Below are 40,377 nucleotides of genomic sequence, written 5' to 3'. Positions count from 1 at the left end.
GATATTGAAAAAATAGAGCACCATAAGAAGTGATGCTGAGATTTTCCCTGAGCTTTTATATCGTTTGAGTATACTTGCCAATAATGCGCCAATTGATAAAAAAATCAACATTATTAAAAAAAATGCAAGTGACAGTAACCAAAGAAACTTAAAAAAAGCTTGATCTAAATTATAAGGCTGCATAGCTGCTATCACTGATACTGCAATGACTAGAGTTAGAACGATACAATTGATAACACCAGCTAAAAGTTTAGATGTAATAATCTTCTCTCTGGATATAGGCATGGTCATAAGATATTCAGCTGTTTTATCTCGTTCTTCTTTTGATATGATATTGCTACCAAGAAGCACAGCAAATACACCAACCATGATATAAAAATAGAGTGAAACTAAACTAAGATAACCAGTAGTTGTTGTAAGATTAGCATTGTCCATTGAAAAAGCCTTTAACATAGCCTCTGGCATCGCACTTAGAATATCTGCCATCTCTGGGTTGTTATAATATGCTGAAAATTCAGATGTCATCATGAATATAATGACGACGAAAATGGCACTCCAAATCAATAATGATTTAAGATGTGCACGTAATTCCCATTTTAGTATATGCACGATTACCTCCTATAGTGAATAGATATCTCTACGAACATAGAGTAAATATGTCGCAGTAAGTGAAGCGATGATTACAAAACTACTTAATGTTAGGAGCGCAATGTTAATGCTTCCTTTAGCCAGTATAGTTGCTGGATTAAAATGATAGAAAGGAGAAAAATAACCCAAAAGTTTACCACCAACAATAGCTCTTATGCTATTAAGAATATAAGTCCCAAAAGCAAGGGCTAGAGAAAATGATAATACACTTCGAATTTTTCTCATAAGAACAGAAACCAACATACCGATCGATAAAAAGAATAGTTGGAATATAATAATAGTTGATAATAAGAGTAAAATATTTGATAGATTATATGCCTTACCATCATTAAAAAGTTTGAGTGCAGCTAAAGTGGAAATCCATATCACACCATTACTAATACAAAGCGTAATAAACGTAGCTCCAAATTTTGCAAGTAGTATCTCAGCTCTTGAAACAGGTTTAGACATCAAATAATCAGCAGTTAATTCTCTCTCTTCTACTGATATAATAGAGAAACCATAGTTAGCTGCTTGAATCGCGATAAACAATTGCAAAAAAGCAAAGACAAACGCATAATAGCCAAGAACAGTTGCAAGTGATAGTTCGCCACCCATTCCAAAAGCTTGGAGAAGTTCTTTGGGATAATTCTCTAACAACTTATCCACCATGGCAACATCACTTCCGAAACTTGGATAAAATGCCATAAGCAAAATAGTCACTGTAATAAATGTGATGCTCCAAACCAAAATAGATTTTTGATACATTTTAAACTCATACTTAAATATATTTAACATACCATCACCTACTTGTAGTAGTGCATAAAGATTTCTTCAAGCGTAGGCTCTTCAATCAGCACATCGAGTAAATTATCATTCCCAATTTGTTTGGTAATCTGGTTGATATCACCTTTGTAGAAAAACTTGAAAGAATCTTCGCCATTAATAATATGAGTAACACCTTCTAGTTTATATTTTTCCTGATCAATCTGAAGCCCGCGAAGGGTAATTTTCTTATAATTGTCTTCACGCATAGATTTTATATCATCAACTTTAATAATCACACCATCTTTAATAATCGCAACACGGTTACACAGAGCTTGTACTTCTGACAAAATATGAGATGAAAAGAATACTGTAGCGCCTTTTTTATTTTCTTCCAAAATGATGTCGAAAAACTTTTTCTGCATTAATGGATCAAGTCCGCTTGTGGGTTCATCTAATACAATCAGCTTTGGTGAATGAAGCAAGCCTTGAACAATACCTACCTTTTTCTTATTGCCATATGAGAGGTCTTCAATTCTCTTTTTTAAGTCCAATTCCATGATCTCAGCAAGTTCATACATCCTAGCATCACAATCTTTTTGATAAAAACCCGCTGTATACTTTAAAAGATCAAGCACTTTCATCTTATCATAGTAAAAAACTTCTGAAGGAAGATAACCAACTTCTTGGCGTATTTTTGGGCCCTCTTTGGAACAATCCATATCAAAAATTTTAGCAGATCCACTAGTTGGAAATATCAGTCCCATCATCGTCCTAATGGTTGTTGATTTACCAGCACCATTTGGTCCTATAAAACCAAAGATTTCACCCTCGTTAACTTCTAGAGTTACATTTTCTATACCTTTTGCTTTACCATAGAATTTTGATAGTTGATTAAGCTCAATAATACCCATTTACTGCCTCCTTTTGTATCGAGAATCAAATTTATATTTTTAAATCAATAGGATTCATGAATTTATTATATTTATTTAGTACTATGTCTATTTGTTCAAGTTGCGATTCAAACGAGCCACTTAAATAGATGTAAGGCATATTTCGAAATTTCAACTCGCCAATAATCTGTCTGTCCTTCACTTCATCTTCTTGTGCGATTACAAAGATTATATCCGGTTGTGGCATGTGTTCAGCTGCGATTTTATAGAGTTTTGGATGATCACGATGATGGATAAGTTTTGACTTGAAATTGATTTCAAGCAGTCCAGATTGTATAAATAAAAATTTGTTGGCATCTTGTGTTGCAGCTTCAATTTTCTTAACAAAATTAAGCATCTGTGATTCAAATTGAGCTTCAGTTGTTTTTTCAGTGATTTGATCGACATGCCCATACTGTAAACCATGCTTTACGCAAGATGTTTCATATACTGAACTTAAGGTATGAACTAGTTTTTCAGTGATGGCCTCGTTGCCACCATAAAACAAGACTTTTGTGATGAAATCACTATATACAACTGGATGGAGATATTTTCTATATTCATAAGGATCTCTTCTAATATCTGTACCGGTGATCGCAATTGTATTTCGATCTAAATCAACAATTTCATTTTCACAACCAAGGGCAAGACTCATGCGAAATCCATATGCTTCGCTTGAATAAAAAGCGTCTATTTTTTGTCCGTCTAATAAATTTATGATGAAATTTTCATGTTTTTGTTGGATTTCATCAGTCCACCCTTCATCAGTAGGCACATTCCATCCCTCAATCACTGTTAATTGAGGATATAATGAACGTAACCATTGCGCTCTAACCACTAGTGGAAGATCGGTATGAAGTGGTGAGTCATAAATGATCACAAAAAGATGTTCAGTTTCTTGGAGCGCTTTGTCGATTAACATCATATGTCCATGATGTAATGGTGCAAATTTACCTACAGTTAATGCAGTTTTATATTTTTTATTTTGATTTTTCATATGTTCACTTCCTTTTATAAGTTAATTGTACAAGCCCAGATGAAAATGATTCAGACTTAAGTAGCTCAAGTTGCTGTTCAGGTATACCAGTATTAAATAACTTTTTGCCTTCACCCAAAAAAGTTGGAATAATTGAGATTACAAACTCATCGATAAGGTTTAGACTAATGAGTGAATGCGCTAAGTTAGCCCCACCGTCAACAAATATACTTTTATTGGTGTTGCTATTTTGCTTAATAGTGTGGATCAAGTCTGCGAGATCACCGCCATAAAACTCAACATCTTCGTTATTTTCATACTTACTATTTGAGATGATATAGCATTTTCGATTTTTGTGAGGAAACTCGATTCCAAAAGTTAATACTTTTTCATAGGTTTTTCGTCCCATGAGAACTGTATCAACAGAATCTACAAACGCCTGATAGCCATAATCTTCATTGGGTTCCTCTACCATTGATAGCCAGCTTATATCGTCATCAGATTTTGCAATATAGCCATCTAAACTCATTGCAATATACAAAACAACTTTTTTGTCAAACATGATTACCTCCATTAATTAAGTAATTCATTTTCTTATGATATTATTAGGTATTCGACATGCTTAATCAGAACTCCTTTATAATCTCTTTAAAACTACTGACATCAAAAATAATCTACTTGAAAATATATACCCAAATTATCAAGGGTCATTAAACTTTCTAGCTGTATATAAATAATATTTAAAAAACAACAAAATTGTCACCTAAAAATAAACGTAAAACCGTATAATATTACATAAAGGAAGAAGGTGTTCATATGTTACTCAAGGGAATCATATTTAGTATAGAAGAAAACTATTTGATCGTAATGTCTGATGATGGCAATTTTAATAGAATACAAAAAAAAGTCGATGCTCAGATAGGACAAAAGATTTTTTACACTAATGAAGACTTTATAGTTACACCTTATAAAAATAATCTATTCACTTTGAAATTGCGCAAGGTAGCAATTGTTGCTGCTATGTTTGTTTTTGCAGTTATATTGGCCGGTGTGTTTAATTTGAAAACTGAGGTTGATTTACCTAATGAAATTTCAATAGCGACTATAATGACAATTGATATCAACCCAAGTGTAAAGCTTTCGTTAGATGATAATGGTCGTGTGCTTGAAGTTAAAGCGATCAATCAAGATGCTGAAACATTAGATTTTTCTGGAATAGTTGGACTCTCTGCTGAAAATGCAGTTGAAAAAATTGTTTCACTTGCCTTAGACGCAGGCTTTATTAATTCTGATGATTTAGTTGAGGACTACGTTTTGATCACAACAATCTCACTTATGGATGAAAATGATTCAAATTTACAAGTTGACACAGAGTCTAATCCTCAGTTAGATGCATTAAAAGTGAAAATCGAAGAGAAAGTTCATGAGTCAAAAGTATTGCAAGATGTAAATGTGGCTATTATAAAAGCCACTAAAGTTGATCTGAGAGTTGCCGAAGATATGAAAGTACCGGTTGGACTTTATGTTTTGCAAGGCAATCACGTTGATCAAGAGCTTCATCTATCTGTAAAAGAATACTTTTCACATCCCGACCAAGTGGATGCCTTTAAAAACAAAGGTGAAATTATCTCACCTAATAAAGAAGCAAAATTAAAACTCATCAATAAATTTATTGAAAAGTTAAAATTTCAGTCTTATGATGTCTCTTCATTAGAAAGTGAGTTAAATAAAGCGGATGTTGATGTTGATAGCTTATTAGAACAGATAAGAACCATTTGGGGACAATTTGATAATAATATCAATGGTGGCAAACCAGGCGATACATCTAATGAATCAAATAATGATGAAAAAAATAATGGTTCAAGTAATTCTGGCAATGGTTCTAGTGGTCGTGGCAATAACAGCACTACTCCACAGAAAAATGATAAGAACTTAAACGATAATAAGACTAATGAAATAGAAACTACTGAAGCTGATACAGCAGAAGTAGATACAACGCAAAAAGATAATTCTAGTGGAAGTAACAATTATAATGATAAAGACAAAGGCAATAACAAAGACAAAGACAAAGATAAAGAAAATGATGACCGCAATCCAAATTCTGAAAACACAGGAGGCAATGGAAATGGTCATGGTCAGTAAAATAAAATTATAACTTAAAATGCCCAGCTTTTCTTTATGAAAAGCCGGGCATTTTTTTGTGTCCAATAATTATTTTTCTTTTTTTCTTTTAGAGCGTTTTCTTGATAAGGATAACCCACCAAAACCACCACCGATAATAGCGATATAAAATCCAAAGTCATACCACCAACCAGAATTTAGAGTTTCATATATTCTGATATTGTGTTTGAAAATGCCTAGTATTAATGAAAAAGGTGCAATCCACCCATGCCAAATACCTGATAAGAAATTTGCTGGATCATCACTAGAATAAGAACCATCTCCTGGTACACACCCACTTAATAAGATCGTCATTAAAAGGACTAGTAGTAAAAATAGTAATGATTTTTTTTTCATATTAACTCCCCTTTCTTTATAAAGATTCTATAATTTCATCTGGAACTTGTCCACATAGTATAGGTGAATATGGCATGCACTTATGAATATTTGAAGTTTTATGAGTTGCGTAGCAGTATACACAATCATGCTTACAAGTACTATATGCACCAATATCTATACTTTTGTTGCATCCGCAGTTTTCACGTTGGTTTTTGTCTTTAACCGGAGATATTTCAATATCAAAGACACTAGAAATGTATTTTGCATCTATACACTTTCCGTGACATATTCCATAAGTTTCTAAAGCATAACCTTCTGAACAAGTTTCAATAATTAGATTATTATCATATGCAATTTTTGTGAATTTTTGAGAAAGTTTCACAATATCTTGGTCTGATAGAACAAAAATATTATGCATTTCTAATCTTTTCTGATTACTTGGATATGCATCTAAGAAACTTATGATACACTTCGAGACATAAGGCTGAATTTCTTTTGCCATTTTTTCAAAATGCGCTACATGAAAATCAACATCAATTTGATCTGTCAATATAATTGGATCATATCGCCATATTATTTTATCAGCACCAATCTTAGCTGAAAGCTCTTTTAGAGTTTTTAAGCGTTCAGATAGCGCAGGTAAGTTTCGTTCTATCTCTGAAGAATAACCAGTCAAAGTATAATGAAAGTAATAGTTATATCCCAAAAGTGCCTCTAACCCACTGAGCATTGGCTGAGGGTTTTTAGTCCAAAAAACAATACAATCTACATCTTCTTTATGTAATGAAACTTTCTTCATCTGTTTGGCGTTCATAGGATTTTTTGTGATCACATACCCTTCTATGATACGATTAAAAAACCATTCTGAGTGAAATGCTGGAATATCAGTTCTTCTACTAGCACTAATAATCATATACTTTTATCCCCCTATTCTTTTATTGATTATAACATAATTTATTAATTATTAAATTAGAGAGAGGTAAAAATTACATTGTAATGTTTCGATTATTTAACGTAGGGCATATTAATCCTATATCGATGGATTTACATCTAACTTACGTCGACTTTACATAGATTTAACAATGTAAAATCTAAATTATGTTAGAATAGGATAGGAATTTATAATGTATACAAAATTCTTTAAAATTTGAAATTAGGGGGCATTAATAGATGTCAGTATTAATTGGTGTTTTAGGTGGACTGGGTTTATTCTTATACGGAATGCAACTTATGGGCACGGGATTACAAAAGGCAGCTGGTAAGAAGTTAGAGAGAATTATTGAGATTTTAACAACAAATCGTTTTATGGGTGTTTTGGTTGGCGTTATCGTTACTGGAGTAATTCAAAGTTCAAGCGCCACAACCGTAATGGTAGTTGGTTTCGTTAATGCAGGAATCATGAAACTATCTCAAGCAGTTGGCGTTATACTTGGAGCTAATGTTGGTACAACTATCACAGGTCAAATTGTCTCTTTATCAATTGATGAACTTGCTCCAATCGCTGTAGGTATTGGTATGATTCTTTGGATGTTAGCCAAAAAAGATTCACAAAAGAATCTAGCAGAGATTTTAATTGGGTTAGGAATTCTCTTTATAGGTATGGAATTCTTGAAAGATTCATTAAAGCCTCTAAGAGAACTTGAAGCCTTTACAAATATTATGGCATCAATTGGTCATAATCCTGTTCTTGGTGTTTTCGTTGGATTTGGTTTAACTTTTGTTGTACAAAGTTCTAGTGCCTCTATAGGTATGTTAATCGCACTAGCTTCAACTGGTGTATTGCCATTGTCTGCTGCACTCCCTATTTTATATGGTGATAATATCGGAACTTGTACGACCGCGTTATTATCAAGTATTGGTGCAAGTAAAAATGCAAAACGTGCTGCAATTATACATTTAGCATTTAATGCGGTTGGTACACTACTGTTTATATTTGTTTTGAGTGCTCCGATTACATCAATCGTTACGAAATTAGATCCTACTGACGTTGCGAGACAAATTGCAAATGCACATACTATTTTCAACTTAGCAAATGTCGTTATTCAGTTCCCATTTGCATTTATCTTAATTAAAATTGCAATGTGGGTGATTCCTGATAAAGGTGAAGGTGCTGAACTTAAACTTACTAAGTTTATAGATGAGCGTATCCTAGAAACACCTACAATTGCTATGAAGAGTGTTATCAATGAAACGATCAATATGGGTGAAGTTGCAAAGAAAAGTTTGATATCAGCAATGGATGGTTTATTTGAGGGACAATTAGATAAAGTTAAACAGACTTTTGTATATGAGAAAGATATCAATAAACTCGAGGGATTAATTACTGAATATCTAGTAAAACTATCCAATAAAGATATCATGGATAGCGATAGAAGATACATTGACGGCTTATTTAATAGTATCAACGATATTGAACGTATTGGTGATCATGCTGATAACATCGCTGAGTTAATTGTTACAATGGATCAAGATCGTATTGTTTTGTCTGAGCTGTCAAAGCAAGCTTTACTCATAATGTACAATAAAACTAAGGCGACGTATGAAATCGCACTTGATGTTCTTGATAAACCGAGTCAAGAAAATATTGATCAAGTTATCGCACTTGAGAAAGAAATGGATCAACTTCAAAGAGAAGCTAGAAGAGACCATTTTGCAAGATTAAATTCTAATGAATGTAGTACTGAAGCTGGGGTTTATTATCTAGAGATGGTCAACAACCTTGAAAGAATCTCAGATCTATCATGTAACTTAGCGAGAATTGTAGCTGATACAGTAGCTATTGCTTAAGCTTCAATTATAAAATAAGAAAGTATCTTAGTGATTATAAAAACTAAGATACTTTTTTTATATGTGAATTTGAAATGTATCGGAGTATCGAGCCATAATAATATGATAATAATCCATAATTTTTAGCTGCGCAGATTTACATACAATTTCAAGTTGCTGCGCATTTTCAACAAAATTCTTAGTCACATCAACATGTTCGCAGTCTTTAAATATACTTAAAGTTGAAGCAATAGCATCATCTAGATTCATCCCTACACGATAAGGTCGTTCTTCAATTAAAGCAGTGAAAACATCTGAAAATGCTAAAATGGTCTCCTCTACCCCGATTTCATCGTGTTTTAAACTAAATGGATATCCAGAACCATCTTGTTTTTCGTGGTGTGCACTTGCCCATTTAGCGATATCATTTATGCCTTGAATGCTACTAAGAATGGTATAAGTATAATATGAATGTGTTTTCATCTCATTGTATTCAATCTTTGAAAGTGGTCCGCTTTTTTCTAAAATTTCAGTAGAAATTCCTAGTTTGCCAATATCATGTAGTAATCCAGCAATCCTGAGCTTAATGCATTTTTCCTCTGATAATCCACAAAACATAGCTAAGTTATAGGCTACAGCACTAACGCCTTGAGAGTGTGTAGCAGTGAATTCACTTCTAAAATCAATGATTTTTGAAAGCGTTTTTGCAAAACTCTCTAATAAATTCAAATCTAGTTCAAGTTCTAGAGCGTCACCTAATACGAGGTTTAGTAAAAGTTGCATTGACATATGTTCTATATCTAACCAAAACACATCCTTATTTGAACATTTCGAAAAAGCCCGAATACCTATAGGCGAAAAAATATGTGGTGACATTTTACTAAGCTGATCATAAATAGTATATGCTTGCTGGTTAATATTGATATCATTTTGAAGGAGAATATCAACTCTATCAGCTAGATGTAGTAGATTGCAAAGTACAGAAGTCTTAGGATCAAGCAAGTATGCATATTTCCATTTTAGATGGTGATTGCGAACTATTTCTGATATTCCTTCTAAATAAGGTAAACCTTCTAACATAACCGAGCCAAGATAAGAATGTGGAAATGGATTTTCAACGTCTAATTTAAGTAGTTCATCTCTTTCTACAATAGTTAATGCACCTACATCGTGAACTGCAGCGGACATTACAAGTAACCTCAAATCATCTATTTCCAGCCCATATTCTTTTCCAATATGGTATGCAATTACTGCGGTTCTTCTATGGTGATTTTTAAGTATAACGTTAATCAAGTCCATTGACTCAACAACAGTTGTTAATAGTTCTTTATAGGATGAATATATCAATTAAAGTTCACCTTCTTCAGCATATAGCTTAAAATTTTTAAGTATTGAATACCATCCTGCACGTTGCATATCAATGGGATTAACCTCTTCAGGATCAAAAATTTCAATGATCCTTACATTTGATTCATCAGGATCAAATAAAATGTTAACCATCCTACTATCGGCAAGAATATACTCAATTTCCTCTTGAGGTATGACTTTTAGATATTCACCTTCAAAATTGAAGCCCATACTTTTATCTTTTGCCTCCATTCTAAAATTGAATTTTCCTCCTACTCTGAGATCGTTATTTGCAAAGGGGCAGTGCCATTCATCGCTTGCAAAATACCAATTTAATATGTGTTCTTCTTCGGTAAAATAGCGCCAAATTTTGTCTATAGTACCTTTGATAGAGATTTCAAGTTTGATTTTATCTAAAGTATGCATATAAACTCCTTTCAAATAATATGATTATAAATCATATATACCATTATTGTTCTGAAAAATAACAGGAAGTATTTTACCATTTTATGTGCTATACTTTTAATGAAAGTGAGGCTGTATAATGAAAAATTTTAAGATGACCATTGCATACGATGGCAGGAAATACATGGGTTTTAGCGAAAGAAAAGGTAATCCTGATAAAGCTGTTCAAGGAAAATTAGAAATGATCTTAACAAAGATGTATAACACCTATGTAGAAGTTGTTTCAGCATGTAACACTGAAGCAGGTGTTCATGCAAAAAGACAAATTGTGAACTTTATAGCACCAGAAGATACTTACGATTGTGATGGTGTTTTTGAGTATTTTGAAAAATACCTTCCAGATGATATTATTATTTTATCCGTTGAAATTGTTGATGAGAGATTTCACAGTCGATATCTTGTAAAATCATTAAGTTTTGAATATAGAATTTGGAAACATAATGCGCCACGTCGTCCACTTTTTGAGAGACATCAAGTAAATGTGCTTAACCAAGTTCTAAATGTGAAAAAAATGAAAGAAGCAGCAATTTCATTTGTTGGTGAACATAATTTTATTGCATTTTCAACAAACACAAAAGTTAAAAATACCTTTAAAAAAATATATGAAGTTGCCATTCAAGAGTCTGAAACTGAAATCATTATCATAATAACAGCAAATGGATTTTTGTTAAATATGGAAAGACTAATCGTTGGAACGTTGATTCAAATTGGAACGGGACAACTACCTGTAAATGCAGTTGAAATGGCTTTACAAACATGTAAGACGGATTACGTTGGTCACAAAGCAATGTCTGATGCGCTTAGTTTAGTTGAAGTAAATTATTAAATATTTAAAAATCTGAGTATTGGTTGACTCAGATTTTTTATGTAATCATGATTTTAAACTATTACGCAACTTTGTGATAGCAACTTCTTTCTCTAGAGATAAGATTTTCAGATCTCTCTCAATGCGTTCTAATCTTCTAGTTAATCTTATTGATCGCTTATATATTTTATATACAAAGTATGGGATACCTAAAAAAATTCCCAGAGTGAGGGTTAAGTTGAGCAAGTTATATAACATTGGAAATGACAAAACCATGTGAACCTCCTTTAAAGATTGCCAATGCTTCTAATGTGTATCTTTACTGTAAATTTAATATGGAAATGTTTGTAGTGCAAAAATTAGTATGACAAATATAGATAGAATAAAACAAATGACATAGATAAAATTCTTAATCATGTTAACCTCAATTATTAGATTTGATATTAAAATTATAATTGAACAATTCAAAAAAATATAAAAGACTTCCTAAACGATAACTATTTTATCCTAAATGATAAAAAGTCGTTGGGAAGTCTATTAAATTTGACCTATAAAACCATCTGATCTGAAATATTTTTGAGCTTCAGAATGGTATTCCAATTTCGGACAGTAGCATTTTTATCAAGCTTAATGAGTTGCCTTGATAGTTTAGATTCTCTAATACTGCATGAAAGTAAAAGAAATATGTTATTGTTATAAATACTGAAATCCTCTACTTCGCTTTTGTACTTACTAAATTTATCGATTTCCTCTTTAGAAGGTATAAGTGATAAAAAAGCAACATAAAAACATTCATAGGATTTATCGTGACCAATTTCAGCGATTTGTTTATTTGAATAAGGTTTAGTATTAATCAAAAAATCAAATTCTTCCTTTTTTCTAGTAACAACAGGAATTTCTAGATTAAATTGCTTAAATATGAGTTTTGAAATACATTCATTAATTTTATCAATTTCAAGTTCCGACTCTAAAATAATGTTTCCCGAGTTTATATAGGTAGTTACTTGTTTGAAACCTTGGTCAATTAGTTTGGATTTTAGCTCTTTCATATTGATTCTGTTTTTAGAACCAACATTAATCCCCTTTAAGAAAGCTATATATAACATTTTCAGTACCTCTTTGTAAACTTAGTTTGAGATTAAGTCATTGTAAAAGTGAGCTTTTGTAGCATTGTAATATGGTAATAAATATAGAAAACCTAAACCAAAAGTAATAAGACTTAATAGAAACCATCCAACAAAACTAATCGCAAGGATAAAAAAATCCATTTTGTGTCCTCTCATCAACGCTTTACTCTGAGCTATAGCTTCTAGTGGTGATAATTCTGGTTGATCCTGAAGAATATAATAAGTCATAGAGTAACTAATAGAAGCGATAATTCCAGGAATTAAAAAGAGTAAAGACCATAAGACTGTAAATAAAACTATAAAAAAATTAGTCAAAAAAGCAGCTAGAAAGATTTGAAATCCTGAAAACATATCATTTATTTCTGCTGTTTCCTTGCGTGTAATATGGATAAAGAAAACAGCTAGTCCCAAGTTAATGGGGCCAGTCACTAAAAAACTTATTAAACTAAAAAGAGAACCAAAACTATTTGTACGACTCCCTATACTAAAAATACCATCGCTTTTCCAAAACACATTAAAAGTTTCTCTGCCAGCATTACCTGTAAAAGCACTAGTTATTAACCAAGCTATGATTGTCACCGCGATAGCTAGTCCCCATTTGTCTACTAGATCCTCTTTAGCAGATAATTTGTATTCATAATTTTCTTTCACAATCAGCCCTCCGAATTAAGATTAACTACAATAAGTAATCATATTTTATCATAAGACAACAAAAACAATATAAAAAAACGGGATATTCCCGTTTTTTATGAAACATTAAATTAAATTATTTCACTTTGATACATACCATTTTGATTTTCATTTGTCCACATGGATGCTTCAAAGTTTAATCTGTGTAAAATCAGTTCTATCGGATCATGGCTCACATGGCCTCTGGTTTCAACAAAAAGATCATGAGGGAGTTTAATATGTAGTCCCAATTCAATTGCACGAATCGCTCGTTCAATGCCATCCTCAATGTTGATTTTTTCGAAAGAATCTTTAATAGACTGTTTTTCTACTTCGCTTAATTTTTTTGAAAAAAGATTTTCAATGTAATCAAATATTGCTGCAAATAAATCCATCTTGTGCATATAACGTCCCCTCCATAGTACTTATATTAGTAATTGACTGCAATACCTGCCTTCTATGCTTGCAGTTCAAAGGCAGATTATCAGTAATCAGGCCCACTTAACTAATATAATACCACAAATTGTACAGAAATCAAAACAAGATTGGAAAAAATTCAGAATATTCTTTCAAAATTGCTGAATTGTGCATAAAATTATACAATAGGAGAAATTTGTATTAATTAATTTCCTATATCAGCACTTATTTTCCATGTTCCATCAGTCTGTTTGTTCCAAACAGTCATATACATACCGGATTCTTCAATAGCCGAATCATCTTTTGTATAACTACGCTTATATTTTCCATATGTCACTGCTAAAGTTGCATCGTCTGATACTTCTATATGTGTTGGTTCCCAGTTAAAAAGTAAATTTTCAATTTCGAAAAATGCTTTCATCGAATGCTCAATTTCCTTATTTCCTAATATAGGAATACCATTTTTAGTCAACATACAACCATTTGTAGAAAAATATTTACTCCAGCCAACAGCTCCCAGTTTAGCTACATCTTTACAAAAGGTTTCTTCCAATAGACGAAGTTCTTCTTTGATTATTTCCTTATTTAAGGTCACGGGTTTACTTGTAATATTATTTTTAGCGTTCTGAAATTCATAGTTACGAAGGATCATGCCTTGAGAAGGAATCATATCAAGTTTCTCGTAAAAAGGTACTAAATTAGCATCACAAAGCAAATCGATCATATAAAGGTTGTCAAGTTCTGCTTTTAATCTACGAACTAGTTCTTTTCCTATTCCTCTTCCCTGATATGACGGAATTACTTCAAGTAAAGGTATATAAGCTGATAAAATGCCATCACTAACTGAATTGATAAAGCCTACAATTTCTGGTATAGAATCATCGATGCATACGATAGCTTTATAGCTTTCTTCAAGGATTCTTCTATGGCTTTCATTACTGGGTGGGTTGGGCCAACCATCAAAAAAAAAGTCTGAAATGGGTATATTTGATAAATCTCGTGAATAAAGTACATAATTTAACATATGATTTCCCCTTTTAAAATGTCCCTATTAGTCGTGTGACTTAGTCTATATGCGAGATTCGAGATGTATCAAATCGATCGATAAATTTATTGTTGTGACCTTCACTTGGAACGCCAACTGCTAAAATACAAAATGGGACCAAGGGATCAGATAAATTTAACGTTTTACTCACATGTGTCATTCTATCTTCTAATGGTGCTACACCTATCCAAACCGCTCCTAGTTCTTGGTAGACAGCTTCTAAGAGTATGTTCTCAGTTGCTGCTGCCATATCTTGTTGCCACATATCTGGTTTCTTTAAACGATCATTATTGCAAATTAAAACGATAGCAAGTGGTGCGTTAGCTATAAGTCCGGCAAAAGGACTCACCTTAGATAATTCTTCTAGAATGAGTCCATTTCTTATCACAATAAATTCCCAGGGTTGTTGATTGCCAGCAGATGGTGCTTGCATTGCAGCCCTAAGCATAGCATCAATTTTTTCGTTGGGTATAATTGTTTCTTCATATCGTCTTACGCTTCTTCTTATATCTATTGTTTTCATTGAGCCTCCTAACATACCTTTATATAAGTATATCATGGAGAATTGTACGATTCCATAAAATAGTAAACACTTAGAAGATTAGTTCATGATTAGTCTGATTTCAGTAACAATATCTTTTGAAAAGTCTACTTCCATATATGCAGTATCAGGTTGATCTACAAGTCTAAGTGTTTGGTTATTAAATACGCCATACTCTGAAGTCAAAGTATTACTTTCAGAATTACTATTATAAACAACATTGAGACTACTTTGCTCCCAGTTTGTATTTATAGGAAATAATGTAAGCACTTTTTCTAAAGAATCTCCAATTTTTATATCGCGTGGTATATCATAATTTGTTTGACCTGTAATTTTTACCCACTTAAGTTGAGTATATTCACTAGCTGCACCATAGCCTAGAGATAAGTTGTCTTTTGAATAGATGATATAGTCTTTAGCATTGTCATATGTACTAGTAAAGTTTTTACTTTTTAGAGAATTTACGGATTCAACTTTATAAAACTCAGTTAACCATCCGAGTGAATCAATTTCAGGTGATTTGAAAATCGTACTTTCTGCAGCCAATAATTTTATTGTCGAAAATAAGATAGCGTCAGTTTTTTTGTCAAATTCACTTATAAGTTGGTCATGTAAGTAATTATTGTGAGCTTTTAAGTCTAAAATCTTAGTATTTAACGTGTCAATTTTTGCGTTCAATTTCTCAATGTCAGATTGATTGCTTTTAGTCACTATCACTAATACAAAACTTAAAACCAAAATTAAAGCTAAAATTATTGCAGTTAATGTAATGATATTTTTTTTCATATGTCCTCCAGTTATGTGTAATCTTATAGTATTATTCCCATAAATCCATCAGTATTAAGTTCATATATAGTTCCCTCTTTATCAATAAGCCTGATAATGAAACTACTACTTGATCCACCTCCATTTATAACGTCAAAATAAGCATGAATTTGGTAGTGATCCGAGTCAATTGTGATCATACGATTGGTTTTTCCAGAAATACTAAATAGTGCAGGTTCTCCTTCAGAATTTAATACAAAGATCTGAGACACCCCATCATCAAAAGGATTGACGAGTTCTATATTGAATTCCCTCGAATCTTTACTGAGATTTTCTAGATGAAACTGTGCTTCAAAGTACTTTAAGTTGTCATTCTCAGCAGAAAAACTTAATTTGCTTTTCCCCTCACTAATGACAATTGAAGACAAATCATCTGAAAAACGTTTTGATAATGTAACCCCAAAGTTTGTAACATTAACCATTAAAATGATTGCAAGAAAAAAAACAGTGATTCCTTTCCACCCTTTTACTTTTGCTTTTGGAGCGACTTTGTTTTTTAACATTACAAACAGGATTAAAACTATTGGTAAAATATAAAACAGTGTTAAATGTGTCCCTTTCGTTCCGTTACTCCATGCTTTAATGTGCATATAATTAAAAATATAATCTCCAAAAGCATGATAATATCTCGTATCACTACAGAGAAAAACTAAAAAAGCCATAAGGAAAATCATAAAGTAGTAACGAAATTTAAAGTTCTGATCTTTTGTATACAATATGTAAAACCTCCTTTCTACAATTAGTATACCATAGCTTCCAATTGATAACATTTGTATAAGATAAAGTAATTCTTAAAATAAAATTAAAAATCCCTAGTAAGAAATTCAAAATTTGAATTAACATTTAGGGATTAAGAAATTAAATAGTATAAAATTATTTTGAACATTACTCAGTTTGTTCTGTTTTGTTCATCAAAAGAGTATTTTTATCATGGTGAAGAACCAGTAGATAAATACTGTAAAATAAAGGTATAGTTGCGCCTAGTATTGGTAAGAGTGTTATTGAAATTTTTCCAATGAGAGCACCAGAAGTAATCAGAGCTACTGGTAGTATGACTTTAACAAGGCTCATAATGATACTCAGGACTCTACCAAGTAATTTTTGAGGAATTTCATTTTGTAAAATGGTCATAAGTGGTACGTCTACATAAGCAATTGCGATTCCCATTAATGTAAATATAGCAGCGTAAAATATAAAACTAAAACCATTATTTAATTTTAGGAATACTGGTAAGCCAACAAGCATCGCCAATATGGCAATCAGTCCATTCATCGAAATTAATAACTTACGAAACTCAATTTTTCGCATTATTTTTTCTACACTCAAAGTCCCTATTATTAAACCGACTGGAAACATACTATTGATGATCCCAAAACTGGATGATGGTAAATGCATGAGTTGGTTGATGATATAGGGCGCAGGTACATTAACGGAGAATCCTAGTAAAAAGTTAAGAGAAACGAATACGAAAAATAATTCTAAAATTGACCTATTTCGTGCAAAAAAGAGCCAACCTTCTTTTAAGTCAGTAGTAAAACTATTTCTTTTATAATCTGTTTCATTATTGTGTATAGGATTTAAGTGAAAATCTATAAAGCATTCAGTAATTGCAGAAAAAATAAACGAGATAGCATTAAATAGGATAAAATATTTTATGTTTATGAATGCGAAGATAATTCCCCCGATGATTGGCCCGAGAATAGATGATGTAGAATCAATTAATTTGCTAAGTGAATTGATTTTGATGAGCTTATCGCTTGTGATCAATGAAGGTTTTGCTGCTTCTATGCCAATTCCGAAAAAAGTTGTGAAGATATTGAGTAGTATTGTTGAGAGATAGATGACTGGTAACGTTAGATTTACCGTACTTGCATATGCAAATATGAGTATAAATAATACGCCGTTCGCGAGATCCATTCCAACGACAAGCCATTTTTTTGGAATTCTATCTGCAATGACACCAGCGATTGGGCTAATAATAATCATTGGGATAACACTGAGCATCAAGGTTGTGGCATAATTTAGAGCTGATCCTGTTAATTTTAGTACGTATAAACTAATTGCAAATGTGTATACTGAAGATCCGAAAATTGAAACTGCTTTTCCTGTTGTAAAAAGAAATAGGTTTTTCATAACTTTTTTATCTAATTCCATGGTAAATCCCTCCTCTATTAATTTGAGTTTACACCATCGTGTTAAGGCAACAGCAATAGTGTAATCCTATTAAAAAAAGGTGTATTTATAAAAAAACAAAAAAACCATCGGGTTAACCCAATGGTTTTTTAGCTTTTATACCGCTATAAAAATAAGTGCTAACGTGTTCTCCCTCGACAAAATAATTCTCTAAAGGTCCACCTTTTTCAACTGATTCTGTTTCAAAATCCTCAGTACAATGATAATTCAATTCTTTTAGATTAGATTGAATTGAGTGAATGTTAAAACCATCTCTAAACGTTTGAGGTACTTTTGAATGAGTAACATAATTTTTAAATAATATATAAAACGCATGAAGATGTGCCTGATCTTTAACCAGTTCATCAATTTTTTTAAGTAAAAACTCAGTGTGGTCAAATGCATAATTACTTGAGCCAGATATATCAAAGAGTACATCAATGCTTTTAGGTTTTAATGGTATTTGTAAAAAATCTGCACATATAAATAGTATAGTGCATTTTGGATGGCTTCTTTCTATAATTTTTTTGAGCCACCTCAGTTTAGTAAGATCGTGATCAATTGCAATATAAGTGAAAGTGCATGGGAAACATTCAATCATATGACGCATAAAATAACCATGTCCACTTCCGAGTTCTAATCCAATCTCATCTGTAAGGCCTTCAAAAGCTATATGCCTAGATGACCACTGAAGACCTTCATGAAGTTTTTTTAGATAATTTATATCCGTTGTATTAATATATTCGTCTATATAGGCTTCACTATAAAGATTGAGATCGGTGCCTTTATAATCAGATTCCCCTATATTTTTGGCGTTTTCTATAAATAAGATGCCATCTATGATCTGAATTTGATGATGGTGATCGCACTGTAATTTCGCATCTATCAATTGACCATTTTGGACTTTTCCATCTAAAATATTCAAAGGAAGATGACAATGAGGACAGCATAATAGCTCAAAAGCCTGTAAAGGAATGCCAAGTGTTTCTAAATCAATGTATTTATCAAATTCTATTTCGCGATTCATTTCATTTAAAGCAGATTCTAAGTTTTGACGCATTGTATCTAGTTTAATGATTTCGTTATCAATTTGTGTTTTCTTTCTTTCAAAAAAAGAAGTATATGTGATACGTCTATCATAACCGGTTAACTTTCCAATCCTTCGATATAACATCAACTGTTGAATTTCATTAAGTGAAAATCCTATTTTTTTGAGAGCGGTGATTTCTTGAAAATCTATGGTACATTTGTCATCAAAGTCAAATTGTGTGTTATGTTTTTCAGGGATAATTAACCCTAAGGATATATAATGTCTTATTGTATCAATACTTGTCTCATTTTGAATCGCAAATTGACCAATTTTCATAATTTTCTCCCAAATTAAATTTTACTCTGTTTACTCCATAAACTTTGTTACTGCATCGATAATTTGTTTCATTTGCTCTTCTTTTGAAATTAAGGCTTCATTATCGCCTTTTTGATGTCCATAGCTACCAAATTGACTGTGATTACCACCTTCAATGGTCACATACTCAGTGTTACTTGGTAAGTAAGGGACTTTATCCTCTACTTTTTCTCGTGTCACTAGGGCATCTACAGAGCCTCTGATGGACAGTGCTTTTATAGGCAAATTAGACAAATCATTACTTGCTCCAGCTGGATAAGAGGCGAAGAAAATGATACCACTAAAACTCTCTGGATGATCATAAAGGTATTTTGCTGCCATACTGCCGCCTAAAGAGTGTCCACCAATATACCAAGTGTTATCATATGGAATATCATCTTTGATTTTTTCAGCCTTTTTAATATCAAATATTGCAAAATTGATTGGCATTTTTACCACTACAAATGGAATTCCATTTTCAGCTAATGTTAATCCTAATACACTGTATGCTTCTGGCTCCACTTTTGCGCCAGGGTAAAAAATTATTCCTTTTGACGTTTCAATTTTGGGAGAAAAATAGATATAATCCTTTGTATTCATTACCTCAACACTTGAACTGCCTTTAAGGCTAAGTTCTGCCTCCGCATCTGGTCCATATGATGATAAAAACCAGAAAGTACCATACGCTAATATAACAAGTAAAATAAGTGCGATGAATAAGCCTACGCGTTTCTTTGTAATTTTCATAATAAGCCTCCTGAATATATACTAGATCAGTGATGTAGTTGTTCTACATTTTCTAGTATGGGCATTGTCCCTTTGACATATAAAAGATCCATATGATGTAATGCTCTAGTCATAGCTACATAGAGTAACTTGATTTCTAGTGGATGAAGACTATAACCTTCACTCATAGAAAGTATCAATACAGCGTCAAACTCAAGTCCTTTCGCAAAATAAGATGGCACTAAGATGATTCCAGCACTATAATGTTCTTCTTTTTCATCTAAAATTTTAACACTGTGCTTTTTTTGTTGATCAAATGCGCGTTTTAATTTTACGCATTCTGCTTTTGTTTTACAAATTAATGCGATTGACTTGTACCCTTTTCCATGAAGAAAATCCACTTTTTTGTAGAGTGATCCAACTAAATGTTCATAGTCATCGAAAGCTAAAATTTCAGGTGTTTCTCCATGTCTGATAACGGGTTTTGCATAGACGATACTTTCATCATTTAACTTGCTAAGGATTTTGTTAGCAGTATCCATGATCTCAACAGTAGTTCTATAACTCTGAACCAAAGTCATGTAACTAGGCTGATCATCTGGAAAAACTTGATCCATAACCTCTTGCCAACTTGTTGTACCTCTATAAGCGTGTATGCCTTGAGATAAGTCACCAAGCAATGTGAGGCGGACAGTTTTCAAAACATGTTTGAGAATAAAGAATTGAAACATACTAAAATCTTGGGCTTCATCTATTACTAGTGTTGTAATTTCAAGTGTGTCCTCAAAGCCATGTAAACGGTTTTTAACATATAAAAGTGCTGATAAGTCTTCAAGCTCGAATTTTCCTTTATTGATAAGTGTTTTGCTAAGTTGCACGTGATAATCTATTTGTTCTAAAGATAAATTTGAGCCAAAGTATTTTTGAAAAAGTTCTGTGTTAGTCATTAATTCTGTATAAGTACTCATATAATCTACTTTGGGAAACAGTGCCATATAATTTTTTACAGCATGCTTAAATTCATGCTTCATCTCAGCGAGCTTATGATCTCTTTCATCCATAAGTGAAATGACGCGATTACGTCTTTCATCACCAGGTTCTTTTACTCTGATTATATGATCAATTTTTAAATTGTATTTTTCTTCGGTCTTTGTTAGCTTTTCCTTATGGACTTGCTTGAGCCTAAATGTAAGTAGTTTTTTAATCTCATTTACACGTTTAATGATAGGCATATAATCGTAACTGTGTAAAAAGAGTGATCTGATTTCCACTCTACTTGCAAGCGTTTCACCTTGATACATAAAATGTACACTCGGTGTAAATTTTTTTTCAATATGTGTTAAATAAGCTTCTATACCACGCATGTAATCTAAAGAACCTTTAAAAGCTGTATTCCATATTAACAATTGATTACTGTCATGACTTTCATGTAATAATTTGATGAGTTTTTCATTTTTATCAACTAAGTGGATCTTCTTTCCAATAAGTTCATTCATAAAGTCAATATAGGTTGTCTGCTTCACTTTTTCAACGCCTAGTTCAGGTAAGACCTCAGAGATATAATTGATAAACAATCTATTGGGTGCAATGATCATAAAGGACTCAGGATTAAATGATTTCTCATAAGTATAGATAAAATATGCAATTCTGTGCAGAGCAATTGTGGTTTTTCCTGAACCTGCAGCACCTTGAACAATTAGTGGACGCCTCATGTTAGCACGAATAACTCTATTTTGCTCTGCTTGAATTGTAGATGCAATATCTTTAAGTCTTTGGTCGGCACTTGCTTCTAATGACGCTTGTAAAAAAGCATCATTAGTCGTAATATCTACATCTATAAAATCATGTAGCTTACCATCTTCGATCGCAATTTGTCTTTTTAGATAAAGTTCACCTTCATAGATATCGCCTTCTGACTCATATTGGTTTTCACCAAGTCGACCCTCATAATATAAAGTAGATATTGGTGCACGCCAGTCTACAACAAGTGGTGTAAACTCTCCATCACGTAATAATGACGTTTTTCCTATATAGAATTTCTCAATTTCATCTTTTCCGCTTTGCTTAAAATCAATTCTGGCAAAATATGGTTTCTTCCGAGCACGGAGTAAGTTGTCATAATTTTTATCTGCAATTTCAACAAATTGCGTGTTAATTAATGCATCAATATAATTTGATGAACTTTCTTGTGTATCTAGGTTACTCATCGCATCTTTAATGTTATCACTGTAAAGTTTTCTATAATTTTCAACTGATGCAATAGTATGTTCGATATGCTCCTTCGTTTCATTTAATCTATTTAATTCATGTTCATAATCTGGGTGTTTCTTTAACTTCATAAATCCCTCCACAAAAAGAACAAGGATAGTGTTCAAGAAATGAAAACTATCCATAGGCCAAAAAAACGGAACTTTACTATTATATCTAATTGTTAAGGCCTAATCAAGTGGCTTTTGAATCTGTAAAGTAATTGAAACATGTGACTAGATAATTGAAAGTGGAATTTGATATTGTTTCTCGAAGCGTTCAGAAAATCTTTTAGCTGATGCTTTTTCTAGTTCAGTGGATTCGTCACTGATTAACTTTATTAGCACGCGATCGCTTTCAATAATAATCTCTAAATCCTTAACCGCACAATTTTCTGCACGATCTAACTGTTCAGCAATATTCAGTAAAACTACGAGTTTACCTAATCTGTTTAACTCGGCTTTACTTAAAATATTTTCAAAATCAACCATACGTGATTTTATGCCTGCTTCTCGATGAGAACCTACTAAAAAAGCAACAGATATCCTTTCTGGATTGGTTAGCCCTTCTAATCTACCATTAAGAATTAAATAAAATCCGTGAACATGATGATCATAGTATTCTATATGAGTACCAATATCATGAAGTAATGCAGCAGTACTTAGAATTTTTTTATCTGTATCTTTATAATTAGTAATAGAACTTAGCGCATTGAATAATTTTAACACTATAAACTGAACATGTTTTGCATGTCTTTCATTGATTTCAAAACGATTAATCATATTTTGTTTGCTCTGTAAAAGGACATCCTCAACGATAACGGGATAACCAATGGATGGAAAATACTTCTCATAAAAATAGCCATCTCTTAATCCGTTTCCACTTATTCGAATTTCGGGAGAATCAATTCTTTCGAATATACATTTAAATGGTAATATTCCAAGTTTGATGATATCAGCTCTTTTTTTACTGATACCGCTAATCTTATCGAGCTCTTTTTCATCAGTGGAGATGATTTTTTCACAGATTGAATCAACTTCATCTTCATGCATTCTATAATTATGCATATTTTCTATAGGATAGCCATTTAGATCTCTGTCAATTTTACCTAGTGTCCTAATGACCCCTCCTAATCCAATAACGGGTTTGCCCCTTAGTTCTTTAAGCCAGGGCAACTGATCAAGGTATTTATCGATATATTTATGTGCTGCCTCTATTCTTTTTTTCTTATGTTTTATCATACTGAATCGTTCTGTTAAAGTGACCGATCCAAAGGGTAAACTAACTGCTTCTTTTAAAACTCTATTCTTCATCCATATGAGCTCAGTACTCCCACCGCCAATGTCGAGAATAAGTGCATCATCTAGTGACATTGAATTAACAACACCAAGATAATCATAGTATGCTTCTTGGTTACCACTAAGTACGATGAAATCAAAACCTGTAGCTTTCTTTACTTGCTTTAGAAAGACCTCTTGATTAACTGCCATTCTAACCGCAGCTGTTGCTAGAGCATATACCTCTTTAGTATTATTAACTTCTATAAGTTTTTTAAAGTAAAGTAGTGCATCTATGGTTCTTTTAATGGGTTTATCTTGAAGAATTAAAGAATCACCCATCCCTTCGCTTAGTCTAACCATTTCACTTGCTTGATCAAATATACTATACCCACCCCGTTCGTTGATCCCTATGATATTCATTCGAATTGAGTTTGAACCTAAGTCAATTATTGCGATTGAGCGTTTCATCGAATCACTTACTTTCTATAATAGATTTAATTTGATTAATGTACTCTTTATTACTGGTATATTCAAGTGTTTTTAGAATGTCTTGAGCTTTAATTGGATGTTTAGAATTAGTAATCTTATCATATTTTCCGTCAGATGTAAGTTGCCATGATTTTTGATTGTCAGCTAAATATAATTTAAGTGTATATAAAATTCTCTCTGCAATAGTGGCATCTTCTATTGGGAAAAGAAGTTCCACTCTTCTACTTAGATTTCGAGTCATCCAGTCAGCGCTAGAAAGATAAATTTCAGATTTTCTGTGGTTTTCAAAATAAAAAATTCGACTATGTTCAAGAAATTCTCCAACAATACTTGTAACGGTTATATTTTCACTTTGACCTTCAATACCTGGTTTTAATGTACAAATACCACGAATGAGTAAATTTATCTTAACGCCTGCTTTGGATGCTGTATAAAGCCTTTCAATTATTTCTAGATCAACAAGAGAATTCATTTTTGCAATGATAGATGCTGAATGTCCAGCCTTCGCATGTGATATTTCCCGGTCAATTAAGTCATTGAATTTTTGTCTCAAAGTAAAAGGTGCAACGCTCATGATACTAGTATTAACGGATGTAACAAATCCCGATACCATATTAAAAAACATTGACGCATCAGATCCAAAGCTTTCATTGCATGTAATTAGCCCCATATCAGTATAAACCTTTGCTGTTTGATCATTATAGTTACCTGTACTAAGATGAAGATAACGCCTAATTTTATTTTTTTCACGTCTGACAATTAGAGTGATTTTAGAGTGTGTTTTTAGACCATAGATACCGTATATTACATGAACACCTCGTTGCTCTAATTTTTTAGCCCAATTGATATTGTTTTCTTCATCAAAACGCGCACGTAATTCAACTAATACCGTAACTTGTTTTCCCTTCTCTGCAGCCTCTGCTAAGGCTTTTACAATTTGGGAATCCCCACTTACTCTATAAAGTGTCTGTTTGATTGCCAAAACATGAGGATCTTTACTCGCTTGTTTAATAAAATCAACCACAGTGTCAAAAGTTTCGTAAGGATGATGTAGAAAAATATCACCTTCGCGAATGGTTTTGAATATATTCTTTTTATCAATTATTGGGAAACGTTTAGGTTTATAAGGTGCTTTTGTAAGTTTTGATAAACTCTTAGGCGCTTTAATTTTAAAGAGAAATGTTAAATCCAGTATGCCGTCTACTTTGAAAACTTGTTTTGCTTCTACCATTAACGAATCTTGTAAAACCTTTAAAAGCCAAGGATCTTCACCTTGTCCAATTTCGAGCCTTACTGTTTCACCCCATTTTCTAAGTTTAACTGCTTCCTCAATAACCATCAGCAAATCTTCAGCTTCATCTTCAACGATATTGATATCACCATTTCTGGTTGCTCTAAATTGACAGGTTGCAAGCACTTGGTGTCCAAGGAAAAGTTTATCAATAAAGGTTTCAATAACGTCTTCTAAAAGCACATAACAAACATTTGATTTACAATCTGTTACTTTGATAAGCCGCTCTAAAACACTTGGAACCTGAACCATCGCAAGTTTTGGTTCTAAACCGATTAAAAGCTTGACGCCAATATACAAGCTCTTATTAGCAATTAAAGGAAATCTTCTGGAAAAATCTACAGCCATAGGTGTTAAAACGGGAAAAATTTCTAAGCTAAACTTTTTTTCTAACTGTGCTAATATACTTGGCGTAAACTCAGCACTTCTAATTAAACTTATACCATCTTCTCTAAGGGTTTCCAGTTGAGACATGGTCATCTTATACTGCAGGTCAACAAGTTCAGAAACAGTTTCGTTGATTAGTTCAAGTTTTTCTCTCGCTGTTAAACCAGTTGGATCTACATCTTCATAGCCAGAACTAATTTGGTTTTTAATGGCTGCTACCCTTACCATAAAAAACTCATCAAGATTTGAGGCAAATATTGCACTAAATCGTAATCTCTCTAAAATAGGAGTTGTTAAATCTTCCATCTCCATTAATACACGTCTATTAAATTCCAACCAACTTAGCTCACGGTTGAGTATCATTCATCCACATCCTTCAATTCTGGTATAATGCCAAAAGTGTTGGCAAAGTTATCAATTGTAAATTCAAAACTCCAATCTTCTAAAATGGTTTCAGAGTCTCTCTTAATTTTTATATAGAAATTATTTTCTGTAATCTCAGTATCTACAACTGTGATCCTTTGTTTCTTTCCTTTATCCAAGGCATCGGCAATTGATAATATTGATGCTAGCTTAAAGATTCTGATCTGATCTTCAGGTTGCACTCCACTGATCATGTTGTCATACATTTTATGTTCTGAACTTGATATCAGTCGACACATATGAGCGATAATCAGAGATTCATCATGTTTAATGCCAAGTATATCGAGATTGCTGATTTTTTCATAAGTCGTGATCAGATAATCACGCATCCTTGTGAATTTTCCGATTTCATGGAGAATTGCTGCAAGTCTAAGTAAGGTTTCATCTCTATCATGAAATTGAAAATTTATTCTAAGTGCCTTAAATAATATAAGTGCAGTATGTTCCATATGTTTGACATGTGATTCACTACTCTTATATCGTTTGCTAATTTCATATGCAAGAGTAAAGACATCGTTATTAAAATGCTTATACCTTGTCAAAGAAAATTCTTTTTCAACAAGTTCTGCCAGTATACCATCTCTTAGCGATATATTTGGAACCGTAATAAACTGTGCATCTACAAGTTCTGTAAATACATCGTAAAGGATGATTGTAGCTAAAAACTCATACCAATTGATTCTTTTGCTTTCTACTTTGTGGCGTAATTCGTAATCATTTGCCATTGCTTTTGCACTATAGCTTTTAAAAAGTGACATAGGAACTTCTTCAACATCGTTAAAAAGAAGCTCGTTCATCTGTTTGGCTTCGCCACCAACCGCTAAGAAATGTGTGAGTTTTTTAGCTTCGATATTTGGCCAAATATGGGATGTTCTAGTTTCGATAAGCTCTTTTAAAATATAAGGGTAATGAACAGTACGCTTCTCAAGTTCTATTAGCATATATTTTAAACTTTTAATCCCTAATTTAATCTCATCATTTTTCATGAGTTTGTTTTGTGTATAGATACTTATATCACAACTACCTGAATTGACCTCTACTAGTAAAGACCCTTTTCTAATGCTTCTATAGTCATGTATTTTATCTCGAATAGATTTATAAGTTAAAAACTTTTCTATGGTATCTTCAACTACTTCTACTTCGAGTCCAGTTCTCATACGAATGATTTCTACGATGTTCTTTGAATTCTCTGCTTCTCTAAGTGCACTTGTTGCAACCGCTTTATAATTGGTTACACCATAAGAGGCCATCGTTTGCTTGAAATAATTAAGTGTTTCTACAGCTTCTTTTACTGTCTCAAGTTGAATCGTATTGGATAGAAAAACCTCGTCTCCAAGTGGAATTTGAACAGATACATCTTCAAGGGGCTTCATGATACCGTTTTCAACTTGTACAATTTTTAATTTTATTGCATTTGATCCAAGATCAATTGCAGCAAATAAATGATCCATTTATCCCCCTTTTCAGAAAACTTTAAAAATAATAAAAAGCATAAGCGATTTGAGTCACACTTTTTATTATACATTTATAAATTTTATCTGTAATTGTATTTCATCGAACTTTACTTAGATTTTACAAAACTTTAGTCTTTTTTTGATTTCTTAGATTGTTTCACTTTAATTGCTTTTGGTTTACATAGACTATCCTCATCTTTTGCTACTCTACCACATTTTTTGCAGACAAAACGTGCTTCGTTTACGAGTTTTGTATAGCTTTTAAAATCTTTATCCAATATATCATCGCTCACTAGTTTGCATAATTTTTTTGACATATTAATCTCCTTTAAATTTAATAGATATGCTTCGACATATATATATCCAAAAATAGTTGTTTTTAACCAAATAAAAGCATGTAATTGTATCTCTGACACAATTAGCATGCTCTACCTAGCATATTTTGCTATGATGTTATATATATCTGAATATAGGTTTCTCATATTGACTGATTTTAATGTCAACATTTTGACTCTGAAGTTGATTTAATATATGAATTTTTAAAGTTTCCAGATATACAAACTCACTTTCAAAATGTCCAACATCAAATAATACCATACCACTCCCTAAAACTTTTTGAGCCTCATGGTACTTTAAATCGCCGGTAATATATACATCTGCTGAATTAGTAAGGGCATCTTCTATAAAATCTGCAGAAGCACCACTACATATGGCAACTTTTGTGATGGGCTTATCTTGATAGTTACTTATTTTTACTAAATCAATTTTAAAGATGTTTTTTGTCAATTCTATAAAAGTACTTAGCGTTGATGATGTTGTTAAACTTCCTACGATACCATATCCGTGTGCAAAATTCAGAGGTACACAATCAACCAGTTTGAATTCATTAGCTAAAAACAAATTTATCCCATGTGTTGTTGAACGGTCTAAGTTAGTATGCGCAGCAATTACAGCGATATTATTTTGAATAATTTTTTGCAGTAATTTACCTGCATAATTATGTTCCGTAATTGACATTACACCAGTAAAAATGATTGGATGATGTGAAATGATGAGTTGGCAGCTATTTTCGATAGCTTCTAAAACGACTTCTTCAGTAATATCAAGAGCTACAAGTACATTGGATACGTTGTTATCCATAGATCCAACTAACAAGCCTGAGTTATCCCAAGTATCAGCAGTTTCAAATGGCGCAATGCTATCAATAATATCATAAAAAGTTTTAACAGTAACCTTCATGATTTTCTCCTTCTCTACAATGTTTTTAGAGTTTGCTCTATGGTTAGTATTGTACTTAGTTTTGTGTTACACTTTGTTACTTTTTCATTGTAATTATTTTTAGTGACTTGATTTAAAATATACTCATATTTACTTTTTTTATTCTCTAAAAATTCTAAGTAAGCATCAACTTGGCTTTTCCTAATACGTTTACCAAATTCTAAGTCATTACATGGAATTGATATTAAATCATATTTGTATTCTACATCTGTATCAAAATTAGTACTGACAACAATCAATTCATAATGTTTTTTAGCATCGATAAAAAAATGATCCCATAAGATATTAAAACCATTATCAATTAAGAATGATCTTAATTGATCTTGTTCAGTCATAGGTTGTATAAGAAAATAAGGATAAGATTTAGATTTTTCAAGATCATTTATCAAGATATCTTGAATTAATCCACCCCCCATACCTGCAATCACCACAAGTTCAGATTCTTTAGGCTCTAGAGGCTCAAGCCCTGAACCAAGTCTAAACTCTACAGGATACTGGTCATGTCCTTCAAAAGTTTTTTTTGCATTTTCTAGAGGTCCATTGTTGATATCACATAAAATGCTTGATCCAATTGAATCATCAGAATGCATAATATATGGTAGATAGCCGTGATCAGTGCCTATATCCGCAATAGATAGAAAATATGGTTTCAAAATTTTTGCTTGTTTAGCAATTAAATGTATACGATTTGAAATTTTGTTCTTTTGCATTATACCCCTCAATTTGTACAATTAATAGTAATACTTAAAAAATAGAACTTGAGTATGAAAACATACATCAAATCCTATTTTAACATTACCTCTCATAAAATCCAACTCGAAGCAAAACTTACTCTAAATAATCCTTAAGTTTCTTACTTCTACTTGGATGTTTTAGTTTTCTTAAAGCTTTGGCTTCAATTTGACGTATACGTTCTCTCGTAACATCAAATTCTTTGCCGACTTCTTCAAGTGTTCTAGCACGTCCATCTTCAAGACCAAATCTAAGTTTCAAAACTTTTTGTTCTCTAGGTGTTAAAGTTTCGAGCACTTCCATTAGTTGTTCTTTCAACATTGAGAAGGCTGCGGCATCAGCTGGAGCAGGTGCATCATTATCAGGAATAAAGTCACCAAGATGCGAATCTTCTTCTTCACCAATAGGTGTTTCTAAAGAAACCGGTTCTTGAGCTATTTTTAAGATCTCTCTTACTTTTTCTACAGTCATATCCATCTCTTTTGCAATTTCTTCTGGCAATGGTTCTCTACCATACTCTTGTAAAAGTTGACGTTGAACTCGAATTAATTTGTTGATTGTTTCAACCATATGCACAGGGATACGTATAGTTCTAGCTTGATCGGCAATTGCACGTGTTATCGCTTGACGAATCCACCAAGTTGCATAAGTCGAAAATTTAAAACCTTTTGTCCAGTCGAATTTTTCGACAGCTTTAATAAGTCCTAAATTACCCTCTTGAATTAGGTCTAAGAAAAGCATACCACGACCCACATATTTTTTAGCGATACTTACGACAAGTCGGAGGTTGGCTTCACAGAGCTTACGTTTAGCTTCTTCATCTCCAGTAGCCATACGTTTAGCTAAATCGACCTCTTCTTCACCTGATAAAAGTGCAACCTCACCTATTTCTTTTAAGTACATACGAACTGGATCATCAATGTTGATCCCTTTAGGGACAGAGATATCGATAATTTTTTCGTTCTCTTCTTCTTCTTCTTCAGAAGGTTCTAACTCATTGATACGATCAACACCATCATCAATGTCGTCAAGATCTTCTACATCAACTTCTTCTAAATCTTCTAGGTCTTCAATATCGATGTCTTCAATCTCATCTATGTCAAGGTTATCTTCTTCGTCATCCTCACCTTCGGGAATAACAGTAATGTCCATAGCGGAAAAGGCTTCATAAACTTCTTCGATTTGATCTTTGTCAATTTCCATCGCAGATAATTTATCTTGGATTTCTTTGTACGTTAAGCTTCCGCTTTTTTTACCTTTTTTGATTAAGCTCTTTACTATTTCTTGGTGCTTGGCATTCAATTTATCACTCAATTGAATTGCCTCCTTTCAGTTTTTAAATTTATGATTCCTTATTTTCAAAGTTATTGCTTGTTTCTCAATGATTTTATTTTTAATTTGATGTTGAAGATCTGATTTAACTTCAGCACCTTTTAACAACAATTTCAGAGCCTCAATTTCCTCGTCAATATTTAATAACATTAAATTATGAATAACGTGATCTATATCGATGTCTGCAATATGATCTAAATGACCGTGAATAATTTCGACTAGTCCTGTTGAGATCGATAAATCAGCATTTTCAATAATATGTTGCATATTGAAAGTTTGATGTTGGTTATAGTAACTGATAATATAATCAATAATTTCCTGAAGTTCAGTTGTATAATTGAACTGGCTAATGAGCAATTTTTGAGTCTCATCTAAAGTGTCAAATTTATGAATATAATAGGTTACAAGTTGACGTTCCAAATAGCGCTTGCGATCGCTCGATAATTTAACGACAGTATCTTGTTGTTTAATTTTCGTATGAAAACCATATTGTGAATTTGCGTTATAATTTTCTTTAAAAACCTCTTGTGCTATTAGTTCTCTACTAACTTGGAGTTGATTAGATAAATTGTCAATAAATAGATTTTTCTCAAAAGCATTACTAAGTTCACCAATAATTAGAACCGCTTTAGATAAAAATTCTATTTTCTCCTGATCGTTGTTCAAATTATATGCTTGCATCAAATGATTGATACGATATTCTGTGGCAGTAATAGCGTTATCTATCTTTTCCCTAAACTTATCAGAACCGTATTTTTTTAGATACTCATCTGGATCTAAATTCTCTCCCAGAACAATTATTTTTACTTTATCAATAAGCCCTCTTAAAACATCTAAGCTTCTTAATGTTGCTTTCTGACCTGCAAAGTCAGAATCATAACAAATAATCACCTCATCAGCATAACGGCGCATCAAACGACCATGATCTGCAGTTAGAGCTGTGCCAAGTGTTGCAACGGCATTTGTAAAGCCATAAGTGTGAAGTGCAATAACATCCATATAGCCTTCTGCTATTATGAGTTGTTTTTTATCACTTAGCTTACTCTTTGCCAAATTAAGTCCATATAAAGTTTGACTTTTATTAAAGACTTCCGTCTCAGGTGAGTTTAGATACTTTGGAAGCGAATCATCCATGACTCGACCTCCAAAACCAATCACCTTACCTTTTGGATTGATTATTGGAAAAATAATTCGATTACGAAAACGATCATAATAACTTGTATTGTCTTTATTGGCAATTATTAAACCAACGCTTTCTAGGTCTTTTGTAGAATACTTTTGAGACATACTTTTTAATAGTTCAGCCCAAGCATCGTTTGAAAAACCTAAACCAAATTGTTTGACTACATCCATGTGTATCCCCCTTTTTTCAAGGTATAACATAGCCTCTGGATGTACTCTTAAGTTCTTATAGTAAAAAACTGCTGCATCTCTTAATATATCATAGTACTTAGCGTGCTGACTAGTGTTTTTTTGATTAGCACCTTTAGAGAATTGTGATATATCAACATGGTATTTATCTGCTAGAAATTCCACTGCATCGATACTGTCTAAATTTTCGTATTGAGTAATAAACCCAATTGCATTGCCAGCGGCACCACAGCCAAAACAGTGAAATAGTTGTTTCTCCTCGGAAATTATGAAAGATGCTGTTTTTTCATTATGAAATGGGCACAATGCTTTATAATTTTTCCCAGAACGCTCAACAGTTATATAATTTGAGATAACGTCAATGATGTTAACATTATCTAATATATAGTCGAAAATATTCCCTTCATTTCTTATGCTCATTTACTCACCTTTCTGTAAATATTAAGTGACTCTAATTATTTCGACATTAATCTTAAAAATCCTTCTTTATTAAGAAAAGTTTATAAAATTAATATAACCAAAATTTGGGTATGAAGAGTTCTTTATATACATTTACTGCAAAACGATCTGACATGCTCGCTACATAATCTTTAACAGCGTTAATACCATCACGTTTATCATAATCATCGAAACGTTCAGATGGCATTTGATCTGGATGTTCCTTGTAGTAGTTATATAGTGCTTCTACAATATATTCAGCACGTTCCTCTTCTTTTTTAGCTTCTTTATTGAAATAAACATTTTCAAACATAAAGCTGCGAAGTGCATTAAAAGCATATTCAACTGATTCACTCATGACAATTTGATCTGATTCATCACTATGTGTGATGATATCCATAATCATGGTGTTGATTCTTTGGCCATGTGTTCTACCTAAAACTTTTAAAATAGGTTCAGGCAAACTATCTTTGTTAAGTACATTAGCTCTTATTGCATCATCAATATCATGATTAAGATATGCAATTCTATCACACTTACTTACGATTTGGCCTTCAAGCGTTTTAGGCGTTCCCTTAGAACCATGGTTGACGATTCCATCTCTAACTTCATCAGTTAAGTTGAGGCCGAGCATACTATTGTTACGTCTTTCTAGGTAATCTACGACCCTTAAGCTTTGCTCGTTATGCTTAAACCCACCTGGATGTATTTGATTGAGTCTTTCTTCACCACAGTGACCAAAGGGCGTATGTCCTAAATCATGCCCCAATGAAATCGCCTCTGTTAAATCTTCGTTTAACCGTAATGCCCTAGCTATAGTTCTAGAAATTTGCGCAACTTCTAGTGTATGTGTAAGTCTGGTCCTGTAATGATCTCCTTCTGGGGAAAGAAAAACCTGAGTTTTATGTTTGAGCCTTCTAAAAGACTTTGAATGCAAAATTCTATCTCGATCTCGTTGATATTCTGTTCTAAGTGGACATAACTCTTCAGACAACCTACGCCCTTTGCTTTGTATCACTTTTTGCGCGCGACTGCTAAGGAGTTTGAGTTCTAATTGCTCTTGCGTTTCTCTATAAGTAATCATTTAGCGCACCTCTTTTCTATTTGTAAGCATTACTTCTATTTTATCAGTGATGTGTATAAAATCAATCGCTATTTTGTGAACAAATTGATTACGAGCCCATCCGATGATTTATCTCTAATCATTTTTTTAAAGTAAATAAGGGGTACATTCCTTTTATTAATTTGGAATAGTACCCCTTAAATTAATGCTATTTTATTTGATTATTTGTTTTTAATCGCCGCATGTGCTGCTGCAAGTCTAGCAATAGGCACTCTATATGGTGAACACGATACATAATTGAGCCCTGCTTTATGACAGAATTCAATAGATTTAGGTTCTCCACCATGTTCCCCACAAATACCGAGTTTTATACCTGGCTGCGATTGTTTTCCTAAATCACATGCCATTGAGATAAGCTTACCGACTCCGTTTTGATCAATTGTTTCAAATGGGTCTTTATCAAATACATTTTTCTTAAGGTATTCAGGTAAGAATTTACCAGAGTCATCTCTAGAAAAACCAAGGGTCATTTGTGTTAAGTCATTTGTTCCAAATGAGAAAAACTCAGCTTCTTTAGCAATCTCATCTGCTATAAGTGCCGCTCTAGGAACTTCAATCATGGTTCCGATTTTGTAATCCAAGCTAATATCGGTTTCGCCAATAATTTGATCCGCAACTTTCTTAACAAGTGACTTAAGCTCAGTAAACTCTTTTAAGTGACCAACCAAAGGTATCATAATCTCTGGTTTTACATCAATTCTAAGTTCCTTTTTGCAATAAATTGCAGCTTCAAATATCGCGATACATTGCATTTCATATATTTCAGGATATGTCATCGCAAGCCTACACCCTCTATGTCCGAGCATAGGGTTAGTCTCCATTAAATTATCTATTTTATATTTTACAAATTCGTAAGTTTGGTCAAGATCTTTAGCTAGTTCACGAATTTCTTCATCTTTGTGGGGAACAAATTCGTGTAAAGGTGGATCTAACAAGCGAATAGTAACAGGTCTTTCGCCTAAAGCTTTAAAGATCCCGATAAAATCTTCTTTTTGGTATGGTAATAAGAGTTTTAAAGCTTCTAAACGCTCTTGCAACGTACCGGATAGAATCATTCTCCTTACATTAAGAATTCTCTCTTCACTAAAAAACATATGCTCTGTTCTACAAAGGCCAATACCTTCTGCACCAAATTTAACAGCCACTTCCGCATCTTTTGGTGTATCTGCATTAGTTCTAATACCTAATGTTCTAATTTCATCAGCCCAAGAAAGTAAAAGTGCAAAATCACCTGTTAAAGCAACTTCAACTGTTTTGAGTTTATCTTTATAAACTGAACCAGTATTACCATCGAGAGAGATCCAATCACCTTCTTTAAAAGTTTCTTCACCAACTCTAAAATACTTTTCATCTTCATCGACGAATATTTCACTACATCCTGCAACACAGCATTTACCCATACCCCTTGCAACAACTGCTGCATGTGAGGTCATACCACCACGAGCAGTAAGGATACCATTTGCTGCTACCATCCCTTCAATATCTTCAGGAGAAGTTTCAGTTCTAACAAGTATACACTCAACATTGTTTTCCTTTTGTCTAGCTACATCTTCAGAATGGAAATAAACTCTACCTGAAGCTGCACCTGGAGATGCAGGTAAACCTTTAGCGATTGGAGTAGCATCTTTTAATGCCTCTGGACTGAACATTGGATGAAGCAGTTGATCAAGTTGAGACGGTAATACTCTTAAAAGTGCTTCTTCTTTAGAGATTACGCCATCAGCTACCATATCAACTGCAACCTTAACTGCAGCAAAAGCAGTACGTTTTCCAGTTCTGGTTTGAAGCATAAATAGTTTGCTACGTTCAACTGTAAACTCTATGTCTTGCATATCTTTATAATGTGCTTCCAACTTGTTAGCAACATCGATAAATTGCTCATAAACTTCTGGTAGAGCATCTTTGAGTTCATCAATCTTTTGAGGTGTTCTGATACCAGCGACTACATCTTCGCCTTGTGCATTAATTAGAAACTCTCCAAACAACAAATTCTCTCCTGTAGATGGATTTCTTGTAAATGCAACACCAGTTCCTGATGTATTTCCCATGTTACCAAAAACCATAGACTGAATATTAACTGCAGTTCCAAGATCGTGAGGAATATCGTTATAATTACGATATACTCTTGCGCGATCGTTGTTCCATGAACCAAATACAGCTTCAATAGCAAGCATCATTTGATCTTTCGGATCCATTGGAAAATCAAATCCTTTTTCTCTTTTTACAATTTCCTTATATTCGCTAATAATATGTGTAAAGTCTTCGACAGTTAATTGTGTATCTAATTCATAGCCTTTTTTCTCTTTTTGACCATCTAAAACTCTGTCAAACTTGTATTTAGGAATTTCAAGTACGACATCTCCGAACATTTGAATAAATCTACGGTAGCAATCATATGCAAAACGTTGATTTTCAGTGAGTTTAGCAAGCCCTTCAACAGATAAATCGTTGAGACCAAGATTAAGCACAGTATCCATCATACCAGGCATTGATATAACAGCACCTGAACGTACGGAAACAAGCAATGGATCATCATGATCACCAAGCTTCTTACCTGTCTTTTCTTCAAGTTTAATTAAGTAATCTAAAATTTGATATCTAATATCTTCGGAAATTTTCTTGCCATCAACATAATATTGATTACAAGCTTCCGTGGTGATGGTAAATCCGTCAGGTACAGGGAGGCCGATTTTTTTCATCTCAGCTAGATTTGCACCCTTACCACCTAATGATGCTTTCATTTCCTTGTTACCTTCTTCAAAGGCATAAACATACTTTTTCATCATAAAAACCTTCCCTCACAAAGAATTTTTATAAAAAACCCATAGTAAATACGAGACTTACTATGGGTCAATTACCTTAGATCATGCAAATGCAAAAGCGATTGCAATACTATGCTATTTAAGTTTGATGTTGAGTCCTGTGATTTCGAGAATGATACTTGCAGTTTCCTCGATGGCTTTATTTGCAACATTTATTACAGGACAACCTAGTTGTTTGTACACTTTTTCTGCATAGTCAAGCTCATGAAGTATTCTATCGAAATTTGCATATTCGACATCAGAAGAAAGGCCTAAAGCTCTAAGTCTTTCAATGCGTATCTCATTGAGCTTTTCAGGTGAATTTGTAAGTCCGATCAATTTATTCTTAGGAACCTGGAATATCTCCTTTGCAACCTGAATCTCAGGAACTAAAGGAACATTGGCTACTTTTACGTTTTTATGTGACAAATACATACTAAGTGGTGTTTTAGAAGTTCTTGAAATCCCAAGAAGTACAATGTCCGCGTATTTAAGACCTCTTAAATCTTTACCATCATCATATTTAACAGCAAATTCAATGGCCGCTACCCTCTCAAAATAATCATCATCAAGTTTGTACATCGTACCAGGTTTTCTAACTGGTGTATCTCCAAAGAAAGATGAAAACTGTCCTAAAACTGGTGACAGGATATCATGACAAATAACATTATGTGTCGCACACATGGTAACGATTGTATTTGTCAAATCTTCCATAACAGTGGTAAATAGAACCATGGATTTGTGCTTAGATGCTTCTATTACAATTTCCTCGACCGCATCTGCATCTCGAACGTAATTGTACTTCTTAACGACATAATCTTTATTCAAAAATTGATTCATAGCGGCTCTTGCTACATGAGATGCAGTTTCACCAAGAGAATCCGAAAGTATGAAAATATAATATCGATTATCCATCTAAACCTCCCCAAAAATACAATATCATAATTATTATATCCCAATATTTATATCTAAAACGAAAAATCATAAGAAAAGATAAAAAAAACTTATTTTTCTTAGAATTTCAGTCTTTTATTAATGTATTCCACTAATTCATCAATTTTAACTCTTTCTTGCTCCATCGTATCACGGTGCCTAATTGTAACACTTTGGTCTTCTTCAGATTCAAAGTCATATGTGATACAGAAAGGCGTACCAATCTCATCATGTCGTCTATAACGTTTTCCGATACTTCCAGAGTCGTCAAAATCAACATTAAAATGTTCTGCCAGTTCTTCAAAGACTTTTTCAGCAGAAGCGTTAAGCTTCTTTGAAAGTGGAAATATTGCTGCTTTAAAAGGAGCAAGAGCAGGATGAAACTTAAGAACTATACGTGTCGTACCATCTTCTAGAGCTTCCTCATTGTATGCGTCTACTAAAAATGCTAAAGTAACTCTGTCTGCTCCTAGAGAAGGCTCAATACAATACGGAACATATTTTTCATTTGTCACGGGGTCTTGATACGATAAATCTGTTTTCGCATGCTCCATATGAGCTTTAAGGTCAAAATCAGTTCTATCTGCTATTCCCCATAGTTCTCCCCAACCAAATGGGAACTTATATTCGATATCAGTTGTTGCATTAGAATAATGTGATAGCTCTTCTAAATCATGATCTCTAAACTTAACATTAGCAGGATTCATGCCAAGTTTGTGAAGCCATGACATGCAGAATTCTTTCCAGTATGCAAACCATTTTAGATCTTCTCCTGGTTCACAGAAGAATTCAAGTTCCATTTGTTCAAATTCACGCGTTCTAAAAGTGAAATTACCAGGTGTAATTTCGTTTCTAAAAGATTTACCAATTTGTCCAATTCCAAATGGAATTTTTTTTCTTGCAGCCCGTTGAATAGACTTAAAATTTACGAAAATTCCTTGCGCTGTTTCAGGTCTTAAAAATATCTCTGTTGACGAATCTTCTACTACACCTTGGAACGTTTTAAACATAAGGTTAAACTGGCGTATGCTTGTAAAGTTAATCGCACCACAATTACTACATTTGATGCCCTCATCTGCAATATATTTCTCCATTCTTTCATTGCCCCAAGCATCTATCGCATCGGCCATCTCACCTTTAGTATGCATATGAGCCTCAATAAGTTGATCAGCTCTATAACGTGTTTTACATGACTTACAATCCATTAGTGGATCATTAAAACCACCAACATGTCCTGATGCAACCCACACTTCAGGATTCATAAGAATTGCACTATCAATACCAACATTATATGGTGAACCTTGAACAAATTTTTTCCACCATGCTTGTTTGACGTTATTCTTTAATTCTACACCTAATGGACCATAATCCCAAGTATTTGCGAGTCCACCGTAAATATCAGAGCCAGGAAATATAAAACCTCTTGATTTTGACAGTGATACTACTTTTTCCATAGTTACCTTTTCCATAATTGCCTCCTTTACTTTATCTATAATTGCTGCTTTTTTTTATTACAGTGTCCAAGATGATGACAAAATAAACACTGAACTTTGAATACACTTTTATAACAATGAGCACAATGAGCACAATAACTTGTAACAACAAAAAAAACCTTCCATCCCATAGAAGGGACGAAAGATTATTCCGCGGTTCCACCCTAGTTGACCAAACGGTCCACTTAAGTTTGCATAGCTCAGAAGTGCCTTCTCATATATTTCCCATTAACTTCCACCAACCGTTAACTCTCTCAAGGGTACTATACGTTACTTTTCTCCGTCATTGCAGCAGTATTTTTAATGATTCTACCATAAATTTTTAACACTGTAAAGCTATAGATTACAGAAACCTATGATATGCGATTACTTAGTCTCATCGTCTTCTGAAACAAAAAAATCTTCTTCATTTTCATAAAGCTCAGTCTCTTCTACATCGGCTTCTTCTTCACTTGATTTCTTTTGCGATTTATTTTTTTCTTTGTTGATCATATTCATAAAGTCTTCAAATTTTGTTTGCGTTAAATCATTGAAGTTAATTTCGTCTCCATCTTTTTTCAAAATTTTAATTTCACAGCCAGTTGCAATTGCAGCGATGATTCCAGCAACAGTAGGAATTGTAAAAATCACAGCACTTATAGCGCCTGCAAATATTGGTAAGTCAACTACTGTTTTTCCGTTTTTTTCAATCAAAATTTGACTCACTAGACCTTCATTTACCAAGGTTTTCATACGATCAACAACATCTTGACCATTCAACTTTTTACTTGTCTTAAAGTCTGACTGTTCTTCTAGATAAACAATCGCTTTTAAAACATCGGCTTCATTCAGTTCAAGTGCTTCTTTCGCAGTTTTGTAATTGACACCAGTTCTGTTAATAACTTCATCAACCATTTCAAGTGTAATTCTCATAATTCTCTCTCCTTTTGAAATAATATTTATTCTAAAAGTGATAAATTGCTATTTGATAGTTGTATTATACCACTTAATAATTGTAAATGAACAATTTTTCAGATTTATAGTCTATTTTTAATGATATTTTAACCATCATTTGGATCAGCAACGATAAAACGTGGAGATTGAACTCATAAAAAAACAGTTTTCATTTATAATAAGGCTCTATAATAAATGAAAACTGTTTTAAACTGTTAAAATATTATTCTTTTGAAGACTAATTTTATATTGTAAATTTACTGATGTTAGTTTCAAGTGTTACA

The 40,377-nt window shown here is 32.9% G+C and carries 37 protein-coding genes and 1 other annotated feature (1 of these 38 only partly in view); of the genes, 3 read left to right on the top strand and 34 right to left on the bottom strand.

Features of this window, described 5'->3' with window-relative positions:
- From QE109_RS09850 to QE109_RS09830, 5 genes are all read right to left on the bottom strand, one after another.
- The coding region (locus QE109_RS09850; protein WP_281094293.1) for an ABC transporter permease subunit at positions 1-609 on the bottom strand (609 nt) is incomplete at its 3' end.
- 9 nt (positions 610-618) lie between these two features.
- Positions 619-1,425, bottom strand: coding sequence for an ABC transporter permease subunit (locus tag QE109_RS09845; RefSeq protein ID WP_281094292.1), 807 nt, complete (start codon positions 1,423-1,425; stop codon positions 619-621).
- Positions 1,426-1,433: 8 nt separating this feature from the next.
- A complete protein-coding gene (locus tag QE109_RS09840; protein WP_281094291.1) occupies positions 1,434-2,306 on the bottom strand; it encodes an ABC transporter ATP-binding protein in 873 nt (290 codons plus the stop codon).
- A 31-nt stretch (positions 2,307-2,337) separates the two neighbouring features.
- Positions 2,338-3,321 (bottom strand): adenylyltransferase/cytidyltransferase family protein, encoded by a 984-nt coding sequence (locus QE109_RS09835; RefSeq protein WP_281094290.1) that lies wholly within the window; start codon positions 3,319-3,321, stop codon positions 2,338-2,340.
- Between the two features lie 4 nt (positions 3,322-3,325).
- Positions 3,326-3,862 (bottom strand): dihydrofolate reductase family protein, encoded by a 537-nt coding sequence (locus QE109_RS09830; protein ID WP_281094289.1) that lies wholly within the window; start codon positions 3,860-3,862, stop codon positions 3,326-3,328.
- 254 nt (positions 3,863-4,116) lie between these two features.
- On the opposite strand from QE109_RS09830, the gene QE109_RS09825 reads away from it, so the two are divergent.
- Positions 4,117-5,442: an anti-sigma factor domain-containing protein gene (locus QE109_RS09825; RefSeq protein WP_281094288.1), complete on the top strand. Its 1,326-nt coding sequence runs from the start codon at positions 4,117-4,119 to the stop codon at positions 5,440-5,442.
- A 69-nt stretch (positions 5,443-5,511) separates the two neighbouring features.
- Here QE109_RS09825 and QE109_RS09820 read toward each other — a convergent pair whose 3' ends face one another.
- The gene (locus QE109_RS09820; RefSeq protein ID WP_281094286.1) at positions 5,512-5,817 is read right to left on the bottom strand and encodes a hypothetical protein; all 306 of its coding nucleotides are present in this window, start codon (positions 5,815-5,817) and stop codon (positions 5,512-5,514) included.
- Positions 5,818-5,833: 16 nt separating this feature from the next.
- Entirely contained in the window at positions 5,834-6,712 is an 879-nt protein-coding gene (locus QE109_RS09815) for a DUF1848 domain-containing protein (RefSeq protein WP_281094285.1), read from the bottom strand.
- A 257-nt stretch (positions 6,713-6,969) separates the two neighbouring features.
- On the opposite strand from QE109_RS09815, the gene QE109_RS09810 reads away from it, so the two are divergent.
- Positions 6,970-8,586, top strand: coding sequence for a Na/Pi cotransporter family protein (locus QE109_RS09810; protein WP_281094284.1), 1,617 nt, complete (start codon positions 6,970-6,972; stop codon positions 8,584-8,586).
- A gap of 57 nt (positions 8,587-8,643) precedes the next feature.
- Here the strand turns inward: QE109_RS09810 and QE109_RS09805 are convergent, their stop codons facing one another.
- Together QE109_RS09805 and QE109_RS09800 are read right to left on the bottom strand one after the other, a co-directional pair.
- Positions 8,644-9,912, bottom strand: coding sequence for an HD-GYP domain-containing protein (locus tag QE109_RS09805; RefSeq protein WP_281094283.1), 1,269 nt, complete (start codon positions 9,910-9,912; stop codon positions 8,644-8,646).
- A complete protein-coding gene (locus QE109_RS09800; RefSeq protein ID WP_281094282.1) occupies positions 9,913-10,338 on the bottom strand; it encodes an SRPBCC domain-containing protein in 426 nt (141 codons plus the stop codon).
- Between the two features lie 118 nt (positions 10,339-10,456).
- Here QE109_RS09800 and truA point away from each other — a divergent pair, with 118 nt between their 5' ends.
- Entirely contained in the window at positions 10,457-11,203 is a 747-nt protein-coding gene (truA, locus tag QE109_RS09795; RefSeq protein WP_281094281.1) for a tRNA pseudouridine(38-40) synthase TruA, read from the top strand.
- Positions 11,204-11,730: 527 nt separating this feature from the next.
- Here the strand turns inward: truA and QE109_RS09790 are convergent.
- The 25 genes from QE109_RS09790 to QE109_RS09670 all read right to left on the bottom strand — a co-directional run.
- Positions 11,731-12,288, bottom strand: coding sequence for a DUF1697 domain-containing protein (locus QE109_RS09790; protein WP_281094280.1), 558 nt, complete (start codon positions 12,286-12,288; stop codon positions 11,731-11,733).
- Positions 12,289-12,309: 21 nt separating this feature from the next.
- Positions 12,310-12,960 carry a DUF975 family protein gene (locus QE109_RS09785; RefSeq protein WP_281094279.1) on the bottom strand — a complete coding sequence of 217 codons (651 nt, stop codon included), beginning with the start codon at positions 12,958-12,960 and terminating at the stop codon, positions 12,310-12,312.
- A 110-nt stretch (positions 12,961-13,070) separates the two neighbouring features.
- Positions 13,071-13,382 (bottom strand): hypothetical protein, encoded by a 312-nt coding sequence (locus QE109_RS09780; protein WP_281094278.1) that lies wholly within the window; start codon positions 13,380-13,382, stop codon positions 13,071-13,073.
- Between the two features lie 218 nt (positions 13,383-13,600).
- Entirely contained in the window at positions 13,601-14,419 is an 819-nt protein-coding gene (locus QE109_RS09775; RefSeq protein ID WP_281094277.1) for a GNAT family N-acetyltransferase, read from the bottom strand.
- Between the two features lie 40 nt (positions 14,420-14,459).
- Positions 14,460-14,963: a nitroreductase family protein gene (locus tag QE109_RS09770; protein ID WP_281094276.1), complete on the bottom strand. Its 504-nt coding sequence runs from the start codon at positions 14,961-14,963 to the stop codon at positions 14,460-14,462.
- Between the two features lie 78 nt (positions 14,964-15,041).
- A complete protein-coding gene (locus tag QE109_RS09765) occupies positions 15,042-15,767 on the bottom strand; it encodes a hypothetical protein (protein ID WP_281094274.1) in 726 nt (241 codons plus the stop codon).
- 23 nt (positions 15,768-15,790) lie between these two features.
- Entirely contained in the window at positions 15,791-16,522 is a 732-nt protein-coding gene (locus tag QE109_RS09760) for a hypothetical protein (RefSeq protein ID WP_281094273.1), read from the bottom strand.
- A 169-nt stretch (positions 16,523-16,691) separates the two neighbouring features.
- Positions 16,692-17,960, bottom strand: a complete 1,269-nt coding sequence (locus tag QE109_RS09755) for an MFS transporter (protein WP_281094272.1) — start codon at positions 17,958-17,960, stop codon at positions 16,692-16,694.
- Positions 17,961-18,072: 112 nt separating this feature from the next.
- A complete protein-coding gene (locus QE109_RS09750; protein WP_281094271.1) occupies positions 18,073-19,344 on the bottom strand; it encodes a MerR family transcriptional regulator in 1,272 nt (423 codons plus the stop codon).
- A gap of 30 nt (positions 19,345-19,374) precedes the next feature.
- Entirely contained in the window at positions 19,375-20,109 is a 735-nt protein-coding gene (locus tag QE109_RS09745) for an alpha/beta family hydrolase (protein WP_281094270.1), read from the bottom strand.
- Positions 20,110-20,135: 26 nt separating this feature from the next.
- On the bottom strand, positions 20,136-22,427 hold the full coding sequence (helD, locus tag QE109_RS09740; RefSeq protein WP_281094269.1) for an RNA polymerase recycling motor HelD: 2,292 nt from the start codon (positions 22,425-22,427) through the stop codon (positions 20,136-20,138).
- A 144-nt stretch (positions 22,428-22,571) separates the two neighbouring features.
- The gene (locus tag QE109_RS09735) at positions 22,572-24,083 is read right to left on the bottom strand and encodes a Ppx/GppA phosphatase family protein (RefSeq protein WP_281094268.1); all 1,512 of its coding nucleotides are present in this window, start codon (positions 24,081-24,083) and stop codon (positions 22,572-22,574) included.
- A 4-nt stretch (positions 24,084-24,087) separates the two neighbouring features.
- The gene (ppk1, locus tag QE109_RS09730) at positions 24,088-26,145 is read right to left on the bottom strand and encodes a polyphosphate kinase 1 (protein ID WP_281094267.1); all 2,058 of its coding nucleotides are present in this window, start codon (positions 26,143-26,145) and stop codon (positions 24,088-24,090) included.
- A complete protein-coding gene (locus tag QE109_RS09725) occupies positions 26,142-27,656 on the bottom strand; it encodes a Ppx/GppA phosphatase family protein (protein ID WP_281094266.1) in 1,515 nt (504 codons plus the stop codon). The genes ppk1 and QE109_RS09725 overlap by 4 nt, the downstream gene beginning before the upstream one ends.
- A gap of 131 nt (positions 27,657-27,787) precedes the next feature.
- The gene (locus tag QE109_RS09720; RefSeq protein WP_281094265.1) at positions 27,788-27,976 is read right to left on the bottom strand and encodes a hypothetical protein; all 189 of its coding nucleotides are present in this window, start codon (positions 27,974-27,976) and stop codon (positions 27,788-27,790) included.
- 136 nt (positions 27,977-28,112) lie between these two features.
- Positions 28,113-28,898, bottom strand: a complete 786-nt coding sequence (locus tag QE109_RS09715) for a Nif3-like dinuclear metal center hexameric protein (RefSeq protein ID WP_281094264.1) — start codon at positions 28,896-28,898, stop codon at positions 28,113-28,115.
- Positions 28,899-28,912: 14 nt separating this feature from the next.
- Positions 28,913-29,647, bottom strand: coding sequence for a tRNA (adenine(22)-N(1))-methyltransferase (locus QE109_RS09710; RefSeq protein ID WP_281094263.1), 735 nt, complete (start codon positions 29,645-29,647; stop codon positions 28,913-28,915).
- Positions 29,648-29,765: 118 nt separating this feature from the next.
- On the bottom strand, positions 29,766-30,983 hold the full coding sequence (gene rpoD, locus QE109_RS09705) for an RNA polymerase sigma factor RpoD (RefSeq protein ID WP_281094262.1): 1,218 nt from the start codon (positions 30,981-30,983) through the stop codon (positions 29,766-29,768).
- Between the two features lie 15 nt (positions 30,984-30,998).
- Positions 30,999-32,792: a DNA primase gene (gene dnaG, locus QE109_RS09700; RefSeq protein ID WP_281094261.1), complete on the bottom strand. Its 1,794-nt coding sequence runs from the start codon at positions 32,790-32,792 to the stop codon at positions 30,999-31,001.
- Between the two features lie 88 nt (positions 32,793-32,880).
- Positions 32,881-33,891, bottom strand: coding sequence for a deoxyguanosinetriphosphate triphosphohydrolase (locus QE109_RS09695; protein ID WP_281094299.1), 1,011 nt, complete (start codon positions 33,889-33,891; stop codon positions 32,881-32,883).
- Positions 33,892-34,094: 203 nt separating this feature from the next.
- Positions 34,095-36,719, bottom strand: a complete 2,625-nt coding sequence (ppdK, locus tag QE109_RS09690) for a pyruvate, phosphate dikinase (RefSeq protein WP_459251424.1) — start codon at positions 36,717-36,719, stop codon at positions 34,095-34,097.
- Positions 36,720-36,830: 111 nt separating this feature from the next.
- Entirely contained in the window at positions 36,831-37,649 is an 819-nt protein-coding gene (locus QE109_RS09685) for a pyruvate, water dikinase regulatory protein (RefSeq protein WP_281094260.1), read from the bottom strand.
- 98 nt (positions 37,650-37,747) lie between these two features.
- Positions 37,748-39,139 carry a glycine--tRNA ligase gene (locus tag QE109_RS09680; RefSeq protein ID WP_281094297.1) on the bottom strand — a complete coding sequence of 464 codons (1,392 nt, stop codon included), beginning with the start codon at positions 39,137-39,139 and terminating at the stop codon, positions 37,748-37,750.
- Between the two features lie 152 nt (positions 39,140-39,291).
- Positions 39,292-39,456 (bottom strand) — a binding site (T-box leader).
- Positions 39,457-39,526: 70 nt separating this feature from the next.
- Positions 39,527-40,072 (bottom strand): DUF4342 domain-containing protein, encoded by a 546-nt coding sequence (locus QE109_RS09675; RefSeq protein ID WP_281094259.1) that lies wholly within the window; start codon positions 40,070-40,072, stop codon positions 39,527-39,529.
- Positions 40,073-40,337: 265 nt separating this feature from the next.
- Positions 40,338-40,377 carry the final stretch of a methyl-accepting chemotaxis protein gene (locus tag QE109_RS09670; RefSeq protein ID WP_281094258.1) on the bottom strand. The gene runs 1,946 nt beyond the window's last position, so the window shows 40 of its 1,986 coding nt (coding positions 1,947-1,986); the start codon falls outside the window, past its right edge; it ends in the stop codon at positions 40,338-40,340.

Origin of the sequence: Fusibacter bizertensis (genome assembly GCF_029914245.1) — a bacterium.
GTDB classification, from domain to species: domain Bacteria; phylum Bacillota; class Clostridia; order Peptostreptococcales; family Acidaminobacteraceae; genus Fusibacter_C; species Fusibacter_C bizertensis.
Note: the sequence above shows the minus strand (reverse complement) of the source record. Positions and strands in the feature narration are given on the sequence as shown.

Bases quoted from the DNA above. Each gene is read 5' to 3' on its own strand.
- QE109_RS09845 (WP_281094292.1), bottom strand. From the start codon at position 1,425: ATGTTAAATATATTTAAGTATGAGTTTAAAATGTATCAAAAATCTATT.
- QE109_RS09840 (WP_281094291.1), bottom strand. From the start codon at position 2,306: ATGGGTATTATTGAGCTTAATCAACTATCAAAATTCTATGGTAAAGCA.
- QE109_RS09835 (WP_281094290.1), bottom strand. From the start codon at position 3,321: ATGAAAAATCAAAATAAAAAATATAAAACTGCATTAACTGTAGGTAAA.
- QE109_RS09830 (WP_281094289.1), bottom strand. From the start codon at position 3,862: ATGTTTGACAAAAAAGTTGTTTTGTATATTGCAATGAGTTTAGATGGC.
- QE109_RS09825 (WP_281094288.1), top strand. From the start codon at position 4,117: ATGTTACTCAAGGGAATCATATTTAGTATAGAAGAAAACTATTTGATC.
- QE109_RS09820 (WP_281094286.1), bottom strand. From the start codon at position 5,817: ATGAAAAAAAAATCATTACTATTTTTACTACTAGTCCTTTTAATGACG.
- QE109_RS09815 (WP_281094285.1), bottom strand. From the start codon at position 6,712: ATGATTATTAGTGCTAGTAGAAGAACTGATATTCCAGCATTTCACTCA.
- QE109_RS09810 (WP_281094284.1), top strand. From the start codon at position 6,970: ATGTCAGTATTAATTGGTGTTTTAGGTGGACTGGGTTTATTCTTATAC.
- QE109_RS09800 (WP_281094282.1), bottom strand. From the start codon at position 10,338: ATGCATACTTTAGATAAAATCAAACTTGAAATCTCTATCAAAGGTACT.
- truA (WP_281094281.1), top strand. From the start codon at position 10,457: ATGAAAAATTTTAAGATGACCATTGCATACGATGGCAGGAAATACATG.
- QE109_RS09790 (WP_281094280.1), bottom strand. From the start codon at position 12,288: ATGTTATATATAGCTTTCTTAAAGGGGATTAATGTTGGTTCTAAAAAC.
- QE109_RS09780 (WP_281094278.1), bottom strand. From the start codon at position 13,382: ATGCACAAGATGGATTTATTTGCAGCAATATTTGATTACATTGAAAAT.
- QE109_RS09775 (WP_281094277.1), bottom strand. From the start codon at position 14,419: ATGTTAAATTATGTACTTTATTCACGAGATTTATCAAATATACCCATT.
- QE109_RS09770 (WP_281094276.1), bottom strand. From the start codon at position 14,963: ATGAAAACAATAGATATAAGAAGAAGCGTAAGACGATATGAAGAAACA.
- QE109_RS09765 (WP_281094274.1), bottom strand. From the start codon at position 15,767: ATGAAAAAAAATATCATTACATTAACTGCAATAATTTTAGCTTTAATT.
- QE109_RS09755 (WP_281094272.1), bottom strand. From the start codon at position 17,960: ATGGAATTAGATAAAAAAGTTATGAAAAACCTATTTCTTTTTACAACA.
- QE109_RS09750 (WP_281094271.1), bottom strand. From the start codon at position 19,344: ATGAAAATTGGTCAATTTGCGATTCAAAATGAGACAAGTATTGATACA.
- QE109_RS09745 (WP_281094270.1), bottom strand. From the start codon at position 20,109: ATGAAAATTACAAAGAAACGCGTAGGCTTATTCATCGCACTTATTTTA.
- helD (WP_281094269.1), bottom strand. From the start codon at position 22,427: ATGAAGTTAAAGAAACACCCAGATTATGAACATGAATTAAATAGATTA.
- QE109_RS09735 (WP_281094268.1), bottom strand. From the start codon at position 24,083: ATGAAACGCTCAATCGCAATAATTGACTTAGGTTCAAACTCAATTCGA.
- ppk1 (WP_281094267.1), bottom strand. From the start codon at position 26,145: ATGATACTCAACCGTGAGCTAAGTTGGTTGGAATTTAATAGACGTGTA.
- QE109_RS09725 (WP_281094266.1), bottom strand. From the start codon at position 27,656: ATGGATCATTTATTTGCTGCAATTGATCTTGGATCAAATGCAATAAAA.
- QE109_RS09720 (WP_281094265.1), bottom strand. From the start codon at position 27,976: ATGTCAAAAAAATTATGCAAACTAGTGAGCGATGATATATTGGATAAA.
- QE109_RS09715 (WP_281094264.1), bottom strand. From the start codon at position 28,898: ATGAAGGTTACTGTTAAAACTTTTTATGATATTATTGATAGCATTGCG.
- QE109_RS09710 (WP_281094263.1), bottom strand. From the start codon at position 29,647: ATGCAAAAGAACAAAATTTCAAATCGTATACATTTAATTGCTAAACAA.
- dnaG (WP_281094261.1), bottom strand. From the start codon at position 32,792: ATGAGCATAAGAAATGAAGGGAATATTTTCGACTATATATTAGATAAT.
- ppdK (WP_459251424.1), bottom strand. From the start codon at position 36,719: ATGATGAAAAAGTATGTTTATGCCTTTGAAGAAGGTAACAAGGAAATG.
- QE109_RS09685 (WP_281094260.1), bottom strand. From the start codon at position 37,649: ATGGATAATCGATATTATATTTTCATACTTTCGGATTCTCTTGGTGAA.
- QE109_RS09675 (WP_281094259.1), bottom strand. From the start codon at position 40,072: ATGAGAATTACACTTGAAATGGTTGATGAAGTTATTAACAGAACTGGT.